Origin of the sequence: Wolbachia endosymbiont (group A) of Trypoxylon clavicerum (assembly GCF_947251665.1) — a bacterium.
Classification (GTDB): Bacteria; Pseudomonadota; Alphaproteobacteria; order Rickettsiales; family Anaplasmataceae; genus Wolbachia; species Wolbachia pipientis.
Genome location: NZ_OX366374.1, coordinates 1211102 through 1268772, shown reverse-complemented (window position 1 = coordinate 1268772; position 57671 = coordinate 1211102). Strand labels below are relative to the sequence as shown.

55 protein-coding genes, 3 tRNA genes and 7 pseudogenes (1 of these 65 cut by a window edge) are annotated in these 57671 nt (G+C 35.0%); 28 read left to right on the top strand and 37 right to left on the bottom strand.

The features are described 5' to 3' along the window. Window positions 1–111: 111 nt before the first annotated feature. Entirely contained in the window at window positions 112–918 is an 807-nt protein-coding gene (gene ygfZ / locus OPR60_RS06560; RefSeq protein ID WP_065094752.1) for a CAF17-like 4Fe-4S cluster assembly/insertion protein YgfZ, read from the bottom strand. A 168-nt stretch (window positions 919–1086) separates the two neighbouring features. Here ygfZ and OPR60_RS06555 point away from each other — a divergent pair, with 168 nt between their 5' ends. The 4 genes from OPR60_RS06555 (at window position 1087) to OPR60_RS06540 (ending at window position 4551) form a co-directional block, all read left to right on the top strand. Beyond that, entirely contained in the window at window positions 1087–1368 is a 282-nt protein-coding gene (locus OPR60_RS06555; protein ID WP_173862895.1) for a co-chaperone GroES, read from the top strand. Window positions 1369–1468: 100 nt separating this feature from the next. Further along, the gene (gene groL / locus OPR60_RS06550) at window positions 1469–3118 is read left to right on the top strand and encodes a chaperonin GroEL (protein WP_265040289.1); all 1650 of its coding nucleotides are present in this window, start codon (window positions 1469–1471) and stop codon (window positions 3116–3118) included. Between the two features lie 287 nt (window positions 3119–3405). Beyond that, window positions 3406–3663 (top strand): hypothetical protein, encoded by a 258-nt coding sequence (locus OPR60_RS06545; RefSeq protein WP_265040288.1) that lies wholly within the window; start codon window positions 3406–3408, stop codon window positions 3661–3663. A gap of 75 nt (window positions 3664–3738) precedes the next feature. Then, entirely contained in the window at window positions 3739–4551 is an 813-nt protein-coding gene (locus tag OPR60_RS06540; protein WP_265040287.1) for a transposase, read from the top strand. A gap of 93 nt (window positions 4552–4644) precedes the next feature. Here the strand turns inward: OPR60_RS06540 and OPR60_RS06535 are convergent, their stop codons facing one another. The 4 genes from OPR60_RS06535 to tmk all read right to left on the bottom strand — a co-directional run bounded on the left by OPR60_RS06535 (window position 4645) and on the right by tmk (window position 7773). Continuing rightward, the gene (locus OPR60_RS06535) at window positions 4645–5397 is read right to left on the bottom strand and encodes an IS5 family transposase (RefSeq protein WP_265039632.1); all 753 of its coding nucleotides are present in this window, start codon (window positions 5395–5397) and stop codon (window positions 4645–4647) included. A 100-nt stretch (window positions 5398–5497) separates the two neighbouring features. Next, a complete protein-coding gene (locus OPR60_RS06530) occupies window positions 5498–6250 on the bottom strand; it encodes an IS5 family transposase (RefSeq protein WP_265039632.1) in 753 nt (250 codons plus the stop codon). A 100-nt stretch (window positions 6251–6350) separates the two neighbouring features. Continuing rightward, window positions 6351–7103, bottom strand: a complete 753-nt coding sequence (locus tag OPR60_RS06525) for an IS5 family transposase (RefSeq protein ID WP_265039632.1) — start codon at window positions 7101–7103, stop codon at window positions 6351–6353. A gap of 79 nt (window positions 7104–7182) precedes the next feature. Beyond that, window positions 7183–7773, bottom strand: a complete 591-nt coding sequence (gene tmk, locus OPR60_RS06520; protein WP_265040286.1) for a dTMP kinase — start codon at window positions 7771–7773, stop codon at window positions 7183–7185. Window positions 7774–7881: 108 nt separating this feature from the next. Between tmk and OPR60_RS06515 the strand changes: the two genes are divergently transcribed. Beyond that, on the top strand, window positions 7882–8454 hold the full coding sequence (locus tag OPR60_RS06515) for a thioredoxin family protein (protein ID WP_065094434.1): 573 nt from the start codon (window positions 7882–7884) through the stop codon (window positions 8452–8454). Between the two features lie 5 nt (window positions 8455–8459). Next, on the top strand, window positions 8460–10178 hold the full coding sequence (locus tag OPR60_RS06510) for a monovalent cation:proton antiporter-2 (CPA2) family protein (RefSeq protein WP_265040285.1): 1719 nt from the start codon (window positions 8460–8462) through the stop codon (window positions 10176–10178). A gap of 253 nt (window positions 10179–10431) precedes the next feature. On the opposite strand, the gene OPR60_RS06505 is transcribed toward OPR60_RS06510, so the two are convergent. From OPR60_RS06505 to OPR60_RS06490, 4 genes are read right to left on the bottom strand one after another with little or no spacing between them, the layout of a single operon-like run. Beyond that, window positions 10432–11079, bottom strand: a complete 648-nt coding sequence (locus tag OPR60_RS06505; protein ID WP_065094432.1) for an SURF1 family protein — start codon at window positions 11077–11079, stop codon at window positions 10432–10434. A gap of 1 nt (window position 11080) precedes the next feature. Continuing rightward, entirely contained in the window at window positions 11081–11557 is a 477-nt protein-coding gene (bfr, locus tag OPR60_RS06500; RefSeq protein ID WP_065094446.1) for a bacterioferritin, read from the bottom strand. 59 nt (window positions 11558–11616) lie between these two features. Next, entirely contained in the window at window positions 11617–12102 is a 486-nt protein-coding gene (locus tag OPR60_RS06495; RefSeq protein WP_065094431.1) for an RDD family protein, read from the bottom strand. After that, a complete protein-coding gene (locus tag OPR60_RS06490; protein WP_065094430.1) occupies window positions 12102–12740 on the bottom strand; it encodes an HAD family hydrolase in 639 nt (212 codons plus the stop codon). The genes OPR60_RS06495 and OPR60_RS06490 overlap by 1 nt, the downstream gene beginning before the upstream one ends. Window positions 12741–12891: 151 nt before the next feature. On the opposite strand from OPR60_RS06490, the gene OPR60_RS06485 reads away from it, so the two are divergent. Further along, on the top strand, window positions 12892–13728 hold the full coding sequence (locus OPR60_RS06485; protein WP_065094429.1) for a hypothetical protein: 837 nt from the start codon (window positions 12892–12894) through the stop codon (window positions 13726–13728). A 264-nt stretch (window positions 13729–13992) separates the two neighbouring features. On the opposite strand, the gene OPR60_RS06480 is transcribed toward OPR60_RS06485, so the two are convergent. From OPR60_RS06480 to OPR60_RS06465, 4 genes are all read right to left on the bottom strand, one after another. After that, window positions 13993–14805: a transposase gene (locus tag OPR60_RS06480; RefSeq protein ID WP_265040287.1), complete on the bottom strand. Its 813-nt coding sequence runs from the start codon at window positions 14803–14805 to the stop codon at window positions 13993–13995. Between the two features lie 76 nt (window positions 14806–14881). Beyond that, complete coding sequence (locus tag OPR60_RS06475) at window positions 14882–15031, bottom strand: hypothetical protein (RefSeq protein WP_265040284.1); 150 nt, start codon at window positions 15029–15031, stop codon at window positions 14882–14884. Window positions 15032–15322: 291 nt separating this feature from the next. After that, window positions 15323–16075 carry an IS5 family transposase gene (locus OPR60_RS06470; RefSeq protein WP_265039632.1) on the bottom strand — a complete coding sequence of 251 codons (753 nt, stop codon included), beginning with the start codon at window positions 16073–16075 and terminating at the stop codon, window positions 15323–15325. A 100-nt stretch (window positions 16076–16175) separates the two neighbouring features. Then, window positions 16176–16928, bottom strand: coding sequence for an IS5 family transposase (locus tag OPR60_RS06465; RefSeq protein ID WP_265039632.1), 753 nt, complete (start codon window positions 16926–16928; stop codon window positions 16176–16178). Window positions 16929–17007: 79 nt separating this feature from the next. Here OPR60_RS06465 and OPR60_RS06460 point away from each other — a divergent pair. Both OPR60_RS06460 and OPR60_RS06455 read left to right on the top strand, forming a co-directional pair. Next, window positions 17008–17376: pseudogene (locus tag OPR60_RS06460) on the top strand (phospholipase D family nuclease); the annotation flags it as partial. A 109-nt stretch (window positions 17377–17485) separates the two neighbouring features. After that, window positions 17486–18028, top strand: coding sequence for a hypothetical protein (locus OPR60_RS06455; protein WP_065094427.1), 543 nt, complete (start codon window positions 17486–17488; stop codon window positions 18026–18028). Between the two features lie 122 nt (window positions 18029–18150). Here the strand turns inward: OPR60_RS06455 and OPR60_RS06950 are convergent. The 12 genes and pseudogenes from OPR60_RS06950 to atpG form a co-directional block, all read right to left on the bottom strand. Continuing rightward, window positions 18151–18286, bottom strand: a pseudogene (locus OPR60_RS06950) (IS66 family transposase); the annotation flags it as partial. A gap of 81 nt (window positions 18287–18367) precedes the next feature. Continuing rightward, the gene (gene rnc / locus OPR60_RS06450) at window positions 18368–19066 is read right to left on the bottom strand and encodes a ribonuclease III (RefSeq protein ID WP_065094445.1); all 699 of its coding nucleotides are present in this window, start codon (window positions 19064–19066) and stop codon (window positions 18368–18370) included. 205 nt (window positions 19067–19271) lie between these two features. Beyond that, a complete protein-coding gene (locus tag OPR60_RS06445) occupies window positions 19272–20348 on the bottom strand; it encodes a quinone-dependent dihydroorotate dehydrogenase (RefSeq protein WP_065094426.1) in 1077 nt (358 codons plus the stop codon). 130 nt (window positions 20349–20478) lie between these two features. Further along, window positions 20479–20550 (bottom strand) — tRNA-Cys (locus OPR60_RS06440). A 5-nt stretch (window positions 20551–20555) separates the two neighbouring features. Continuing rightward, window positions 20556–21452: a class I fructose-bisphosphate aldolase gene (locus OPR60_RS06435; protein ID WP_065094425.1), complete on the bottom strand. Its 897-nt coding sequence runs from the start codon at window positions 21450–21452 to the stop codon at window positions 20556–20558. A gap of 58 nt (window positions 21453–21510) precedes the next feature. Next, window positions 21511–21672, bottom strand: coding sequence for a hypothetical protein (locus OPR60_RS06430; RefSeq protein WP_265040283.1), 162 nt, complete (start codon window positions 21670–21672; stop codon window positions 21511–21513). After that, window positions 21660–22412: an IS5 family transposase gene (locus tag OPR60_RS06425; protein WP_265039632.1), complete on the bottom strand. Its 753-nt coding sequence runs from the start codon at window positions 22410–22412 to the stop codon at window positions 21660–21662. The genes OPR60_RS06430 and OPR60_RS06425 overlap by 13 nt, the downstream gene beginning before the upstream one ends. A 151-nt stretch (window positions 22413–22563) precedes the next feature. Continuing rightward, complete coding sequence (locus tag OPR60_RS06420; RefSeq protein ID WP_065095378.1) at window positions 22564–24870, bottom strand: AAA family ATPase; 2307 nt, start codon at window positions 24868–24870, stop codon at window positions 22564–22566. A gap of 204 nt (window positions 24871–25074) precedes the next feature. Next, window positions 25075–26301 carry a DEAD/DEAH box helicase gene (locus OPR60_RS06415; protein WP_265040282.1) on the bottom strand — a complete coding sequence of 409 codons (1227 nt, stop codon included), beginning with the start codon at window positions 26299–26301 and terminating at the stop codon, window positions 25075–25077. 35 nt (window positions 26302–26336) lie between these two features. Then, a complete protein-coding gene (locus tag OPR60_RS06410) occupies window positions 26337–26588 on the bottom strand; it encodes a cold-shock protein (RefSeq protein WP_006279919.1) in 252 nt (83 codons plus the stop codon). Window positions 26589–26762: 174 nt separating this feature from the next. Then, complete coding sequence (locus OPR60_RS06405) at window positions 26763–28097, bottom strand: TldD/PmbA family protein (RefSeq protein ID WP_065094421.1); 1335 nt, start codon at window positions 28095–28097, stop codon at window positions 26763–26765. An 18-nt stretch (window positions 28098–28115) separates the two neighbouring features. Next, the gene (gene atpG, locus OPR60_RS06400; protein ID WP_065094420.1) at window positions 28116–28988 is read right to left on the bottom strand and encodes an ATP synthase F1 subunit gamma; all 873 of its coding nucleotides are present in this window, start codon (window positions 28986–28988) and stop codon (window positions 28116–28118) included. A 343-nt stretch (window positions 28989–29331) separates the two neighbouring features. On the opposite strand from atpG, the gene OPR60_RS06395 reads away from it, so the two are divergent. The 4 genes and pseudogenes from OPR60_RS06395 to OPR60_RS06945 all read left to right on the top strand — a co-directional run. Continuing rightward, entirely contained in the window at window positions 29332–29598 is a 267-nt protein-coding gene (locus OPR60_RS06395) for a transposase (protein WP_264702399.1), read from the top strand. A gap of 57 nt (window positions 29599–29655) precedes the next feature. Next, a complete protein-coding gene (locus OPR60_RS06390) occupies window positions 29656–30408 on the top strand; it encodes an IS5 family transposase (protein ID WP_265039745.1) in 753 nt (250 codons plus the stop codon). 100 nt (window positions 30409–30508) lie between these two features. Next, entirely contained in the window at window positions 30509–30637 is a 129-nt protein-coding gene (locus OPR60_RS06385; protein WP_265040281.1) for a hypothetical protein, read from the top strand. 12 nt (window positions 30638–30649) lie between these two features. Then, window positions 30650–30805 (top strand): annotated as a pseudogene (locus OPR60_RS06945) (hypothetical protein); the annotation flags it as partial. On the opposite strand, the gene OPR60_RS06380 reads toward OPR60_RS06945, so the two are convergent. After that, a complete protein-coding gene (locus OPR60_RS06380) occupies window positions 30771–31523 on the bottom strand; it encodes an IS5 family transposase (RefSeq protein WP_265039632.1) in 753 nt (250 codons plus the stop codon). The pseudogene OPR60_RS06945 and the gene OPR60_RS06380 sit on opposite strands and share 35 nt — an antisense overlap. 82 nt (window positions 31524–31605) lie before the next feature. Here OPR60_RS06380 and OPR60_RS06375 point away from each other — a divergent pair. The 3 genes and pseudogenes from OPR60_RS06375 to plsY form a co-directional block, all read left to right on the top strand. Continuing rightward, window positions 31606–32394 (top strand): annotated as a pseudogene (locus tag OPR60_RS06375) (alanine:cation symporter family protein); the annotation flags it as partial. A 1-nt stretch (window position 32395) separates the two neighbouring features. Next, window positions 32396–33862, top strand: a complete 1467-nt coding sequence (locus OPR60_RS06370) for an alanine/glycine:cation symporter family protein (RefSeq protein WP_065094997.1) — start codon at window positions 32396–32398, stop codon at window positions 33860–33862. A 147-nt stretch (window positions 33863–34009) separates the two neighbouring features. Beyond that, window positions 34010–34585 carry a glycerol-3-phosphate 1-O-acyltransferase PlsY gene (gene plsY, locus OPR60_RS06365; protein ID WP_182367509.1) on the top strand — a complete coding sequence of 192 codons (576 nt, stop codon included), beginning with the start codon at window positions 34010–34012 and terminating at the stop codon, window positions 34583–34585. On the opposite strand, the pseudogene OPR60_RS07065 reads toward plsY, so the two are convergent. From OPR60_RS07065 to OPR60_RS06340, 3 genes and pseudogenes are all read right to left on the bottom strand, one after another. Beyond that, a pseudogene (locus OPR60_RS07065) lies at window positions 34576–36417 on the bottom strand (hypothetical protein). The gene plsY and the pseudogene OPR60_RS07065 sit on opposite strands and share 10 nt — an antisense overlap. A 52-nt stretch (window positions 36418–36469) precedes the next feature. Continuing rightward, window positions 36470–37366, bottom strand: coding sequence for a cation diffusion facilitator family transporter (locus OPR60_RS06345; RefSeq protein WP_065094995.1), 897 nt, complete (start codon window positions 37364–37366; stop codon window positions 36470–36472). Between the two features lie 26 nt (window positions 37367–37392). Beyond that, window positions 37393–37465, bottom strand: a tRNA-Val gene (locus OPR60_RS06340). Between the two features lie 250 nt (window positions 37466–37715). Here OPR60_RS06340 and OPR60_RS06335 point away from each other — a divergent pair. From OPR60_RS06335 to OPR60_RS06305, 7 genes and pseudogenes are all read left to right on the top strand, one after another. Continuing rightward, window positions 37716–38459: a collagenase gene (locus OPR60_RS06335; protein WP_265040278.1), complete on the top strand. Its 744-nt coding sequence runs from the start codon at window positions 37716–37718 to the stop codon at window positions 38457–38459. A 26-nt stretch (window positions 38460–38485) separates the two neighbouring features. Next, window positions 38486–39238: an IS5 family transposase gene (locus tag OPR60_RS06330; protein ID WP_265039632.1), complete on the top strand. Its 753-nt coding sequence runs from the start codon at window positions 38486–38488 to the stop codon at window positions 39236–39238. Then, window positions 39226–39420: a hypothetical protein gene (locus tag OPR60_RS06325; protein WP_265040277.1), complete on the top strand. Its 195-nt coding sequence runs from the start codon at window positions 39226–39228 to the stop codon at window positions 39418–39420. Before OPR60_RS06330 ends, OPR60_RS06325 begins: the two co-directional genes overlap by 13 nt. A gap of 12 nt (window positions 39421–39432) precedes the next feature. After that, the gene (gene rpsO / locus OPR60_RS06320) at window positions 39433–39705 is read left to right on the top strand and encodes a 30S ribosomal protein S15 (RefSeq protein WP_006279944.1); all 273 of its coding nucleotides are present in this window, start codon (window positions 39433–39435) and stop codon (window positions 39703–39705) included. A 14-nt stretch (window positions 39706–39719) separates the two neighbouring features. Beyond that, on the top strand, window positions 39720–41993 hold the full coding sequence (gene pnp, locus OPR60_RS06315; RefSeq protein ID WP_265040276.1) for a polyribonucleotide nucleotidyltransferase: 2274 nt from the start codon (window positions 39720–39722) through the stop codon (window positions 41991–41993). A 205-nt stretch (window positions 41994–42198) separates the two neighbouring features. Next, a pseudogene (locus OPR60_RS06310) lies at window positions 42199–42730 on the top strand (DUF6444 domain-containing protein); the annotation flags it as partial. A gap of 81 nt (window positions 42731–42811) precedes the next feature. Beyond that, window positions 42812–43564, top strand: a complete 753-nt coding sequence (locus OPR60_RS06305; RefSeq protein ID WP_265039632.1) for an IS5 family transposase — start codon at window positions 42812–42814, stop codon at window positions 43562–43564. Between the two features lie 125 nt (window positions 43565–43689). On the opposite strand, the gene OPR60_RS06300 is transcribed toward OPR60_RS06305, so the two are convergent. Then, window positions 43690–44502: a transposase family protein gene (locus OPR60_RS06300; RefSeq protein WP_406829725.1), complete on the bottom strand. Its 813-nt coding sequence runs from the start codon at window positions 44500–44502 to the stop codon at window positions 43690–43692. A 329-nt stretch (window positions 44503–44831) separates the two neighbouring features. Here OPR60_RS06300 and OPR60_RS06295 point away from each other — a divergent pair, with 329 nt between their 5' ends. Both OPR60_RS06295 and OPR60_RS06940 read left to right on the top strand, forming a co-directional pair. Next, entirely contained in the window at window positions 44832–45425 is a 594-nt protein-coding gene (locus OPR60_RS06295; protein WP_406829801.1) for an IS5 family transposase, read from the top strand. Between the two features lie 36 nt (window positions 45426–45461). Beyond that, window positions 45462–45584: a hypothetical protein gene (locus tag OPR60_RS06940; protein ID WP_406829580.1), complete on the top strand. Its 123-nt coding sequence runs from the start codon at window positions 45462–45464 to the stop codon at window positions 45582–45584. A 373-nt stretch (window positions 45585–45957) separates the two neighbouring features. On the opposite strand, the gene OPR60_RS06290 is transcribed toward OPR60_RS06940, so the two are convergent. From OPR60_RS06290 to OPR60_RS06265, 6 genes are all read right to left on the bottom strand, one after another. Continuing rightward, the gene (locus OPR60_RS06290) at window positions 45958–46773 is read right to left on the bottom strand and encodes an SDR family oxidoreductase (protein ID WP_065094788.1); all 816 of its coding nucleotides are present in this window, start codon (window positions 46771–46773) and stop codon (window positions 45958–45960) included. Window positions 46774–46778: 5 nt separating this feature from the next. Continuing rightward, window positions 46779–47423 carry an alpha/beta hydrolase gene (locus tag OPR60_RS06285; RefSeq protein WP_065094789.1) on the bottom strand — a complete coding sequence of 215 codons (645 nt, stop codon included), beginning with the start codon at window positions 47421–47423 and terminating at the stop codon, window positions 46779–46781. Window positions 47424–47842: 419 nt separating this feature from the next. After that, window positions 47843–48208: a hypothetical protein gene (locus OPR60_RS06280; RefSeq protein WP_065094787.1), complete on the bottom strand. Its 366-nt coding sequence runs from the start codon at window positions 48206–48208 to the stop codon at window positions 47843–47845. Window positions 48209–48328: 120 nt separating this feature from the next. Next, window positions 48329–50110: an aminopeptidase P family protein gene (locus tag OPR60_RS06275; protein WP_265040275.1), complete on the bottom strand. Its 1782-nt coding sequence runs from the start codon at window positions 50108–50110 to the stop codon at window positions 48329–48331. Window positions 50111–50118: 8 nt separating this feature from the next. Next, window positions 50119–52206, bottom strand: a complete 2088-nt coding sequence (gene mnmG, locus OPR60_RS06270) for a tRNA uridine-5-carboxymethylaminomethyl(34) synthesis enzyme MnmG (RefSeq protein ID WP_265040274.1) — start codon at window positions 52204–52206, stop codon at window positions 50119–50121. Between the two features lie 187 nt (window positions 52207–52393). Next, window positions 52394–52469, bottom strand: a tRNA-His gene (locus OPR60_RS06265). Window positions 52470–52619: 150 nt separating this feature from the next. On the opposite strand from OPR60_RS06265, the gene murJ reads away from it, so the two are divergent. Together murJ and OPR60_RS06255 are read left to right on the top strand one after the other, a co-directional pair. Next, a complete protein-coding gene (gene murJ, locus OPR60_RS06260) occupies window positions 52620–54107 on the top strand; it encodes a murein biosynthesis integral membrane protein MurJ (protein WP_010962984.1) in 1488 nt (495 codons plus the stop codon). Between the two features lie 3 nt (window positions 54108–54110). After that, window positions 54111–56654, top strand: coding sequence for an AsmA family protein (locus OPR60_RS06255; protein WP_065094783.1), 2544 nt, complete (start codon window positions 54111–54113; stop codon window positions 56652–56654). Window positions 56655–56708: 54 nt separating this feature from the next. Here the strand turns inward: OPR60_RS06255 and OPR60_RS06250 are convergent. Next, window positions 56709–56924 (bottom strand): annotated as a pseudogene (locus OPR60_RS06250) (phage portal protein); the annotation flags it as partial. A 76-nt stretch (window positions 56925–57000) separates the two neighbouring features. Here OPR60_RS06250 and OPR60_RS06245 point away from each other — a divergent pair. Next, a protein-coding gene (locus tag OPR60_RS06245) for an IS5 family transposase (protein ID WP_265039650.1) crosses the window boundary here: on the top strand, window positions 57001–57671 show its 5' portion. 82 nt of this gene lie beyond the right edge of the window; the window shows 671 of its 753 coding nt (coding positions 1–671); it begins with the start codon at window positions 57001–57003; its stop codon lies off the right edge, out of view.

Here is a 57671-nt window from a genome sequence, read left to right as displayed (position 1 = left end):
TTGTCGTTTTAATCTGCACAGATTGCGAAGTTAAATGAAATAGCTTCACTGTTATGATAAGGGCGCTGGCGAAGGGTGTCAAGCAAGTTTTTCGTTTCTATATGCGCTACCTTAAGACTTCAACGTCTTAACGCACCTAACTCCATCTGCATATAAATTTGCATGGCTCTTTCCAGTATTAAGCAATGCAAGTCCAATGTTGTCTACACTAGAGCGCAGTTCCCCTATTTCCTCATTATTTTCATTCGTTACTTTAGTGCCAATATCTGGAAGTGCGTTATCTCCCTCAACAAGGTAAAGTTTTCTTCTGAATATTTCTTGTCTGCTCATTCGATTTACGACTTCCTGACCTATATAACACCCCTTATTAAAGCTTATACCGTTTACTTTATTGATTAAAAATTGCAGCGGAAATGATGAATTCTGCACCATATCTTTCGCTCCATCTGGAACAAGGTTTTGAATTCTAACTTTTTCATACTGAGTAAAATCCCCAACCGGCTCTTTCATTTCATCTTTATGTATGATCCTCATTCCTAGCAGCTTGTGCCTTGGATCTTGAAAAATAACTTGTGATTCACTACTACACTCCGCCAACTTAGTATTAAACAAAACTCCAACCTTATATAGTGCGCTAACGTCTTTAATTTTCACTTTCAAATAAGTTTTAAGCAAATCCAGTTTCTCGATTATTTGCTGCAAGTGCATGTTTTCGCACTCCAAGAGGGTGTATTTACCATATTCAATAAGAAAAAAATCATATAGATATTTTCCCTGAGGGCTAAGCAATAAAGAGTAAATGGCTTTTTGGCTATCCAACTTATTAATATCATTGGTTATAATACCCTGCAGAAAATCTCTAGTGTCAGGCCCATATAGCACTATCACACCACGACTTAAGAATGGTATATAACTCATGAAATCTCTATAAATAAATCTAAATTTTATTATATAACATTAGGCTCTTTTTAGAAACTGCTTTTGGCGTGCATATTTTACAAGCTCCAGCCCTTGAAATCTAACTTACGAGTATATATATATAAACTTATAAGTTAATTTGTTGATGAGGAAAAACAAATGTCAAGTATAAGTTTAAATGTATTAGATGATAGCGTGCTGATCAAGCCTATTAGCGAAGAAAAGCAAGGTGGAATTGTGCTTCCATCAAGTGCTGAAAAGAAACCTACTAAAGGTGAAGTTATAGCAATTGGTGAAGGTTCACGCAATTCAAGTGGCGAACGCGTAACTTTAACTGTGAAAGCTGGTGATAAAGTGTTCTATCGCCAATGGGCTGGTACAGAAATAGAACATAATAATGAGAAGCTTATCGTGATGAAGGAATCCGATATACTTGCTGTTATTAAGTAGCAGTCTTTATTTTACTAAACTGAAACAAAGCGCAACGTAGCGCATTGTAAATGGTTTTATTATAGTTTTCTAAATTTTTTATTAACAAGAGGTGATAAAAATGACTAATGTAGTAGTATCAGGTGAGCAGTTGCAAGAAGCCTTTCGTGAAGTCGCAGCAATAGTGGATTCAACGGTAGCAATAACTGCGGGACCTAGAGGAAAAACAGTAGGGATTAATAAGCCCTATGGAGCACCAGAAATTACAAAAGATGGTTATAAGGTGATGAAGGGTATCAAGCCTGAAAAACCATTAAACGCTGTGATAGCAAGCATCTTTGCACAAAGTTGTTCTCAATGTAACGACAAAGTTGGTGATGGTACAACAACGTGCTCAATACTAACTAGCAACATGATAATAGAAGCTTCAAAATCAATTGCTGCTGGAAACGATCGTGTTGGTATTAAAAACGGAATACAGAAGGCAAAAGATGTAATATTAAAGGAAATTGCGTCAATGTCTCGTACAATTTCTCTAGAGAAAATAGACGAAGTGGCACAAGTTGCAATAATCTCTGCAAATGGTGATAAGGATATAGGTAACAGTATCGCTGATTCCGTGAAAAAAGTTGGAAAAGAGGGTGTAATAACTGTTGAAGAGAGTAAAGGTTCAAAAGAGTTAGAAGTTGAGCTGACTACTGGCATGCAATTTGATCGCGGTTATCTCTCTCCGTATTTTATTACAAATAATGAAAAAATGATCGTGGAGCTTGATAATCCTTATCTATTAATTACAGAGAAAAAATTAAATATTATTCAACCTTTACTTCCTATTCTTGAAGCTATTGTTAAATCTGGTAAACCTTTGGTTATTATTGCAGAGGATATCGAAGGTGAAGCATTAAGCACTTTAGTTATCAATAAATTGCGTGGTGGTTTAAAAGTTGCTGCAGTAAAAGCTCCAGGTTTTGGTGACAGAAGAAAGGAGATGCTCGAAGATATAGCAACTTTGACTGGTGCTAAGTATGTCATAAAAGATGAACTTGGAATCAAGATGGAAGATCTCACGCTTGATGATCTTGGTACGGCTAAAAATGTTAAAATTACTAAAGATAATACCACAGTTGTCAGAGAAAATAGCGATTCTGACAGTGTGAAAGCTAGAATCGAGCAGATTAAATCTCAAATTGAAACTTCAACTTCTGATTATGATAAAGAAAAGCTAAGAGAACGTTTAGCGAAATTATCAGGTGGCGTTGCTGTGCTCAAAGTTGGTGGAGCAACTGAAGTGGAAGTTAAAGAACGTAGAGATAGAGTCGAAGATGCGCTGCATGCAACAAGAGCTGCAATTGAAGAAGGTATAGTTCCAGGTGGTGGGGTTGCGCTTCTTTATGCTTCATCTGTTCTCGACAAATTAAAAGGTGCAAGTGACGAGGAACAAATAGGCATAAACATTATCAAGAAAGTTCTCAGTGCTCCAATTAGAAGGTTAGTCAAAAATGCTGGTCTTGAATCTGCTGTTATAATTGACTATTTGATTAAGCAGAATGATAAAGAGCTTATATACAACGTTGAGGCTATGAATTACGCTAATGCATTTACAGCTGGTGTGATTGATCCAGCAAAAGTGGTTCGTATCGCTTTTGAAACAGCGGTATCTGTTGCGAGTGTGCTGATAACTACTGAATCTATGATAGTTGATGTACCAAGCAAAGAAAATGCTTCATCTCCTATGGGTGCAGGAGAAATGAGTGGCATGGGTGGATTCTAAGTAGAATGAAACCGTGGAGCAATTGCTCCACGGTAATTCCAAAAAATCTCACATTTTACTATTCGTTAAAGGTAATACGTTTGGTGCAGAAAGGCACCACTGTTTGCATCCGTTTCACTCCTTTATATTGTGGTTGTCTAATAACAAAAAGGCAGCATAAAAGAACTATAATCCCTAGTATATTTATACTAGTATAATGCTATGTTAATAAATAATCTATATAATGCTATTAAATATAATAATTAAAATCTAAATCACTTTCTCTATAAAAGGAGAAATTTACCTTAATGAAAATACATATATATTTAATATTGTTTTTATTTTTTTCTTGCACTCAACTATATGCTGACGAGGAAATTGCAAAATTTGATTTACTTATTGGCGAGATAAATGAAGCAAGCCTCACTCTCAAAGGTGCAATAAGGGTTACAGTAAAACCAGGCTGGCACATATATTATAAAGATCCTGGAGATTTCGGTTTTCCCACTTCTTTTGATTGTAAGGGTAACACATTAAACATAAGACCTGCTGCAAAAGGTGATTGAAAAAATGATGTGAGAGGGGTAGAAGAAGAATAAGCAGATCAAGTAAGGAAAAAAAATGAGCTTTAGTTACTATAAATGAAAAAACACCCAAGAAACTTTCGTAATATAACAGGTTTAAGTATAGAGGAGTTCGAAAAAGTAGTAGAAAAAGTGAGGTCTGGATGGAAAAAACTTGAAAAACAGAAAAAGTGTCATGGTAGAAGATCAAAACTACCAACTCTGGAAGATAAGTTGTTTTGCGTAATTTTGTACTATCGCACTTACATAACACATAGATTTTTAGGATGCCTATTCAATGTGCACAACGCAAATGTATGTAGGTTACTTAAGAGAATAGAGCCATTACTCGCCAAAAAAGTGACTATAACAAAAGATAGAAGTATGACGCCAGAAAAAATACTGAAGATTTTGGCTGATGTTACAGAACAGCAAATACAGAGGCCAGAAGATAGTAAAAAACGGAAGAAATCATATTCAGGAAAAAAAAGAACCAACACTATGAAAACTGAGATTATTATCGAAGAAGGAGGAAGAATTTTATCAGTGTCAAAGTCATACCGTGGTAGAATTAGTGATTTTCGCATAAGGAAACAAGAAAAATATTTACCACTTGATAGCATAAAACATGCTGATTCTGGATATCAAGGTTGGCAAAAATTGCAAAGCAATGTTATAATTCCATATAAAAAGTATCGTAAAAAGCCATTAACTCCAGAGCAGAAAGAGCATAATAGAAGGTTAGCATCATTTAGAATGAGAGTAGAAAATAAGATCCGAGAGATAAAGATATTTAAGATTATGTCGAATGTTTATCGCAATTTTCAGAAAAAATATAACTTGAGGTTCAATATTATTGCTGGTATTGTAAATCTTAAGCACGCCTTTTAGTTAACCTTGATTTTATTCACCCTCCTTTCCTTTTTTTTATCGCTTGATTCGCAGCAGGTCTATAGAGATAAAGTAGGCTCTGTGGACAAAATTTTAGAGAAGCCATACAAGAGCTCCAACAAAATTGAGAAAACCAATAAAAACCTCAGCAGTTTTATCAAATCTGGAAAAAATGCGCCTAAAATTTTTAATTTTACCAAAAAAACACTCAATCAAATGACGTTCTTTGTAGATATGCTCATCGTAATACCTTTGCACTTTTCGATTCCGTTTTGGCGGAATAACTACTGTACATCCCTTGTCTTCAAGACTTGTAACAAAGGCATTGCTATCGTAGCCCTTGTCAGCTACTACAGTAGAGTTATAGATACTTTCGGTCAACACTTGTGCCTGCGTAATTTCATTTCTTTGACCAGGAGTCAGAGTAAATTTAAGTGGATTTCCAAGTGCATCGACAAGTGCATGTATTTTAGTTGTAAAGCCACCTTTGCTCCTCCCTAAAGCTTCTTGATCCTTGGAGTTTTTTGTATATCCAGATGAACATGGATGGGCTCGGATGATCGTACCGTCGATTATAGCAACTTCTAAATCAGGCTCTTGTTTAGTATATTCAAGCAATTTTTTCCAGACATCTCTTTCACACCATCTTTTAAATCGCTTATGTATACTCCTGTAATTACCATAAGTTTTTGGTAAAAGTCTCCATTGGCAACCACTTCGCACTATGTACCACACTGCCTCTATGAATATTCTTAAACGTTTTTCATCTTTGCTGTGCATTCCTTTTACGCTTTTTATGAACTCTAAAATTTGTTTCCAATTTTCCTCTTTGATGTAATATTGCATATGGTAGTTTCTCCATTTTTTACCTATTAGGCTAAACTACCATCTTTTTCTCTCTTTTCATATTTTTTGTCCACAGAGCCTAGGCTCTGTGGACAAAATTTTAGAGAAGCCATACAAGAGCTCCAACAAAATTGAGAAAACCAATAAAAACCTCAGCAGTTTTATCAAATCTGGAAAAAATGCGCCTAAAATTTTTAATTTTACCAAAAAAACACTCAATCAAATGACGTTCTTTGTAGATATGCTCATCGTAATACCTTTGCACTTTTCGATTCCGTTTTGGCGGAATAACTACTGTACATCCCTTGTCTTCAAGACTTGTAACAAAGGCATTGCTATCGTAGCCCTTGTCAGCTACTACAGTAGAGTTATAGATACTTTCGGTCAACACTTGTGCCTGCGTAATTTCATTTCTTTGACCAGGAGTCAGAGTAAATTTAAGTGGATTTCCAAGTGCATCGACAAGCGCATGTATTTTAGTTGTAAAGCCACCTTTGCTCCTCCCTAAAGCTTCTTGATCCTTGGAGTTTTTTGTATATCCAGATGAACATGGATGGGCTCGGATGATCGTACCGTCGATTATAGCAACTTCTAAATCAGGCTCTTGTTTAGTATATTCAAGCAATTTTTTCCAGACATCTCTTTCACACCATCTTTTAAATCGCTTATGTATACTCCTGTAATTACCATAAGTTTTTGGTAAAAGTCTCCATTGGCAACCACTTCGCACTATGTACCACACTGCCTCTATGAATATTCTTAAACGTTTTTCATCTTTGCTGTGCATTCCTTTTACGCTTTTTATGAACTCTAAAATTTGTTTCCAATTTTCCTCTTTGATGTAATATTGCATATGGTAGTTTCTCCATTTTTTACCTATTAGGCTAAACTACCATCTTTTTCTCTCTTTTCATATTTTTTGTCCACAGAGCCTAGGCTCTGTGGACAAAATTTTAGAGAAGCCATACAAGAGCTCCAACAAAATTGAGAAAACCAATAAAAACCTCAGCAGTTTTATCAAATCTGGAAAAAATGCGCCTAAAATTTTTAATTTTACCAAAAAAACACTCAATCAAATGACGTTCTTTGTAGATATGCTCATCGTAATACCTTTGCACTTTTCGATTCCGTTTTGGCGGAATAACTACTGTACATCCCTTGTCTTCAAGACTTGTAACAAAGGCATTGCTATCGTAGCCCTTGTCAGCTACTACAGTAGAGTTATAGATACTTTCGGTCAACACTTGTGCCTGCGTAATTTCATTTCTTTGACCAGGAGTCAGAGTAAATTTAAGTGGATTTCCAAGTGCATCGACAAGCGCATGTATTTTAGTTGTAAAGCCACCTTTGCTCCTCCCTAAAGCTTCTTGATCCTTGGAGTTTTTTGTATATCCAGATGAACATGGATGGGCTCGGATAATCGTACCGTCGATTATAGCAACTTCTAAATCAGGCTCTTGTTTAGTATATTCAAGCAATTTTTTCCAGACATCTCTTTCACACCATCTTTTAAATCGCTTATGTATACTCCTGTAATTACCATAAGTTTTTGGTAAAAGTCTCCATTGGCAACCACTTCGCACTATGTACCACACTGCCTCTATGAATATTCTTAAACGTTTTTCATCTTTGCTGTGCATTCCTTTTACGCTTTTTATGAACTCTAAAATTTGTTTCCAATTTTCCTCTTTGATGTAATATTGCATATGGTAGTTTCTCCATTTTTTACCTATTAGGCTAAACTACCATCTTTTTCTCTCTTTTCATATTTTTTGTCCACAGAGCCTAGGTGATTTTATCAATAATTTCATTGTGTACGTGATTATCATTTTTTGTTTCAATTCTAGTGATAACACTGCACCTAACGGGCTCTTTTATGGCTATTTCCTGAAATCCTTTTCTGACCTTATTGTAAAAATTAACATCCATTTCTTCATATTTATTCTTGTCTTTTGCTCTATTTAACCCAACTTTAACATCAATATCTAGAATGAATGTAATATCTGGATATTTAATTTCCACTAGCTTATGTAAGTCCCTTATTAGCCCTAAGTCAACTCCAAACCCATATCCTTGATATGCAATAGTTGAATCAATAAACCGATCACAAATCACTATTTTTCCTTCTGCAAGAGCTGGTAATATTAATTTTTTCATATGTTCGCGCCTCATCGAGATAAGTAGCAAGAGTTCAGAAATAGAATCAATATTATTCGTTAACAATACTCCTCTTACCTTCTCTGCAAAGTTAGTGCCACCTGGTTCTCGAGTCAATACCACATTATTTTCGCCGCGAATTTGCTTAAAATGATTTGCAAGTAGCTTAGATTGTGTTGTTTTACCAGAGCCGTCTATTCCTTCGAAAGTTATGAACATAAGTTTTATAATTATAATACTAAAAAAGAATATGCAAACAGTATACATAGAAACCGTTTGACATTTAAATAATAAGACCGTAAATTACATGTGGTATAATAATAGTCTATGGTTGCTCTGAATACTCCTAAAGTCGATTTTAGTTTTACTGCAAAAGATTTTAATCTTTTGGGGGTGGATAATAAACACTATACATTAAGTGACTGTTGTGGAAAAAATGGTCTTATTATAATATTTATATGCAATCACTGCCCTTACGTTCAGTCAATTATTAGCAATCTGGTAAGCGATGTTGATCAATTGAAAAAAGATTATCAGGTGAATACCGTTGCAATAATGCCAAATGATGTAAATGAATATCCAGAAGATTCCTTTGAAAATATGATTAATTTTGCCAAGGAAAATAAGTTTACATTTCCATATTTAATTGATAGTACACAGAAAATAGCTAAAGAATACGGGGCTGTTTGCACTCCTGACTTTTTTGGCTTTAATTCCAATTTAAACCTTTGCTATCGCGGACGTTTTAACGATGCAAAAAAAGAAAAGGTTCAAAGCTATGAAGTAGGAAGTAGTGACTTATTTCAAGCTATGAAATTTATTGCAGAAACTGGTAATTCTCCAATTGACCAAAAATCAAGTATTGGCTGCTCAATTAAATGGTCTAATTCTACAGGTTAAATATCATGCACAGTGGCTCTCAGCATTTGTTTGATATTATAATTTTACTTTCTGCTGCTGTGTTTATAGTCATAGCGTTTTGGAAAATGAATATTAGCCCAGTGCTTGGTTACTTTGTTGCAGGTGCAGTTATTGGTTCTCATGGGTTTAATCTGATACACTCAGCTGAGGTAATGGATAATCTTGCAGAATTTGGTGTAGTTTTTCTATTATTCATTATAGGCCTTGAATTGACATTTGAACGCCTGATCGCTATGCGTATTCATGTATTTGGGTTCGGTTCTCTTCAAGTTATAGTTACTATGGTAGCAATATGGTGCATCGCTCTTGCTTTCGGAGTGAATATGAATATAGCAACAGTTATTGGTGGTGGGCTTGCGCTATCCTCAACAGCAATAGTGTTGCAGGTTCTGCAAGAAAAAGGTTCTCAAGCAAGTCAGGTTGGTAGGTTGTCGATAGCAGTACTATTAATGCAAGATTTTGCAGTGGTACCATTAATAGTATTGGTACCTTTACTTGCTGGCAATTCTGAGCACAGCCTGATAAGCTCATTGGCAGGCTCATTAGTGCAAGCAGCTATTGCATTAGTGTTGATATTTATAACTGGTAGATTATTACTTAGACCTTTATTTTCGGTTATTGCTAAAATGGAAAGTAATGAGGTCTTTATATCAACAACGCTTTTAATAGTATTAGGAGCAGCATTTATTACTGAGCAATTTCATTTATCGTTAGCATTAGGTGCATTTGTCGCTGGATTGTTAGTTGCAGAAACAGAATATAGACACTCAGTGGAGCACGCGGTATTACCATTTAAAGATTTGTTTCTTGGCTTATTTTTCATGACTGTTGGTATGTCCATCAATACCGAACTTTTACTCAATAAGTTACTACTAATTACTTTATTATCGATTATCCTTATCGTTTTAAAAACATCTATCATATATATATTGTGTAGATTTTTTGGGTTTAAGAGTGCACCTGCTATACAAGCTGGGTTACTGCTTTCACAAGGCGGTGAATTTGCGTTTATTTTATTTCGCTTAGCAGATGAGCTAAATGTGCTACCAAGTGAAATCGCTCAAGTACTTATGATGGTAACTACAGTAACCATGGCTTTCACTCCTCTTTTATCAGGGCTTGGAGATTGGATAGCAAACTCATTTAGCACTGAGAAAACAATATTAGATGATGAAGCTGTTGAAACAGATACACAAGATCTTTATAACCATGTAATAGTTGCTGGATTTGGCAGAGTGGGATATATGGTAACAAAAATGCTTACGGCAGAGCATTTGAGTTACGTTGTTGTAGATATTCAATCGAAAATAGTCAAAGAAGGAAAAAGTGATAGTTTTCCTATATATCTTGGAGATGTTACAAGATGTGAAATTTTAAAATCAGTAGGAATAGAAAGAGCTCAAGCTCTCGTTATTTCAATAAAGAATGAAGTTACTATAAAGAAAGTTGTTTCTTTAGTTGCTGCAAGTTTTCCGCATGTAAATATTGTAATACGCTTACCAGATCTGAGTAATGTGGAGGTTTATAGAGATCTAGGAGCTAGTAAAATTATTCCTGAAACATCTGAGATAGGATTGCAGCTAGGTGGAGCTGCACTGAGCCTCAGTGGTATTAGCGAAAGTGGAGTTACGTCTTTAAAAAGTAGATTTAGAAAAGGCAATTATAGTATGTTAAAAGACCTTGGTAGTGATAAAGATGAATGACTGCTTTTCTAATTTTATGTACGGAAAGCTTCAAGCTTTATTGAGGTCAGATGCATGGCTAATGCTGAAACAAAAATTCCAGTGCTCCCTTTCTTGTCATCCCAGTGCGTGACACTGGGATCCAGATTGGGCACTAAGTTGGTAAACACGAAAGTGCTTTACAACGTTTTTGATGGAACTGTGCAAAAGGACTGGATGCCAGTGTCACGCACTGGCATGACACCCATTTGTTCCTATAGTTGTCTTTTTTCGTCTACCTTATTTTGCCACCCTGCTGAACAGATACATTGAGGTTTTGCCTATAGTAAATCACGCACATAATCAACCAAGTTAAGGAAAGTGCAAACCAAGTGATTGCATATTCCAAATGCTTCATTGGCTGTATAGCTACTTTGCTGCCAAAATTGTTCGGCCACAATACACACTTCTCTAGCTTAATACCTAACTCATTGGAAATTTCTTCTGTACTCAGGGTAAACCATGTATTCGAAGCAGTATCGTTCTTGATAAACCAATTTTTGCTTTTATTGCTATCGCAATATAAAATTCCATCTGCAACTACTTTTTCAATTTTTACTTTTTTCTCCTTTTTTTCTTTTTCTCTGACTATTCCTTTATTCACCAACATGTAACGTCCAGTGGTAAGCAACATAGGAGACAGCACATGATAGCCGTGTTGCCCTGCAAAAACATATAGTTCTATGTCACTTAGAATCCCATCAATCTTGACGTGTCTGTAGTTAAGTTGTGCAAGATCATCATTGGGCAACAGATGAACAACAGGAAGACTCATATTTTTGATAATATTATTCTTCCAGTTCAATCTGAATACTTGCCATAATCCCAATAAAAAAAGGAGCAAGCAAGGTACAATTAAAATAAATACTATTTTTTTTAACACCCTATATTTGTGTTCTTAAATAGTTTTCAACACCCATTAGTTCAATAAAGTCAATCTGCTTCTCAATCCAATGGAAGTGCTCTTCTTCATTTTTTAGCATCTCTTCTAATAATATTATACTAACAAAATCCTTTTCTTTCTCAGCAATAGAAATCGTTTCTTTGATATCCTTAATACCTTTTCCCTCTAATTTCAAATTAGCTTCTAAGATTTTCCGTATTGTGTCTTTTGTAAACTTTCCATCATACTTTGATATTTCATTTGTATCTTGAAAATTTGGTATACCTTTAAGCAATAAAATCCTTTCTGCCAACTTGTTCGCATGTTCAAGTTCTTCGTTAAGCTCATTTTTTACCTTTTCTGCAAGTCTATTAATTCCATTGTTTTTGAGAACCGCAAAATGCAAAAGATACTGGCGTACAGAAGTCAGCTCATTGGTCAATAATTTGTTCAAATGTTTTACTATCTCTTCATTCATAATCTTCCCTGAGTTCAATTTATCAGCATAATTTACATGATAATGATAGTTATAGCAACTCATTTAATAGTTCCTTTGATAACAACCGTATTAAATAGCATGTCGTGGTATGTCTGTTTTTTCTTAGAGAAGCAAGCAACTAGATACCAATAGAGGGTGAGCAGCACTATAATTACTTTCAATGCACTCAAGACATTCACTAATACCTCCTGATCTTGCAAAAATTCAGTAAGGACAACTACTACACTGTTTAACAAAGGAAGAAAAAACTGGGAAGTGCTTCTGTCAAAAGCTAAATTCAAGTCTATTTTAGAATCATCTAAATTGATAGTATATATATTCATCAACTGTTGACCTGGAGTTGCTTGGGCCTTTGAAGATATAAAATATGTGAAGTAACTACAATTTACACACATGTATGATAGATGTAAGATCAACGGAGAATCCTCTAATAGCAGTATAATTAATAAAGTTGGAATTAATAAAATTGCTACATCTATTAAATATGCGCAAAGGCGCCTTTGTATACTGGCAATCTCTGTCATTACCTATCTTCTAAATACTTTATTATAAAATCTGTAAGTTTATCAAAATGTTGAAAACATAACAAATCTTCATAACCGCTTATTGATTGACCGTATATAATAGGTAAACAATTGGCATTTTGTGCACACAGAACATCTGTGATGCTATCACCAACGAAAAACACATTTTCTCTATTTATAGGTAACGTACTCTCTTCTAGTGCAAATAGCAGTGGGGTTGCAGATGGTTTATCTTCTGCAGTATCGCATGACCCAACTACTCTTTCAAAGTAAGAATCTAGTTTAAAATAGGCAACTTCTTTACGTAAATTAGTATTTTTCTTATTACTTACTATTGCTAGATAAATATTGTGGCTTTTCAGTGTCTGCAACATTTTCTCTACTCCTTGATTCAGAGCAATGTTTTGCAATAGTGCATCATCTAAATATTGTTGGTATATCTGATTTGCTTTTTTCCACTGATCGCCAAATAAATTGACCATATAGCTCTTTCTCGACTCATGGGAATTTCTATCGGCAGCTTTATTACTATACCCCATTGAGTTTATGGTATGCTTAATAGCATTAAAAATGTTATCTTGAGTGTCAACTAAGGTATTATCCCAATCGAATACTACTGCTAATGGGCTGTTTTTCATTTCTATATTGTTATATATTTTAAATTAATAAGTAAATAACATTTTAATAAAAAAAATATAAATAGAACGCTCTACCACAAGTTATGTTAACTGTTTTTTATATAATTAGCTAATATACTGGTTATATGATATGTTTTAATAGGTAACAGGTATGGCCCGGGCATCTAAAGAAAGTGTTGAAAAAAAGTTTAAAGATGTTTTTGAACGTTCTCCAGGTGCTTTTCCAGAAGGCACCTCATTAGAAGAGAAGGTTAATTATATTGCAAAAGGAACCAAGGCTCTAAAAGCTGTAAAAAGTAAGGAGCTTGAGAACAAAATGAAAAACGTTGCAGAATTGAGTCAGAAATTTGAAAGTCAAAAAGGACGTGCAGATGAAAAAGTACGTCAAGATTTTGAAAGAATTGCTGAGCTTGACCAACAATATAAAGGGAAGGGCATCTTCACAAGTGAAAAAGTTGCAGAATCAAAAAATGACAAAAAATTTCAAGAAGCAGCTAACACTCTTAGAGAAACTACAGCAGAAGGTAAAAGCGTTGAACAGAGTGGACAAAAAAAGACTTCTGAAGCTTCTGTGCAAACAGATACACAGCCACCAGAGCACGATTCACAAATCGTTAATCCTTCAGTGAGCAAGAGTTCTGTAAAAGAGAAGCTCAACACTGAGCCGAACAAAAAAGATAACACGCCTCAACCACAAGAAAATCAAAAAGAAGAAGGGTTTTTGAGTCTTCTGAAGCGCTTTGTTAAGAAAATATTAGAAAAACTTTTAGGTGAAGGTGAAAAGGATGTAGAGAATGCTCGTGGCATAAAAGAAGATGCTCAAAGAGATACGTCAAATAACGAAGAGCAACAAAAGAGTAAGCACTTTGATAAAATTTTAGATCAGGACCAAAGCATAAGCAAGGGCTTAGGGCAAGCAACACAACTTGAAAACCCAACAATAACACCTGTTAATACTCCTAAAGTAAATACAGGTCGTGAAAGGTGATCCGCTTTCAAGCTTCATTATACCGCCACGAACCATCATACCGCCGCGGTATCTCATCCGCTAACAAGTAGCGGGATGACGATTGTCAGGGTGTCATCCCAGTGTCCCTATGATGTCATCCCAGTGCCCTGACTACTTGGATCTAGCAAGCTTTGCTTGCAAATAAGTCTAATACGCGTCGCGTTTTATGCCAAAACACAATTAGACCTGCTGCGAATCAAGCGATAAAAAAAAGGAAAGGAGGGTGAATAAAATCAAGGTTAACTAAAAGGCGTGCTTAAGATTTACAATACCAGCAATAATATTGAACCTCAAGTTATATTTTTTCTGAAAATTGCGATAAACATTCGACATAATCTTAAATATCTTTATCTCTCGGATCTTATTTTCTACTCTCATTCTAAATGATGCTAACCTTCTATTATGCTCTTTCTGCTCTGGAGTTAATGGCTTTTTACGATACTTTTTATATGGAATTATAACATTGCTTTGCAATTTTTGCCAACCTTGATATCCAGAATCAGCATGTTTTATGCTATCAAGTGGTAAATATTTTTCTTGTTTCCTTATGCGAAAATCACTAATTCTACCACGGTATGACTTTGACACTGATAAAATTCTTCCTCCTTCTTCGATAATAATCTCAGTTTTCATAGTGTTGGTTCTTTTTTTTCCTGAATATGATTTCTTCCGTTTTTTACTATCTTCTGGCCTCTGTATTTGCTGTTCTGTAACATCAGCCAAAATCTTCAGTATTTTTTCTGGCGTCATACTTCTATCTTTTGTTATAGTCACTTTTTTGGCGAGTAATGGCTCTATTCTCTTAAGTAACCTACATACATTTGCGTTGTGCACATTGAATAGGCATCCTAAAAATCTATGTGTTATGTAAGTGCGATAGTACAAAATTACGCAAAACAACTTATCTTCCAGAGTTGGTAGTTTTGATCTTCTACCATGACACTTTTTCTGTTTTTCAAGTTTTTTCCATCCAGACCTCACTTTTTCTACTACTTTTTCGAACTCCTCTATACTTAAACCTGTTATATTACGAAAGTTTCTTGGGTGTTTTTTCATATTATAGTAACTAAAGCTTATTTTTTTTCCTTACTTGATCTGCTTATTCTTCTTCTACCCCTCTCACATCATTTTTTCAATCACCTTTTGCAGCAGGTCTATTGGAGTTACATGCAAAATAGATCCCAGTGTCAGCTACTCGGATGACAAAAAAAGGAGCACTGGGATGACACCATTTGTTGTATTTAACAAAGTTCGTACTTAGCTTCATGTTAGCTATAAACATTAAGAAATTTACCAAGCGAAAAAAAAGGCAAAAGAAGCCCCAGCTAATATCTATTTTAGAACATTGGCGTTTTTTAAGTCTTAAACACTGCAATTTAGCTGCTTTTAAATGTAACTCACCTTAGTTTAAATGTTTAAGAAATTTACTAAGCAGAAAAAAAGGCAAAAGAAACCCCGTGTTAGCTAGTTGTCACTCCCTAATCCTGCAAATTGGCGTACTATACTGTCTTAAACGACTTATAAGCGCGTTTCAGCTTGTGTAGGTAAAAACCTAGGCTCTGTGGACAAAATTTTAGAGAAGCCATACAAGAGCTCCAACAAAATTGAGAAAACCAATAAAAACCTCAGCAGTTTTATCAAATCTGGAAAAAATGCGCCTAAAATTTTTAATTTTACCAAAAAAACACTCAATCAAATGACGTTCTTTGTAGATATGCTCATCGTAATACCTTTGCACTTTTCGATTCCGTTTTGGCGGAATAACTACTGTACATCCCTTGTCTTCAAGACTTGTAACAAAGGCATTGCTATCGTAGCCCTTGTCAGCTACTACAGTAGAGTTATAGATACTTTCGGTCAACACTTGTGCCTGCGTAATTTCATTTCTTTGACCAGGAGTCAGAGTAAATTTAAGTGGATTTCCAAGTGCATCGACAAGCGCATGTATTTTAGTTGTAAAGCCACCTTTGCTCCTCCCTAAAGCTTCTTGATCCTTGGAGTTTTTTGTATATCCAGATGAACATGGATGGGCTCGGATGATCGTACCGTCGATTATAGCAACTTCTAAATCAGGCTCTTGTTTAGTATATTCAAGCAATTTTTTCCAGACATCTCTTTCACACCATCTTTTAAATCGCTTATGTATACTCCTGTAATTACCATAAGTTTTTGGTAAAAGTCTCCATTGGCAACCACTTCGCACTATGTACCACACTGCCTCTATGAATATTCTTAAACGTTTTTCATCTTTGCTGTGCATTCCTTTTACGCTTTTTATGAACTCTAAAATTTGTTTCCAATTTTCCTCTTTGATGTAATATTGCATATGGTAGTTTCTCCATTTTTTACCTATTAGGCTAAACTACCATCTTTTTCTCTCTTTTCATATTTTTTGTCCACAGAGCCTAGGCTCTGTGGACAAAATTTTAGAGAAGCCATACAAGAGCTCCAACAAAATTGAGAAAACCAATAAAAACCTCAGCAGTTTTATCAAATCTGGAAAAAATGCGCCTAAAATTTTTAATTTTACCAAAAAAACACTCAATCAAATGACGTTCTTTGTAGATATGCTCATCGTAATACCTTTGCACTTTTCGATTCCGTTTTGGCGGAATAACTACTGTACATCCCTTGTCTTCAAGACTTGTAACAAAGGCATTGCTATCGTAGCCCTTGTCAGCTACTACAGTAGAGTTATAGATACTTTCGGTCAACACTTGTGCCTGCGTAATTTCATTTCTTTGACCAGGAGTCAGAGTAAATTTAAGTGGATTTCCAAGTGCATCGACAAGCGCATGTATTTTAGTTGTAAAGCCACCTTTGCTCCTCCCTAAAGCTTCTTGATCCTTGGAGTTTTTTGTATATCCAGATGAACATGGATGGGCTCGGATAATCGTACCGTCGATTATAGCAACTTCTAAATCAGGCTCTTGTTTAGTATATTCAAGCAATTTTTTCCAGACATCTCTTTCACACCATCTTTTAAATCGCTTATGTATACTCCTGTAATTACCATAAGTTTTTGGTAAAAGTCTCCATTGGCAACCACTTCGCACTATGTACCACACTGCCTCTATGAATATTCTTAAACGTTTTTCATCTTTGCTGTGCATTCCTTTTACGCTTTTTATGAACTCTAAAATTTGTTTCCAATTTTCCTCTTTGATGTAATATTGCATATGGTAGTTTCTCCATTTTTTACCTATTAGGCTAAACTACCATCTTTTTCTCTCTTTTCATATTTTTTGTCCACAGAGCCTAGTTCAAGAATACACATTTACTCTTGAAACAATTGCAAAATCTTTGATCAATGCTAAAGAACGTGGCGTTGATGTTAAAGTCATCTTAGATAAATCGCAACTCTACTCAAAATATAGTGTTATAAATGAATTATTTTCAGGTGGAGTACCAGTTTGGATCGATGATAAGCCAAAAATTGCTCATAATAAGATAATGATTGTTGATAATCAAAAAGTTATCACAGGGTCGTTTAACCTGAGTAAGACAGCTAAAAAAGGAAATGCTGAAAATTTATTAATTATTACAGATTATCCTGAATTGATTCAGCAGTATGTGAAAAACTGGGAGGCACGAATGTCACAGTCTTATAAATATGCTCCCAACTAATCAAAAGCACTTGCTTAAAATCAGTTCTAAAAACAGCAAGAGAGAGCTTTTTTGATTGACTGGCATAATGATTATGATATAATAAACCAAAAGTTTAAGGAATAAAGTAATGGATTATACAAATGATGCTGCCGGTAGCTACACTGCCGTTCATGATTTTTTTCAAAACAATGGTGTTGGAGATTACAAAGTTCAATGCAGTTATGGTGGGGTACCGTATGCTACTGATGAGTACGTGCATTCTGGCGATAAATTTTGGAGTAATAATTTTATAGACTCACATTTTGGAAGGGAAATAAAAATGTATCCTCGAAGTGAACTTTTAGCTAAAGAATATGCTGGAAGTACGCTGCCAGTTTCAATATCACTAGATAAGGATTTAATAAAAATAAAGGAATGTCAGAAAAAAACGAAATTTGTGGAACTAGAAAGGGAGTCAGGCAATTTAGTGTATGATAAGCAACAGCATGTAAAGTGTTACACAACGAAGCTATCATATGATGATGTGCATATTTACAATAACGATAAAGTTTCAACATTTAGCATAAAATACGACGTGCCAAATGATCCGAAATACAGTTTAAATATAACATTTACAAAGGTTAATGATAATAAATCAGGATTTTGGCAAAAATTTAAAAACATGTTTTAACGTGACCATTCACTGGTTTTTACTCAATCAACCAACAACAGTTAATATCAAATTTTTATAATTAAAAAATATGCTATTTTTTAAAACTTTCATTCTTCTTGACTCTGTCAACTTCACAAAACAACTCTTGGACCAAATGTATCTGGCATAACACCTTTTGGTAACTTGCTACTTCTTTTTTTTCCGCATCTCCGACAACGGCCATTGATATTCCACTACATAAGGCTTGATTTTTGGTAGATCAACTTTTTTATGAATAATACTATGCTTCTCCTTAAGTTGACCATTTCCCCTAAACGCTATTAGCTTCCTTAAAACTTACATTAATGCCTATTTTGCCTAAACTGAAGCGTCTTTTCCAATTTTTTCTAGCATCAACTCAGCAGCTTTTTGTTCAGCAATCTTTTTACTAGAAGCACATGCAGAAACTTTACCATAATCTCCTATGCAAACTGATATAGTAAATTCAGGATTGTGCGCTGGTCCAGTTTGTTTTACAAGCTCATACTCTGGTAAAGGCAATTTGTTTTTCTGAGTCCACTCTTGCAGTGAGGTTTTAGGATCTTGAGGGGGGTCAAGCATGCCTTTAGCTAACTTTTCCCAATATTGGATAATAAATTTTTCAACATTTTCAAGCCCGCCATCAATATAAATTGCACCTATTAGTGCTTCAAGCGAGTTTTCTAAATTTTTTAAGTTACACCTCCCTCCATTGCAGCGTTCACTATTATTCATGATGATAAAGCTGCCTAATTTTATTTCTTTAGCAACATTAGCAATGGTGTTGCCACAAACTAAATCCGTCTTTCTTTTTGCCAATGCTCCTTCTTTTTCTTCAGGAAATAGTTTAAACAGTGTGGCAGATACGACCATATTCAAAACACTATCGCCCAAAAACTCTAGTCTTTCGTAGCTTACAATCTGGTTTTTGCTATTCCTTTTATTTACGCTTGGGTGAGTTAGTGCCTCTTCTAATATTGCATAATTTGTAAATTTATAATCAATGATCTTAGATATTGCATCATTCAAACTCTTCATACCCATTATTTAAAAGAATAACACTTCCTACCACACCTTTATACCAAAGAATTAGTTTTGTTTTATTAAAATAATACCAACAACTTCCAAAATATACAGTTTAATAGACTTCTTGCATAACCATTATTTGAATAATGATTCATCGATGTCATTCCGGCGTGTGACGCTGGACCAGTGTCGGCTACTTAGGTGACAGAGAAGATGTCTAATGTATACAACCCACCACCTCACTAATGTTACTAAATCCATCTCTCCTTATTAGTTCTGCAAGTTCTAGATTAATTTTGTTTACAACTTGAGGTCCGTGGTATATGAGAGCAGTGTACAACTGCACCAAAGAAGCTCCTGCCTTTATTTTTTTATATGCATCAGCACCACTTGAGATTCCTCCGCATCCTACCAACAATATTTTGCCCTTAGTAAGTTTGTATATATCGCTCAATAACTCGGTTGAAAGTTTAAACAGCGGTTTGCCACTCAACCCACCACTCTCGTTGTGGTGGGAATGTAAGTTATTCCGACTGATCGTAGTGTTGCTCACTGTTAATCCGTCAATCTTATATTCCAACACAAGCTCAGCGATATTTTCTTTCGTTTGCTGATCTATATCTGGTGAGATTTTTAATATTATTGGTATGGATTTAGAATTATCAATTGATTTCCGGGTTAGAGTTACGGATTTCAACAATTCCGATAATTCTTGCTTATTGTGCAGATTGCGTAAATTAGGCGTGTTTGGGGATGAGATGTTCAGCACTATATAATTGCTTTTTCCATATACTATCTTTATTAAGTCAACATAATCGCTGATTTGGTCCTTTGATGTACTATTTTTTCCTATGTTGATGCCAAAAATGCAGTCATCAAGCTTGGTTTTATCTATTTGTTTAAGAAAGTAGTCTATTCCTTTATTGTTAAATCCCAATCTGTTAATTACCCCTTGATCTTTAATTAACCGAAAAATTCTTGATTTTTTGTTTCCATATTGTGGATTACGAGTTACAGTACCAGTTTCAATAAATCCAAAACCAAATGAAAGCATAGGCCTTATAACTTCTGCATTCTTGTCAAAACCTGCAGCCAGACCCACGGGGCTTCTGAGCTTATTACCAAAAAAATTCACACTCAAAGATTCTGGTAGCTCTATAGGTTTTCTATAAGGCATTTTCTTTAATGCCATAATTGCCAAAGAGTGAGCAACCTCGGGCGGTAGTAAAAACAATAAATCACGTAATATCATTTTGTAAAACACTTTGCTTATTTTTAGTTTATTTTTTACCATGAAACGCTATAAGAGTATAACCATAACTTGAAAAGAAATTGATTTTACTTATGAATAATTTTCTCTATAGGTTACACACTTAAAGCTACTGTTGAATTGAGCAACTTTTACAAGATATAGAAAATGAAAGAGGCCGGGACCGGAATTGAACCGGTATAAAAGGATTTGCAGTCCTCTGCATAAGCCATTCTGCCACCCAGCCGTTTTTTATGTGTAGATATCCATTATATCTTTTAGCATAGATAAAGCTTCCTCCCTTTTGCGTTGGAAAGTGTTACGTCCAATGATTGAACCATTACCACCACCCTGCTTAATTTCTTTCGCTTCATTGCATATGTCATTCACTGATTTCGACTCGCCACCAGAAAAAACTACTATTCTTTTTCCTGCAAAACAAGATCTTTTAACATATTCAATTCTTTTAGATAATGATTCAATATTTTCTGTTTCTATTTTCTCCCTTTCCAAATATTTAGTTGGAAGTTTTACTTTTATTATATTAGCGCCAAGCAAAGCTGCCATGTGTGCAGCATAGGCAATAACATCAACCGCTGTTTCACCTTCTTTGGAAATTCCTTCACCGCGTGGATAAGACCATAACACTACTGCAAGCCCATAAGATTTGGCTTCAGCTACGATTTCACGGGCTTCTTCCATCATATCGAAACACTTAGCAGAACCAGGATATATAGTAAATCCAACAGCCAAGCAGCCCAAACGCAGTGCATCTTTCACAGAAGAGGTTATTGCTTGATCAGAAGTCAGATTCTTCGAATGTAAGGAGTTGGAACTATTAAGTTTCAAAATAAGTGGGAGCATTCCAGCATAAGTTGAAGCACCAGCTTCAATCATACCAAGTGGAGCAGCATATGCACTTACTCCCGAATCAACTGCAAGCTGAAAATGATAATGTGGGTCATAAGCATCAGGGTTAACTTCAAAACTTTTTATTGGCCCGTGTTCAAACCCTTGGTCTACAGGGAGAATTACTAATTTGCCAGTGCCGCCAAGCTTTCCATGCATGAGAATACGAGTAAGATTTGCTTTTACCCCGGGGTTTTCACTTTCGTAGTGGTTTAAGATTTGTCTTATTTCTTTACTCATTAACGCTATGAAGTTCATTTAAAGTATAGCAAAAACCACAGTTGAAGCAAAGATCTTTTTATGGTTCTTGTCCTGCAGGTGTACCTAAAGATGTAACGTTAGGATTGGTGGTGTGCTGTTGTGGCTTTTTTTGGATTAAATCTCTAAAATACATTTTGACAATAGGAAGAACAAGTGGCATAAGCACTAGGCTCTGTGGACAAAATTTTAGAGAAGCCATACAAGAGCTCCAACAAAATTGAGAAAACCAATAAAAACCTCAGCAGTTTTATCAAATCTGGAAAAAATGCGCCTAAAATTTTTAATTTTACCAAAAAAACACTCAATCAAATGACGTTCTTTGTAGATATGCTCATCGTAATACCTTTGCACTTTTCGATTCCGTTTTGGCGGAATAACTACTGTACATCCCTTGTCTTCAAGACTTGTAACAAAGGCATTGCTATCGTAGCCCTTGTCAGCTACTACAGTAGAGTTATAGATACTTTCGGTCAACACTTGTGCCTGCGTAATTTCATTTCTTTGACCAGGAGTCAGAGTAAATTTAAGTGGATTTCCAAGTGCATCGACAAGCGCATGTATTTTAGTTGTAAAGCCACCTTTGCTCCTCCCTAAAGCTTCTTGATCCTTGGAGTTTTTTGTATATCCAGATGAACATGGATGGGCTCGGATGATCGTACCGTCGATTATAGCAACTTCTAAATCAGGCTCTTGTTTAGTATATTCAAGCAATTTTTTCCAGACATCTCTTTCACACCATCTTTTAAATCGCTTATGTATACTCCTGTAATTACCATAAGTTTTTGGTAAAAGTCTCCATTGGCAACCACTTCGCACTATGTACCACACTGCCTCTATGAATATTCTTAAACGTTTTTCATCTTTGCTGTGCATTCCTTTTACGCTTTTTATGAACTCTAAAATTTGTTTCCAATTTTCCTCTTTGATGTAATATTGCATATGGTAGTTTCTCCATTTTTTACCTATTAGACTAAACTACCATCTTTTTCTCTCTTTTCATATTTTTTGTCCACAGAGCCTAGTTAAACTTGCCACTATAGCCTCATTAAAAAAGGCAATTATACTATAAATCCAATACTCAAGCAAGAATTTAAACTATATCAAAAGCAATTTTATTTTCTACTCTATTCATATAGATTCTTAGCTTCTTTCCTTTTATTAATTTACGATTCAGTATTTCTTCCGCTAAGTAACTTTTTATCTCTTTTTCAATAAGTCTCTCTATCGGACGTGCTCCCATTTCCTTACTATAACCCATTTGTACAAGATAAGATTTCACTTCATCCTCTACTAAGCAGTTTATGCCTTTTTGCGTCAGTTGCTTTTTCAGTTCTAGGACAAATTTATCCACAATATGCAAAATCACATCCGTACTTAAGTCAGAAAAAGAAATAATCGCATCAAGACGATTACGAAATTCAGGGCTAAAAACCTGTTCTATCGCTTTTTCGCTATCACCAATGTTAAAATTTTTATGCCCAAAGCCAACAAAACTTTTGCTGCGTTCAGCTGCTCCTGCATTAGTTGTCATAATTAAAATTATATTGGAAAAGTTAACTTTACGTCCGTAAGTGTCTGTAACACAACCATAATCCATAATTTGTAGCAATATATTATAGATATCGCTATGGGCCTTTTCAATTTCATCAAGCAACACAACACTATATTGATTGTTAGATACAGACTCTGTGAGTAATCCACCCTGATCATAACCTACATATCCAGGAGGAGAACCAATCATCCTTGATATCGTATGAGACTCAATGTATTCGGACATATCAAAGCGTATAAGATTCATGCCCATGCTTTCTGCTAATTGTTTTGCTAGCTCGGTTTTACCAACACCAGTTGGCCCTGCAAAAAGATAACTTGCTAAAGGTTTATTGTAATTTCTTAACCCAGATTTAGCAATTTTAATAGAATTAACAAGAGATTCTATTGCCTGCTCTTGGCCAAAAATCACCTTCTCTAGATTAGCTTTTAAAGATTTTACTTTCTGTAAATCATCAGATTCAGATCCACAAGGCACATTTGTAATTCTAGTAATGGTATTCTTAATATCTCTACTATTTACAATTTTACCCCTGTTTCTTAGCAATTTACAATATGCCCCTGCCTCATCAATAACATCAACCGCTTTATCAGGTAATATTCGCCCAGTAATATACTTATGCGAAAGTTCAGCCGCAGACCTAATGGCATTTTTTGTATAATATACTCCATGATACCCTTCATAGTAGTGCTTTATACCATCTAGTATCTTTATCGTTTCATTAACAGAAGATTCTTTAACATTAATTTTTTGAAACCTTCTCGCTAGTGCTTTATCTTTTTCAAAACTAGCGCTGTATTCTCTATATGTAGTTGCACCTATACAACGCAGTGTACCTCTTGCAAGCGCAGGTTTGAGTAGGTTACCTGCATCAAGAAAGCTACCACTTGTAGAACCTGCTCCAATGATAGTGTGTATTTCGTCAATAAAAAGGATCGCACCTGGTTTTACCTCAATTGCTTTTATTATAGATTTTATTCTCTCTTCAAAATCACCTCTGTAGCGTGTCCCTGCAAGGAGTGATCCTAAATCCAAAGCATAAATTATACTGGACCTGAGTGCACTTGGAACACTGCCTTCAATGATCTTGAGTACCAAACCCTCAACTATTGTTGTTTTGCCAACACCTGGGTCTCCAACATATAAAGGGTTGTTTTTTCTACGCCTCAATAATATTTCTATAGTGCGATTTAACTCATAATCACGACCAATAACATAATCTATTTTTTTGCTTCTTGCATAGTCATTTAAATTTTTACAATAACTTTGTAGAATTTCCTCATCTTTTAGTAGCTCACCTTTATTTACTGTAGTAGGAGCGTCATTATTTTTATCAAGTTTTACTTTATGATTGGTGGTGTATTCATCTATATCGTTAGAGTATTTCATATTAGATATATGGTAAATCAAATTGGAATCTTTCGCATTTTGTTTCTGCAATAGATTTTCAACGTATAAGTCTTGCCTAGACAAAATTTCTACTAGAACATTTGCTCCATTTATTTCTTTTTTTCCCAAGCTATGAGCCCGTATTATTGCTCTGTGTATTATGCATTGAAACATTGAGCTAGGTTTAACTCCACTGATAATCAATTCAGAACTGCTTTGTAAAAACCCTTTTATATTATTATTATAATCATTAGCCTTAATATTGCACCTTGATAGAATGTTATCCATATTTATGATTTCATCGGCTCTGATATTACATCTTGATAAAACGTAATTTACATCCACGTCTTTAGTTAACGCCAGCAATAAATGTTCTACTTTTGCATATTTAAGATTAAAATTAGAAGCAATGAGTAGTGCTCTATTCAAACTTGCCTCTAAGTTTTTGGAAATCATCTCCTATTCTCTTTAAAAGTGGGAACTCATATATAATGAATAGCACACAATTATTAAAAAAATTGAAATCCAGCAGTTCGCTGTAGCCAATTTGAATCCCCACTATGGATCTACGTCACAGCACCGCAACATCTCAGCATAGATTCCGCTAATGAGTAGTGGAATGACGAGTTTTACGCTTATCAAGTTGTAGGTAAATCCTATTTAATACGCTTTTTCTAGTACTCTGCTTTTCTTCTTAAATGCATTGATCTTTTTTCTACCGTATTTAGTCTTTAACGTATTTGGCCTTTTAAAGACCTTTTTGCTGTTACGTTTTTTAAATTGCACACTACAATCAAAATTTAGCTCTCCTTCTTTGTCTGCCAGTGCAGGCAGTCTTCTCTTATCTTGAGGTGTAACAAAAGATATCGCATACCCTTCAGCTCCAGCGCGTGCAGTTCTACCTATACGATGAATATAGTCAGCTTGCGATTGTGGTGCATCATAATTGATAACATGTTGAATGTGGGGAATATCAAGGCCGCGAGAAGCAACATCTGTTGCAACCATGATTTGATTACGGCCACGACGAAAAGAATTAATGACCCTTTCGCGCTTGTGCTGCCTTAAATCACCATGAATTGCTAAAGCGCTATAGTCATCTTTGTGCAATCTGTTAGCTAGCTGATCCGCTCCTCGCTTTGTTTTGACAAAGATAATGATTGATCCTTCGCGCTGACATAGTTGTGTAACAAGCTTTTCATATTTTTCTGATTCTGATGCATAAACAATTTCTTGCTTAATTTTTACAGAAGTTGTAGCCTCACAATCAACAGAAATACGTTCTGGTCGATTAAGGTACTTCTCAGCAAGTTTTACTATATCTCCAGGAAGAGTTGCAGAAAACATAAGAGTTTGCCTTATTTTAGGCAAATGCTTCATAATTTCTTCAATCTGAACTCCAAAGCCCATATCAAACATACGATCCGTTTCATCAAGCACAAGAACGCTAACATTGCGAGTAATCAAAGTTTTACGCTCAATATGGTCTATAATACGACCAGGAGTACCTATTACAATTTGTGGTTTTTTCTGAAGCTGATTTAGCTGCCTAAAAATAGGCTCACCACCAATCAACAAAGCGACCCTTAGTGCAGAATTTTGAGATAAGAGTTTTCTTATCTCATTTGTTACCTGATGCGCAAGCTCTCTGGTTGGCACGATGACTAAAGCTGAACCAGTGTTAGGCTCATTCAGCAACTTAGCAACCAACGGAATAGCAAATGCTAAAGTTTTTCCAGTCCCCGTTTGAGCAGATCCGAGAATATCTTTACCTTGTAGCGCTAAGGGAATCGCTTGTATTTGAATCGGAGTTGGGACGAAAAGATTATTTTTATCTAGAGCTTGTCTAAGCGAAGCTGGGAGACCCATCTCATGAAAATTATTCACAATACGTTAATCCTGTTAAAAGACTTCATAATAGATTAATCTTCCAATCTTAAATTTATTGCAGATTTTTTATCTTCTCCGTTTCTACCGCGCTCCTCTTTAACCTCATAACTCACCCTTTCTCCTTTTATTCCCTTCTCTTTATTCTCTCCTTTAAGTGCCTCAGGTCTTATTCCCGAACGTTCCAATGTGCTAATATGTACAAAAACGTCACCCCCTTTACCTTCTGGCTTGATGAAACCATAGCCTTTTTCGGCATTAAACCATTTTACATTACCAAATTCCATTTAAACAACTCCTAAATTATTAACTAACATTACTAATGTGATGAAAAACTTTGAAATTACGATTGAGAATGCTTTAAGCTTAGCTATTGAAACTAAACCTTTATACTCCATAGTCTATTCTTAACATTACATGACAATAATACACAATTGTTGTACTTGATGCAAATAAATTTTTTAATCGTTAAGCGAACCTGCAACCGTCATTTCGCTAACTTTAATCGTTGGTGAATTAAATTGCCCACAAAAAGTTAGATCATCTGCAACGACTAAATTGCTAAACATATCCTTCAAATTGCTAGCAATGGTAATCTCATGTATTGGATACGTTATTTTTCCATTTTCTATAAAAAATCCGGAAGCGCCTTGGCTGTAATCGCCATTGATTACATTGACACCAAAACCAAATAAATCAGTTACATATATTCCCTCTTTCACTTCCTGAATTAATTCTTCAAACGATACATCACCATTCTCAATGTAGAGGTTACTAGCTGCAGGAATAACTGCAGCATTACTTGCACGAGTTGCACTTCCGGTTGTTTCTGAGTCTAATTTTCTAGCCGAGTATAAGTCTAAAATCCAATTTTGTAATATTCCGTTTTTTACAAATATATTTTTCTTGCTAGTTATCCCTTCTCCATCAAATGGTCTCGATGCTATGCCTCTTGGCAACAATGGATCATCGATAATGTTAATTCTATCATTGAAAATCTGAGCGTTTAAACTACCCCTCAAGAAAGAACTGTTGCTTATAATACTGCTCCCATTTATAGCAGAAGCAAAACTTTTTACTAGCCCTTTTGCTGCTCTTTTTTCAAAAATAACTGGAAATTTACCAGTTTTCATTGTACGTGAATTCAATTGATCAACTGCTCTTTTTGCTGCTTCTTTTCCCATTAACTCTGGCAACTTTAAATCACTAAAATTACATGCTATATCATAATCGTAACCAACCTTCATTTCACTTTCTCTTCCAGCAACAACAGAGACCTGATTAGCAAAGGTTGATTTACTAAACGAGCCAATAAAACCAGAAACAGTCGATAATACTGTATTCACTAAAGCGTATGAAGAAGAGGCTCCTTCAGAATTAGTGATACTCTTATGTGCAAGGGCTGAATTTTCTGCAGCTTCAGCAATTTCTTTTAGGTTATCAACGGTTACAACATTATTATCTGAGATACTTAAATCTGCAGAAGAGATATAATTACTACCATTTACAGCAAAATTAATGCAAGGATCTTCTGGCGCATTCTTTGCCATTTCTACCACTTGACTTACCGTATCACTAAGATTATTCAAATCGTTTGTAGAAATATACGCAGCTTTGTTTTTACCTGCTATAGCTCTGATTCCTACAGTGCAATTTTTAGATTGTGATATTTGCTCAATTTTTGATAGACGCTGAGAAACTGAAGTCTTATTAGTTTCATATATTGTAACTTCCGCGTCTTGATTCTGCTTTTTTATTAATTTAGTGATATCTGCTGCAATATTTAATATATTCATTTTCTATTCCTTAGATTTTTATAAAGACTCTGCACCACCTATAACTTCAATTAAATCAGTTGTAATTGCTGCTTGACGAGAACGATTATAAAGCAATGCTAATTTGTTCAGCATCTCTTTAGTGTTTCTGTTTGCTGATTCCATAGCAACCATCCTAGCACTATTCTCACTTGTTGCACTTTCAAGCAAAGCAGAGTAAAGAGCAATTACAACGTAATCTTGAACCAAAGATTTTAAAATAAATTCAATATTTTGTGGTTCATACTCATAGCCGTAATCTATTGTTGGACCAGCCAGAGAGCTATCAATCAAGGATGAGTCTTTACTCCATGGTTTTATTGTTTCCAACATTGGTTTTTGCGTGAAGGTATTATAGAATTTACTATAAAAAACTTTAACTTTATCGTATTTACTTAAATCTATACCATCAACCAAAGCTTCTACGTGCTTTAACGTGATTCCCTTACTATTTTCAATTTTTAAGATACTTTTAGAGTCAAATCTATTTTTACCTACATCAAAAGCTTTTTTACCAAGAAATACAATATCTACTCTTTTGCCATTTGCGATTGACTTATTTACACGCTCTTGACTAAATTTGACAATAGAAGAGTTAAAGTTGCCGCACAAGCCACGATCAGACGCAACAATGAATACTAGGTAAGAACCGTCGTTACTGACATTTAGAATTTTTGCCAGTAATTCTTGATCAACTGATAGCATTAATGAAGAAATAATGTTATGCAGCTTAGATACATATAATTTTGAATTTAATAACTTCTTTTGGCTTTGTAACAACTTTGCTGCAGAAACCATTTGCATTATTTTCGTGGTTTTCTGTACAGATTTAATATTCTTAATTCTTAAGGATAATTCCTTTAAGCTCTTCATTTTGTATACAACCCTGATTTATTAAAATATATAACTGTTAGTGTCTAAAAGCAAGTTTTTTTGACATTAAAACCAAGTCTAGCTAAGAAACTTGCAGGTTTATTGTTTGGAGATAAGGATTATATTAAGAAAGTGCTCTAACTTCAGCAATATCAATGTGAAAGTAGCCTAATGGTAATTTCTACACTTTGTGGAATTTTATAATATATAATAAACACAATTAAAACTATTACAACTTGAATACTTATGATCCCATTGTTCTAGGCTCTGTGGACAAAAAATATGAAAAGAGAGAAAAAGATGGTAGTTTAGCCTAATAGGTAAAAAATGGAGAAACTACCATATGCAATATTACATCAAAGAGGAAAATTGGAAACAAATTTTAGAGTTCATAAAAAGCGTAAAAGGAATGCACAGCAAAGATGAAAAACGTTTAAGAATATTCATAGAGGCAGTGTGGTACATAGTGCGAAGTGGTTGCCAATGGAGACTTTTACCAAAAACTTATGGTAATTACAGGAGTATACATAAGCGATTTAAAAGATGGTGTGAAAGAGATGTCTGGAAAAAATTGCTTGAATATACTAGGCTCTGTGGACAAAAAATATGAAAAGAGAGAAAAAGATGGTAGTTTAGCCTAATAGGTAAAAAATGGAGAAACTACCATATGCAATATTACATCAAAGAGGAAAATTGGAAACAAATTTTAGAGTTCATAAAAAGCGTAAAAGGAATGCACAGCAAAGATGAAAAACGTTTAAGAATATTCATAGAGGCAGTGTGGTACATAGTGCGAAGTGGTTGCCAATGGAGACTTTTACCAAAAACTTGTGGTAATTACAGGAGTATACATAAGCGATTTAAAAGATGGTGTGAAAGAGATGTCTGGAAAAAATTGCTTGAATATACTAAACAAGAGCCTGATTTAGAAGTTGCTATAATCGACGGTACGATCATCCGAGCCCATCCATGTTCATCTGGATATACAAAAAACTCCAAGGATCAAGAAGCTTTAGGGAGGAGCAAAGGTGGCTTTACAACTAAAATACATGCACTTGTCGATGCACTTGGAAATCCACTTAAATTTACTCTGACTCCTGGTCAAAGAAATGAAATTACGCAGGCACAAGTGTTGACCGAAAGTATCTATAACTCTACTGTAGTAGCTGACAAGGGCTACGATAGCAATGCCTTTGTTACAAGTCTTGAAGACAAGGGATGTACAGTAGTTATTCCGCCAAAACGGAATCGAAAAGTGCAAAGGTATTACGATGAGCATATCTACAAAGAACGTCATTTGATTGAGTGTTTTTTTGGTAAAATTAAAAATTTTAGGCGCATTTTTTCCAGATTTGATAAAACTGCTGAGGTTTTTATTGGTTTTCTCAATTTTGTTGGAGCTCTTGTATGGCTTCTCTAAAATTTTGTCCACAGAGCCTAGGCTCTGTGGACAAAAAATATGAAAAGAGAGAAAAAGATGGTAGTTTAGCCTAATAGGTAAAAAATGGAGAAACTACCATATGCAATATTACATCAAAGATGAAAATTGGAAACAAATTTTAGAGTTCATAAAAAGCGTAAAAGGAATGCACAGCAAAGATGAAAAACGTTTAAGAATATTCATAGAGGCAGTGTGGTACATAGTGTGAAGTGGTTGCCAATGGAGACTTTTACCAAAAACTTATGGTAATTACAGGAGTATACATAAGCGATTTAAAAGATGGTGTGAAAGAGATGTCTGGAAAAAATTGCTTGAATATACTAGGCTCTGTGGACAAAATTTTAGAGAAGCCATACAAGAGCTCCAACAAAATTGAGAAAACCAATAAAAACCTCAGCAGTTTTATCAAATCTGGAAAAAATGCGCCTAAAATTTTTAATTTTACCAAAAAAACACTCAATCAAATGACGTTCTTTGTAGATATGCTCATCGTAATACCTTTGCACTTTTCGATTCCGTTTTGGCGGAATAACTACTGTACATCCCTTGTCTTCAAGACTTGTAACAAAGGCATTGCTATCGTAGCCCTTGTCAGCTACTACAGTAGAGTTATAGATACTTTCGGTCAACACTTGTGCCTGCGTAATTTCATTTCTTTGACCAGGAGTCAGAGTAAATTTAAGTGGATTTCCAAGTGCATCGACAAGTGCATGTATTTTAGTTGTAAAGCCACCTTTGCTCCTCCCTAAAGCTTCTTGATCCTTGGAGTTTTTTGTATATCCAGATGAACATGGATGGGCTCGGATGATCGTACCGTCGATTATAGCAACTTCTAAATCAGGCTCTTGTTTAGTATATTCAAGCAATTTTTTCCAGACATCTCTTTCACACCATCTTTTAAATCGCTTATGTATACTCCTGTAATTACCATAAGTTTTTGGTAAAAGTCTCCATTGGCAACCACTTCGCACTATGTACCACACTGCCTCTATGAATATTCTTAAACGTTTTTCATCTTTGCTGTGCATTCCTTTTACGCTTTTTATGAACTCTAAAATTTGTTTCCAATTTTCCTCTTTGATGTAATATTGCATATGGTAGTTTCTCCATTTTTTACCTATTAGGCTAAACTACCATCTTTTTCTCTCTTTTCATATTTTTTGTCCACAGAGCCTAGAATATAACGCATCCATTATTATATCCCTGCTTGTCTTTATTGTAATATTGGGAGGAATAAAGCGCATTGCTTTCGTTTCAACGAGCTTAGCACCAATTATGATAGTGCTATATGTTTGTATGTGTATATATTTAATTTATGTAAATGGAAGTAATTTGCTGAATGCTTTATCTATAATATTTCAAGACATCTTTAATAAATCAGCTATAGGAAGCGGAGTATTGAGCGGATTAATAGCAGGAGTAAGGAGATCAGTGTTTGCTAACGAAGCAGGTACCGGAACAGCAGCTATAGCACATTCAACTGTAAAAGAAGAAGATCCAATTAAAGTTGGGTGCGTTGCAATGATTGCACCACTTATAGACACAATATTAATCTCATTTTTGACTGGTATCGTGATAATTATCACTGGTATGCACAGTACTGATAACGTGGGTGATATTACACTAATTAGTTCGGTATTTTCAACAGCTTTGCCCTTGTTTAGCAAGTTAGTTTTTCCGCTAATGATGTTTTCCTTTGCATTTTCCACAATAATAGCTTATTGTTACTACTGTGAAGTTGCTTTGCTGTACTTATTTGGTAATAAAAAAATACTGATACTGTTCCAAATTCTTATAGTGGTTTCAGTGTATATCAGTTGTATGTCAAAGAATATAGAATTTATATCTTATCTAGGTGACAGTTTGTTTATGTGCCTTATGATTCCAAATGCTGTTGCAATATATCTACTAAGAAGGGAAGTTTTGAATACAATAGATTCTTATTACAATTCTAAAGGGTATTAACATGATTTATAGATTGCTTTGTATGGTGTTATTTTGCCTATTGTTTAATGATGTGTACGCTGCTTCAGGTTTTTACGAAAGTTATGATGCTGTGTTGAACGGAATAAATAATTTCATGAATGAAGTACTGTTTTTCAAGATCCTTTACGTGCCATTTATAATCCTTCTACTAGTTTTTGGTTATGTGTTTCTAACATTACGTTTTGGATTTCTCAACATAAGAATGTTTAAGCATGCATTTGCTATTTTATGTGGAAAATATGACACGAATCACCATGATGGTCATATTACGCATTTTCAGGCATTTATGACTGCACTTTCAAGCACAGTAGGCCTTGGAACTGTTGCTGGAGTCGCAATTGCAGTTTCAATGGGAGGGCCAGGAGCGGTGCCTTGGATGATGATTACAGGTTTTTTTGGTATGTCAGCAAAATTTGCTGAGGTAACGTTGGCGTTTAGACATAGAACAGAAGATCAGGACCAATTGTTTAGTGGTCCCTTTCAGTATATAAGGAATGGTCTGGAGGAATTTGGATTTAAAAAACTTGGTATTGTGCTGGCTGCCATGTATGCAGTATTCTTTGTATTATCAGGTCTTGGTGGAAGTGTAGCGTTTCAAACCAACCAAATGGTTTCCATATTATCTGGCTATTCAAGTTGGGTAGATGGTCACTCTTGGTTTCTTTCTTCCATAATCTCTGCGCTGCTTGCTCTAGTGATTATTGGTGGAATTAAAAGGATAGCTAGAGTATCTTCTGCACTAGTGCCTATTATGTCACTTATATATATCTTTAGTTGTATTATTATTATTGCATTTAATATTCATAACCTTGGTTATACGTTGAAAATATTATTTTCCACTATGATAGATTTCAATGCTGTTGGCGGAGGGATGGTAGGAGCATTTGTTGCTGGAATTCAAAGGGCAATCTTTGCCAGCGAAGCGGGTGTTGGTTCTGCTTCAATTACTCATGCAACAACTAAAGATGAAGAACCAGTAAGAACAGGGCTTGTTGCAATGATAGAGCCGTGTTTTGATACAATGCTCATTTGCTGTTTAACTGGAATAACGATAGTAATAACAGGTGCATACCAAACAGGTGTTGGTGAGGGAATATTAATTACTCAAAAGGCATTTGAGACAGTTTCTCCATGGTTTCCTATACTTTTAACCATAGCTGCACCTTTGTTTGCATTTTCTTCGGTAATTTCATTTGTATATTGTTGTGAAATGGGGTGGTTATATTTGTTTGGTGCAAAAAGTATAGTGATATACCGTATAGCGGTAATAATTGTGGCGTTTTTCTCTGGTCTTTCTAAAGATATAATGGCTATTGCCAATATCGGTGGAACTTTGTTCTCTTGTTTAGCTCTCATCAATATGACAGCGCTTATACTGTTTAGCAATCAGATTAACGACGAAGTTCAGTGCTACCTAAAAAGGCTAAGGAATAATAAAATTAATTAAATTTTGGCATATGCGGAGAGGTATAGCTATAATAAGTAAGATTTCCCTACGTCATACCGCGATTTATTCGCGGTATCTCAGCATAGATCCCGCTAACAAGCAGCGGGATGACGAAATTTTGCGATTATTAATCAGTAAATTTTACCTGTGTTAGTTATAGTCCTTACACTATCCTACATACTCGGTTCAATACCGTTTAGCTTAATCATTACAAGAATAAAAGGGATAAACTTAAGAGAAGTAGGTTCAGGAAACATTGGTGCTACAAACGTTGCAAGGACGGGAAATAAATTTCTTGCTGCTTTGGCATTATTTCTGGATTCCTTTAAGGGATTTATTGCCGTTTATATAGCACAACAATTTTGTGATAATAACGATTTTTATATATATGTATCTGCAATTTTAGCAGTTTTAGGACACATGTTTCCTATTTGGCTAAAATTCAGTGGAGGAAAGGGCGTTGCAACCACTCTAGGGATACTGATAGCATTTAACATCGATATTACTTTAGTATTCGTAATAATTTGGATAATAGTCTTTCTTGCCTTTAGATACTCTTCCCTTGCTTCACTCAGTGCTACTTCAACGGCTGTAGCATGGTCCTTTTTTTTTCAGAGGAATTTGTTCTTAACATTACTAATTATAGGAGCACTGGTCTTCCTAAAACACCACAGAAATATTGTGAATCTTCTGCAAGGTAAAGAGTATAAATTTTATAGATAATGTACTGCCAAATTATTGACACTTAAACTACGAGACAAATTGCTTGACGGTATGATTTTTGCTTTTGTTATATTCTCTACTTCTTGAGGTGTTAAAAGACCATCTTCAATGAATTCCTTTTTTGTTTCTCTTATTTTTTCATAAAGTTGAGTAACGTGATCTTTATTTCCTTCATATACACTTTCAATTTCTAACTCTAGCTTATGTGAAGCTCCTTTTTTTAACATTTCATCCATTGCTGCTTTTGTTACTTTTAACCTTTCTTGCAAAATTTTCGTTATTTTTACTGAGTTCTACATATACCCTATAACATCTTTTTTCTCTTGGGAGCATTCTTAACCCATCTAACATGCTAATTATCTGACCTTCAATAGTCTTCTCAGCCTTTAATTTAAATTCTGCTACTTCTTCTTCTATTATCTTATTAGCTATTCTCTTAGCTCCATCCAAAGATGAATCCTTGAGAGAAAAATCTGTCTCGAGTAGATCTCGATTTAATAGCTCTAAGAATACTTTTTTTCCGATGTTTTCGAGTAAACTTTCTTGGTCATCTAAATCATGCTCCTGCAGTTTATTTCTCATGTGCTGAACCAGCTCACAACATTGTAATTTATTTAACTTTATAGAGCTAATATTTTTCATTAACGTCAGCACAATTTGTTCACTATATTGAGAAGTAATACTCAATAATTTTCTCATTAAAGGAATACTTACTTCTGAAATAAAATCACCGACTACCTTCTGATTTTCATCGTCTTCATAACCATTTTGAACGTCATACCAAGCCTTAAAAATTTCTTTATTGTTTTTCTTGTTTTTTAACCTGTCTAACATAAACTCACGTGCTTCATTTTGTGCTTCTGAAAGTAATATTTGCCTTGGAGGAGTAAATCTAATTTCTGGATCAGGATGAATACCCTCTAGCGTGCTTAACATTCTATAGATAATACCGGTGAAGCAAGTGTTAGGAATTCGCTCTTTTCTAGAGAAAGTTTGGCTATCAAGCAAATTTGTAATTAACGCGTCTTTTTTATTTTTTACAGCTTCTCTGTCTCCATCATTGCAGGCTTTCAGAACTAAAAGTAAAATCCGTCCACCTGTAAAGCCGGAGCTATGCTTTTGATCATCTTTGCAAAAGTCATTTAAAAATGCAATTACTCTTCCTTTATCTTCATCACTAAATTGACGATAATTAAGTTCATATAAATCATTTATATATTCAATAAATTGCTTGAATTCCCTATCATTAATAACGTCTTTGGATACTTCTTCACCATACTTATCTTTTAATTTATCAATATTTTAATGATATCATCATTTAACTTATGAGGAAGCAAATGCTCGAGCTTAACATCAAAACTATTAACCATACCACGTAAATTCTCTTTTATACCTTCCAAAAAGAAATTTATAGAAGCTTTAAGCAGCGTAAATGGGTTAAAATCTTTTGGCCTTAGTTCACTCTGCAATAAAATTAATAGCATTGTAAGTGGTATAGTTCCCAGTAACGAAATAAGCAAGAAAGTGGTAGAGAAAGCTAGATATGTTATGAAAGCAGAAAACAAGAGGAAGGCTGCTACCTTGATTGTATTGTTTTTAAAAAATATTTCCCAATATTCCCTTTTGCTCATTTTTTGCTGTTTTACCGTTTTTATTTCTTTGTAGATATAAAGAGTTTTAATTTCAGACCTGAAGAACATAGTACCAAGAGAAAAAAGAACATTAACAGGATTAGTGATAATGCTTAACGAGACAAAAGCTCCAAAGTAGCTAACAAATTTTATCTTACTAGAATCCTTTGAAGGAAATTGTATTTGAGAAATACCTATCATAGCTTACCTTCAACATCATTACACTCTAGTAATAGCATAATAATTTAAAACGTCAATGTTTAAGTATCTTATTATCCGCACACTCATCGTATTCGATCTCGACTGTAGAGTGTGCTATCTCGAACTTATCTAGCAATATTTTTTTTATTTCATATAAAACATTGGTGTGCTGCACATTTTGCTTTATTTTAGCATGCATGGTAATTATAAAATAATTATCAGACAGCGACCATGCATGTATGTGGTGCACATCTATCACTTCAGGTAGCTTAGATACAATTTTACTTTTTATTTCTTCAGTTGATATGCCTTCAGGTGTACCTTCAAGAAGTATATGGCAAGAATTCTTTAGAATTTTGTAGCCACTATTTAAAATTATTACACTAACAAGTACTGACAGAATAGGATCTACTATTTGCCATCCAGTAAGCATAATAATTATGGATGCAAGTATAGCAGCTACAGAACCTAAGATATCTCCTATAACGTGCAGTACAGCACTTTTTATGTTTATATTGCTCTCGCATTTACTATGTAATATAAAAAAGACTATTATGTTAGAGACAAGACCGAGTGTAGCAATTATTAACATTACTTTCCACTCAACATTGACTGGAAAAATAAACCTTTTTATTGACTCAATTATAATGATTACTGCAATGAGGAATAGAGTTAAACCATTAACAAATGCTGCAATTATCTGCAACCGATGATATCCGTATGATCTCTGCAAATCGGATTTCTTAGCTGAAAACCTATGTGCTAACCAGCTTAAAACCAAGGCAAAGAGGTCAGTGAGCATATGCCCTGCATCTGATAATAGAGCAAGCGAATGTGAAATTATTCCACCTACTATTTCCATAAACATTGTTATCGCAACTATTATTATGGAATAGATTAAGCGCTTGGACTGCGCTGCTGAGTGTTTACCGTTATGCACTGCTGTCATATAAAATCTTTTCATAAACAAAAACGTGGGTAACACTGGGTTCGAACCAGCGACCGCTTGCACGTCAAGCAAGTGCTCTACCAACTGAGCTAATTACCCATCGTGGTTTTAGTATAGTGCTTTGGTGGAATGAAAGTCAATAAACCACTTTGCTTTTGTCCTTGTCCAATGTGATTCCGGAATATAGCTGTATAGAATTTCAGCCACATTCTAAATTTTACATATTAAGTTAACTATCTATACTTTATTTATTAAGATATAAATTATATTAATACAGGGATTTACGTTTTTTTTAGGGAAATTACTTTATGCTTGATATTGAAAGATCAGCAAATTAGAGGTTAAAATTATGACAATTAGTCAACAAGTAAATAAAAATATAACTAAAGCAGAATATTTCAACAATAACGGCAAAGGGTTTAATTCGCCACATGTTATAGAAGTTGAAGATTTAAATATTAAAGTAGAGGTTTATTCTCACAATTTAAGAGCAAGTAAAGTTGCTAACATTGAAAGTGAGATAAGAGAAACAGCTACTAATTTTAAAAACGCATTCGAGTTAGAACGCGGCAGTTCAGAACAAACATTTAAAATTTACATGTTTGATGACAAGGATGATTACACTCACCTTGGCGGAAGCGAGCGTTTCGGTTCTTACCTTGGAGACGAAGGTGGTAAATGTTACTACAAAGGGAAAGCTGATGTTTTTGCTGAAATGTACGTCTACCAACAAGGTGGCGTTCATAATCTTCAGCATGAATTTGCACATGGTTTAACTTACTTGGCTACAGGAGGCAAATCTTTACCTACAGTATTAATGGAAGGAATTGCAGATTACTTTGAGCATCATTCAGATCATAAATTCAATTCTCAAGGATCAAGTATCGACAAAACTGAAGCTGCAAATCTGGATTTAGATAAAATTTTAAGTTTAGAATACTCAAAGGACAGCGAAGCAAATAGCCTGGTTTATAAAACAGGTCATGCGTTGATAATGTACTTACAGGAAAAAGATCCTAGTTTATTAAGAGACTACCTAGGCTCTGTGGACAAAAAATATGAAAAGAGAGAAAAAGATGGTAGTTTAGCCTAATAGGTAAAAAATGGAGAAACTACCATATGCAATATTACATCAAAGAGGAAAATTGGAAACAAATTTTAGAGTTCATAAAAAGCGTAAAAGGAATGCACAGCAAAGATGAAAAACGTTTAAGAATATTCATAGAGGCAGTGTGGTACATAGTGCGAAGTGGTTGCCAATGGAGACTTTTACCAAAAACTTATGGTAATTACAGGAGTATACATAAGCGATTTAAAAGATGGTGTGAAAGAGATGTCTGGAAAAAATTGCTTGAATATACTAAACAAGAGCCTGATTTAGAAGTTGCTATAATCGACGGTACGATCATCCGAGCCCATCCATGTTCATCTGGATATACAAAAAACTCCAAGGATCAAGAAGCTTTAGGGAGGAGCAAAGGTGGCTTTACAACTAAAATACATGCGCTTGTCGATGCACTTGGAAATCCACTTAAATTTACTCTGACTCCTGGTCAAAGAAATGAAATTACGCAGGCACAAGTGTTGACCGAAAGTATCTATAACTCTACTGTAGTAGCTGACAAGGGCTACGATAGCAATGCCTTTGTTACAAGTCTTGAAGACAAGGGATGTACAGTAGTTATTCCGCCAAAACGGAATCGAAAAGTGCAAAGGTATTACGATGAGCATATCTACAAAGAACGTCATTTGATTGAGTGTTTTTTTGGTAAAATTAAAAATTTTAGGCGCATTTTTTCCAGATTTGATAAAACTGCTGAGGTTTTTATTGGTTTTCTCAATTTTGTTGGAGCTCTTGTATGGCTTCTCTAAAATTTTGTCCACAGAGCCTAGAAGATGCGGGGAAAATCAGAAAAGGTCAGGAAGTTGTATTAAATAACTTGCGTAATTTAAAGAATCATGATATTTGTTGTACGGTGGTGGGTAGTGTACCTATTGCAATCTGCAGTTTTATTTATGGTTGTGTGAAACCTATTCGTGTTTTTAATATTTAAAATGAGGTTTAGATGTCGATAACATCCGAAAAGAAAAAGAGTTTGATAAATATATATGCAATTAAAGAAGATGATACAGGCTCATCTTTTGTACAATGTGCAATTTTGACCGAGAGGATCAGTAACTTAACTGAGCATTTTAAAGTGCACAAGCATGACCATCACTCTAAGCGTGGTTTACTTATATTGATAGGTAGAAGACGCAAGCACTTAAATTATATAAAGCGTAAATTTGGTAATGAAGCCTATCAGGAATTAATAGAGAAGTTAGGCATTAGAAAATAATCGAGGAATTTAATATGTTTAAAATTATAAAAAAATCTATAGAGTGGGGTGGTCGTGCCTTATCTTTAGAAACAGGAAAAATAGCACGCCAAGCTCATGGTTCAGTAGTTGTAAATTACGGTGATACTTCTGTTTTAGTAACTGTTGTACATAAAAAGAAGGAAGAAAGCGTTGATTTCCTACCTTTAAATGTGCAGTTTATCGCAAAAAGCTATGCCATGGGTAAGATCCCTGGCGGGTTTTTTAAAAGAGAAGGCAAGCCATCTGATAGAGAAACTTTAATCTCAAGAGTAATAGATAGAAGTATAAGACCACTATTCCCAGAAGGATTTCATGATGAAATTAGTGTGGTGTGCAATCTATTAACTTATGATACAGTCAATCCTCCTGAAGTGCCAGCATTGATTGGTGCTGTTGCAGCTCTTGCAATTTCTGGTGTTCCCTTTCACTTTACTATAGCTGGAGTGATGGTTGGTTGTGATGAAAATAATAACTATATACTCAACCCTTCTGTTCAAGAGATGAAAGCAAGCAGCTTGGATCTGTTTTTGTCTGGTGATGAAAATTCAATTTTAATGGTTGAATCAGAAGTGAAAGAGCTCTCTGAAGAAAATGTTTTTAATGCAATAAAATTTGGCCATGAACACCTTAAGCCTGTCATTAAGCTCATAAAAGAGTTTGCTGATACAATTGGCAATAAACCTGAGAGCTTTGCCCCTATTGATGCATCAGATATAACACAAGAGCTCGAAAAATACGGTAAAGATTTTGAAAAAGCATATTTGCAAACAGTAAAACGAGAGCGAGTTCAAGCTCTAGAAGCGATCAGAGAGAATATATTGAATACTCTTAAAGAAACTGGAAAAGACGAAAAGTTAATTACGTGTGCAGTAAAAAACTTTGAAAGATCTTTAGTACGTGAAATAATTAGGAAGAAAAGTGTAAGGATAGACGGTCGTAAGCATGATGAGATACGTCAGATAGAAGTTGAAGTTGATATTCTGTCCAAAACTCACGGTTCTGCACTATTTACAAGAGGCAATACTCAGGCACTGGTTGTTACTGCTCTTGGCACCACTCAAGATGAGCAAATTGTGGATGATATTGAAGGGGATAGACGTGAGCATTTCATGTTGCATTATAACTTTCCCTCATTTGCTGTTGGAGAAACTTCTGCTGCGCGTGCACCAGGAAGAAGAGAAATCGGTCATGGCAAACTTGCTTGGAAAGCAATTCATCCTGTTTTACCCGATAAGTCTGAATTTCCTTATACAATAAGAGTAGTGTCCGAAATTTTGGAGTCTGATGGTTCTTCTTCTATGGCAACAGTTTGTGGGACTTCTCTTGCTTTAATGGATACGGGTGTGCCAATAAAGGCCCCTGTTGCTGGAATTGCTATGGGTCTCATCAAAGATAAAGACGAGTATGTAATACTTTCCGATATACTTGGTGATGAAGATTATCTTGGTGATATGGACTTTAAAGTAGCAGGAACTAGTGAAGGGGTTACGGCGCTACAAATGGACATGAAAATTTCTGGTATAAGCTTTGAAATTGTTGAAAAATCTTTAGAACAGGCAAAAGCTGGAAGATTACATATTTTAGAAAAAATGAATGCAGTGATTTCAGAACACAGTGATGATGTCAAAGACCATGCACCAAGGATGTTATCATTTTACATAGATAAAGACAAAATTTCTGCTGCTATAGGTTCTAAGGGGAAAAATATACGCAGTGTGTGTGAAAGAAGTAATGCAAAAATTGAAATAGGAGATGATGGTAAAGTTTCTGTTTTTGCTACGAGTGGCACTGAAGCTGAAATTGCAAAGAGTATGATGATTGATTCAATAACAGAACTAGAACAAGGTTCTATAGTTGATGTCAAGGTTGTAAGAATAGAGAAGTCTATTGTAGAGCTTGAATTTCTTAATGGCAGAAAAGGAAAAATGCACATAAGTGAAGTAGCTAATGAACATATAGATTCTATAGAGAGCGTACTTAAACAAGATGATACTTTCAAAGCACTAGTAATTGACTTCGAAAAAGGTGGGTGTCCAAAGTTGTCAAGACGTCGGGTTGATCAAGAGACGGGAGAGTTTTTTGAAGGTGAGCTTTACAACGAGGAAAGGAAAGATGGTCCAAATGACAGGGATAATTATTACAATAATTCATTTAGTAGAAAACCTGGAGGAAGTCACCATAAGAGGCCTCCTCGTCCTCGTTCTGGTTTCAGCAACAGAAATAGGCCGAAATTTGGTAATAATGATTCATCATCAGGTTTTTATTAAGAGTAAACTTCTTGCGTTACCTCTCGTCATTCCAGTGTTAAGCACTGGAATGACACCCTTTCTGGTGAAGGTTGTTCTCAAATCACAATGTTAGTACAATTGTGGTGTTAGCTATAGCTAACCCAAGGTATCCGTTCAGCGGAGTGGTAGAATAAGGTAGACAAAGTGATCTAAAAAGATAATCATAGAGCAAAAGTGAGGTAATGTGGTAAACCTTTTAGAACTTTGCAAAAATTTACAGCAAAAAATAGAAAAACTGAAAGCAGAGATAGAAAACTTAAAAGCAGAAAATAAAGCTTTAAAGATAGAGAACGCTGAATTAAAGGAAAGGCTTGGTTTAAACTCGAAAAATTCATCTCTACCGAGCTCTAAAGAATTGTACAAAACAAAAAAGGACAAGCCAAAAAGCGAAAGGAATGTTGGCGATCAGGTTGGGCATAAAGGAAATTTTCATGCCACAATGGAAGCGGATAAAGTAGTAAAAATAGAGTTGCCTAATATTTGCGAATGCGGAGGAGAGCTTGTAATATGCGAAAAACCTTATGTGCACCAAAAAGTTGATCTTCCGGAAATTAGGCCTTATGTAGTAATTGGAACATGGTCGTTGTCGGAGATGCAGAAAAAGAAAAAGTAGCAAGTTACCAGAAGGTGTTACGCCAGATACATTTGGTCCAAGGGTTAAGTCTATAATTGCAGCACTCAGCGGATTTTACAAAAACTCAAAGCGTGAAGTGGCTAGGCTCTGTGGACAAAAAATATGAAAAGAGAGAAAAAGATGGTAGTTTAGCCTAATAGGTAAAAAATGGAGAAACTACCATATGCAATATTACATCAAAGAGGAAAATTGGAAACAAATTTTAGAGTTCATAAAAAGCGTAAAAGGAATGCACAGCAAAGATGAAAAACGTTTAAGAATATTCATAGAGGCAGTGTGGTACATAGTGCGAAGTGGTTGCCAATGGAGACTTTTACCAAAAACTTATGGTAATTACAGGAGTATACATAAGCGATTTAAAAGATGGTGTGAAAGAGATGTCTGGAAAAAATTGCTTGAATATACTAAACAAGAGCCTGATTTAGAAGTTGCTATAATCGACGGTACGATCATCCGAGCCCATCCATGTTCATCTGGATATACAAAAAACTCCAAGGATCAAGAAGCTTTAGGGAGGAGCAAAGGTGGCTTTACAACTAAAATACATGCGCTTGTCGATGCACTTGGAAATCCACTTAAATTTACTCTGACTCCTGGTCAAAGAAATGAAATTACGCAGGCACAAGTGTTGACCGAAAGTATCTATAACTCTACTGTAGTAGCTGACAAGGGCTACGATAGCAATGCCTTTGTTACAAGTCTTGAAGACAAGGGATGTACAGTAGTTATTCCGCCAAAACGGAATCGAAAAGTGCAAAGGTATTACGATGAGCATATCTACAAAGAACGTCATTTGATTGAGTGTTTTTTTGGTAAAATTAAAAATTTTAGGCGCATTTTTTCCAGATTTGATAAAACTGCTGAGGTTTTTATTGGTTTTCTCAATTTTGTTGGAGCTCTTGTATGGCTTCTCTAAAATTTTGTCCACAGAGCCTAGCTTGTGATAGAAAATTATCAATTTCAGGTAACATTATTTCATAAGACCTGCTGCGAATCAAGCGATAAAAAAAAGGAAAGGAGGGTGAATAAAATCAAGGTTAACTAAAAGGCGTGCTTAAGATTTACAATACCAGCAATAATATTGAACCTCAAGTTATATTTTTTCTGAAAATTGCGATAAACATTCGACATAATCTTAAATATCTTTATCTCTCGGATCTTATTTTCTACTCTCATTCTAAATGATGCTAACCTTCTATTATGCTCTTTCTGCTCTGGAGTTAATGGCTTTTTACGATACTTTTTATATGGAATTATAACATTGCTTTGCAATTTTTGCCAACCTTGATATCCAGAATCAGCATGTTTTATGCTATCAAGTGGTAAATATTTTTCTTGTTTCCTTATGCGAAAATCACTAATTCTACCACGGTATGACTTTGACACTGATAAAATTCTTCCTCCTTCTTCGATAATAATCTCAGTTTTCATAGTGTTGGTTCTTTTTTTTCCTGAATATGATTTCTTCCGTTTTTTACTATCTTCTGGCCTCTGTATTTGCTGTTCTGTAACATCAGCCAAAATCTTCAGTATTTTTTCTGGCGTCATACTTCTATCTTTTGTTATAGTCACTTTTTTGGCGAGTAATGGCTCTATTCTCTTAAGTAACCTACATACATTTGCGTTGTACACATTGAATAGGCATCCTAAAAATCTATGTGTTATGTAAGTGCGATAGTACAAAATTACGCAAAACAACTTATCTTCCAGAGTTGGTAGTTTTGATCTTCTACCATGACACTTTTTCTGTTTTTCAAGTTTTTTCCATCCAGACCTCACTTTTTCTACTACTTTTTCGAACTCCTCTATACTTAAACCTGTTATATTACGAAAGTTTCTTGGGTGTTTTTTCATATTATAGTAACTAAAGCTCATTTTTTTTCCTTACTTGATCTGCTTATTCTTCTTCTACCCCTCTCACATCATTTTTTCAATCACCTTTTGCAGCAGGTCTATAGTTTTTTCCTTCTTCTTTAATACTTACAGTTGAATTAGTACTTGTTTGTGTTTCTTCTTTAGCATTACCTTCTTGTTTTTCTTTCTGTTGTGTACCAGTATCTTCCCCTGGATTTCCTTCATTACTTTCCGGTGATTTACCACCTAGGCTCTGTGGACAAAAAATATGAAAAGAGAGAAAAAGATGGTAGTTTAGCCTAATAGGTAAAAAATGGAGAAACTACCATATGCAATATTACATCAAAGAGGAAAATTGGAAACAAATTTTAGAGTTCATAAAAAGCGTAAAAGGAATGCACAGCAAAGATGAAAAACGTTTAAGAATATTCATAGAGGCAGTGTGGTACATAGTGCGAAGTGGTTGCCAATGGAGACTTTTATCAAAAACTTATGGTAATTACAGGAGTATACATAAGCGATTTAAAAGATGGTGTGAAAGAGATGTCTGGAAAAAATTGCTTGAATATACTAAACAAGAGCCTGATTTAGAAGTTGCTATAATCGACGGTACGATCATCCGAGCCCATCCATGTTCATCTGGATATACAAAAAACTCCAAGGATCAAGAAGCTTTAGGGAGGAGCAAAGGTGGCTTTACAACTAAAATACATGCGCTTGTCGATGCACTTGGAAATCCACTTAAATTTACTCTGACTCCTGGTCAAAGAAATGAAATTACGCAGGCACAAGTGTTGACCGAAAGTATCTATAACTCTACTGTAGTAGCTGACAAGGGCTACGATAGCAATGCCTTTGTTACAAGTCTTGAAGACAAGGGATGTACAGTAGTTATTCCGCCAAAACGGAATCGAAAAGTGTAAAGGTATTACGATGAGCATATCTACAAAGAACGTCATTTGATTGAGTGTTTTTTTGGTAAAATTAAAAATTTTAGGCGCATTTTTTCCAGATTTGATAAAACTGCTGAGGTTTTTATTGGTTTTCTCAATTTTGTTGGAGCTCTTGTATGGCTTCTCTAAAATTTTGTCCACAGAGCCTAATAAACCACCCTTTATTCCTAAATCCTTTGCTATTTTTGTAATTGTTTGACCTGCCTTTCTTTGTTCATTTGCCAGTTTAACAGCTTCCAATTTGAATTCTGCCGTATATTCTCTTGCCATTTCTAATCCTCCAAAATTTTATTTTACCCGAAAAAACTCTTTTCTTTCTCTCCACTTTTTCTGGGTAAGGTCACTATTTCTTAAGTAATTTACACTTCAGAGTTTATCTGCTTTAAAGTTTACTCTATTCTGTTTCAGCATTTGTCATAAATCCTTAATTATTTCTGACTTTTTAGTTCAGTTTTTAACCATTCTTTCCTTAACTTAATGGCAGTGACAATAAGCCTATCTATCATTCTGATGTGATTTCAGTTTTTTTTACATGCAAACTTTCTAATCCCACCTTGTAGTTAGGGTAAATTAGAGAGACATTAAGATCTTTTTTAATTTTAACATTACTTACTTTTTTTGATCCTAAATAAAAACTCTGTGCATAATCTGGTAAGGAAGAAACCTCAATTGGCTCTGGAGGGCTAACATTGAGAAGTTTGGTTGCATACATTACCACTTCAGATTGTGTAGTGGGTAAATCGTCTGCACAATTGTATATTTCACCAGGTTTTATGTTTTGCATGGAAGAAAATAGAATATTCGATATATCTTCAACGTGAATACGAGAAAAAAAATGCCCTTCCTTTTTCACATTTCTTGCTTTGCCAAGCTGCAAGTCAATTAACACGTTCCTATTAGGGCCGTATATTCCAGCTAAGCGAAAAATATGTACAGGCAATCTGCTATTTAGCCACTTCTTTTCAGATTTAAGGCGCTTTTCTCCTCTGATTTCTATAGGTTGTGTTTCAGATTCCTCATTCACCCAATTACCAGAGTGATCACCATAGACGCTAGTTGCAGACAAATAACCGAACCATTTGACATTTTGCAGGCAATCACTGTATCTCTCCACAACATCATCGCCATCTGGAGGAATAGAAATTAAAACGTGCGTTGCGCTTTTAAGCAGATCTTGACTAACTTTCTCATAATTAAAGAGGATTACATTTTGTATATTTTTACTTCTTGATGTGCCACTGACTTTCCAACCTAAGTTCAGTAATTTTTTCGATAAAAATTTAGCTACATATCCATAACCAAAGCAAAACAAGTGCATGAAAATTAATTTTTAAAGTTCTTCTTGATAAATTCTACTCCTAATTTTATCCCCTCTTCATTAATAATATGCCCTAATCCATGAATTGGGTGCCCTTCAACATTTATTCCATTTTCTTTCAAAGCTTTAACCGCTAAGTCGAGAGACGAAAAAGGTACCACGTCGTCAGCATCACCATGGATAACACATATGTTAGGTTTTGATTTGATCTCTGGTGCAGCTTTTGAAGGTGAAAGAAACCTACCAGAGTATGCAACAACTGATGCACAGGATTGAGAGCGGGTAAGAGCTGTATGTATTGCAAGCATTGCTCCTTGAGAAAATCCAACTAAAGAAAGTTGCGTATCTTTTAAATTAAGCTCCTTTAATTTTGTATCAATGAAATGATTTACAATTGATGTAGCATTTTTTACTCCATTATATAGCGCCTCCTCACTACGATCTTCCAAGCTGAACCACTGATAACCGTCACCTATTTCTCTCTTAAACGGAGCATTGGGTGCTACAAAACATGAACCCAGTAAAAACTTGCTCATAACTTTAGCAAGGTGAACAAAATTATCACCACTTGAGCCCCAACCATGTAAAAAAATAATCAAATTTTTCTTATTTCCATCTGCACAAATTTCTGGGCCGTTAAGTTTAATCATCTCTTTTCCTTTTGCATTTATATCTTTATTTAACACTAATTTTCAAATTTGTAAAACCAATTTGAAAAACGACAAATTCGTCATTCCGCTACTCGTTAGCGGCTGAGATACCGCGCACAACTGTACGAACGTTGCAATGTGACACGATGTTGCATAATAAATGATGTCATTCCAGTGCGTGACACTGGAATCCAGCTTTTGATCGAAAATGTTGCATAGTGCACAATCAATTTTTCTAGATCCAAGTAGTCAAGGCACTGGGATGACATCATAGGGGTGCTGGGATGACACCTCTGAGCACTGCCGTCATAAAGGAACCAGTGTCAGCTACTTTCATGATATCAATAATTGACCTCGACTTACCGTCCAACTAGAAAGTTGTACATAAAATGACAGAAGAGACTCGCGTTAGATATTATTTATTTACTTTCGATCTTTTCTATCAATTTTTTAACTAAACCTCTTAGCCTCTTACTGGATTCATCAAGCTCTTGAATTTGCGAGCTGCGCTCTTTCATCAGTTCCTTATAGTTACCTTTTATGTAGTCAATCATTTCCTTCATCTGAGCAATCATCTTGTTGATATCCATACCACCCAAATCAGGTATCATGTTAGGCATAGCGCCTTCTAACATACTGCCAGCCATAAGCTGCTGAGATATTTGCATAAATGGTTTTAAAGTCTGATTAAGCAATTCAGGATCCTTGGCTAATTTTTCTATTTGCTCTTTGCAAGTATCCATATACTGCTTCATAAATTCATCTTCTTGCACTTTACCTGTCATAATTACACCTACTTGAAAATATCGATTTTCTATTATATATTGTTTTTAAATTAAAAACAATACAAAATACTCATCACAATTGCATTAATACTCTTTAAACAATAAAAAATGCTCCTTTGCTTATAAAGGGTCACATACTTTCTTTAACCACTCCTTATCTTTGACGCTATTTTCTAAGTTTTTATAGACAAATCGATGATAGTCATTTATCCATTCAATTTCATCTTTAGTAAGCATTTGCACGTCTATTAGCCTTCTGTCATACGGAATAGAGGTCAGTTGTTTAAAGTTTAAGAAGCCATTTTCTTGTCTGTCAACATACATCAGATTTTCAATTCTTATTCCATACTCTCCCGGAATGTAATAACCAGGTTCGTTGGAAAGTATCATGCCTGGCGTGAGTTTCACTTTATTTCCCTTTGATATTGCTTGTGGTCCTTCGTGTACTGATAGGTAACTTCCTACTCCATGCCCTGTACCATGCATATAGTCCATTCCAAATTTCCATAAATGAGTACGTGCCAATATATCCAATTCTCCACCAGTAGTGCCAGGAAGAAAGATGACACTTGCTACAGCAATGTGCGCTTTCAATACTATTGTATAGCGGGTTATTTGTTCATCAGTTGGATTGCCAATTGCTACAGTTCTTGTCACATCAGTTGTGCCGTCAAGGTACTGACCACCAGAATCAATCAAATACAGTCCATCTTTCTGAATTACTTTATTCGTCTTACTGCTTGCACGATAGTGAATTATTGCCCCATTCTCATTAAATGCTGAAATTATTGGAAAACTTAGTTGCTTAAACAAATTCTGCTCTTTTCTGTATTCTAAAATCTTTTCTTCAGCTTCTAATTCTGTCATTTCATTGAACTTCTTATCTGAATAATTATCATCTTCCTTGGTGTCATTCCAGCGCGTGACGCTGGAATCTATGTTTTTTTCCTGGATCCCAGTGTCAGCTACTCGGATGACAGTAAATCTATTAGTAAGCCAATGTAGGAAGTTTGTAACTGTCACTCCATCTCTGATATGCGCATTTATAGCCCCAGCTATTTCAGTTTGGTTTTTTGCTGCTTTATAAATTAGACAAGGATCTTCTCTCTCAGCTACCTGTTTATCTTTTATTACAGCCATGATACTCATTGGAGTTGTGCTTGGATCTATAACTATTGAATTTAGCTTGTGCAGCGAATTTTCTAGCTCACTAATATCAAAAATATTTATATGATTGCCTAAATTTGCTTCTACAGTTGAATGTTCTTTATCTTGAATAAACAAATCAACATTACCGCTTTTATACAATATAGCACGGCCCAATATACATGGAGTATATTTAGCATTTTCATTTCTTAAATTTAATAACCATGAAATTGAATTTGGATCAGTTAAAAGCACTGCTTCAGCTTCTTTATCTATACTTTTAGCGACTTTTTCACATTTGTCCTTACTACTTTCACCAGCATATTTAATAGAATGTAAAATCACTGCTTGTTTTCGATAGTCACTTTTTTTTCCAGCTAAACAGGGTATTAATTTACAGATATTCTCATACTTTCTTATATCTTCTATGGTAAAATATTGCAAATAATAACCTAGTGAGGCAGTCGATGTTAAGTTTGCTTTTATCCATTCGCGTGGATCCTCTTCTTGTATATTATATACTTGAAAATTGCCCTGATCGAGCTGATTGTGAGCTTGTGTGATATAGCGTCCATCTGTAAAAAATGGGCACTTGTTGTTTTTTGTAACAATGAGCAGCCCATTTGTTCCTGTGAAGCCACATAACTTGGTTAACTCGTCTGAATATTCATTTAAATATTCGTCTTTAGTATGCAACACAAATGCATCAACGTTTATTTCGTGCATAAAAGAACGAAATTCTTTGATTTTTGACATGGAATACCTCACACAAAATTAGCAGCTACTTTCGTTTTCCTGTTTCTCAAATACACTAATATGCTAACTATCGCTGCGGGAGTGATGCCTTGTATTTGCTTTGCAATGCCAATTGTTGCTGGTTTTATCGTCTGCAACTTTTCTATTACTTCACTTGACAAGCCTTTAACTTGTGAATAGTTGAAGTTGATTGGAATTTGAGTATTGATTTCTTCTCGTAAAAACTTCATATCTGCTTCTTGTCTTATTAGATAAGGTTTGTATTTTGCTTCAATTTCAACCGCTTCGCATATTTCATTCTTAGTTATGCTACCCACTGCGGCGTCATTCCAGCACTCCATTTTGTCATTCCAGCGCGTGACGCTGGAATCTACATTTTTTCCAGTGTCAGCTGCATCCGTTTTGTTATCATTCCAGTGCTGGATCCCAGTGTCAGCTACTCGGATGACATGAGAGTGTCCTGAGATGACGGAAGAGGATCCAGTATCCGTTGTGCAGCGCGTGACGCTGCTTAACTCCGGCCATATTTCTTGTAATTTATTCCAGTCGATATTTGGGTAGCTAAGTAGATCTAGTGCCGTTTTTCTTATCCCATCATAAGATATTTTGATACCATAAGACCTAAGCTGCTCAGGAGTAATCGTCAGACTCCCTAACTTCTCTTCAAGCTGCTTAATGGATTCAAGTTTATTCTGTAAAACAGAGTATCTCTCATGCGAAACAAGGGAAATATCATAACCTTTTTGTGTTAATCTTCTATCTGCATTGTCTGACCTGATAGCTAGCCTATATTCTGCACGTGAGGTAAATAATCTATAAGGCTCGATCACCCCTTTGGTGACCAGGTCGTCTATCATTACGCCGATATACGAATCTGTACGATGGAGAACAAAGCTTTCTTTTTTTTCAGATGCAGAGAGTGCTGCATTAATTCCGGCAATAATTCCTTGCCCTGCTGCTTCTTCATATCCAGTAGTGCCATTAATTTGGCCGGCAAAATATAGACCTTTGACTTTCTTGGTTTCAAGAGTATGAAACAGCTCTCGTGGGTCAATATAGTCATACTCAACTGCATATCCAGACCTCAATATTTCTGCATTTTCAAGTCCTTTAATACTCTTTATCATTTCACGCTGCACTTCAACAGGCAATGAATTTGAAATTCCGTTTGGGTATACAGTATCATCATCCAGCCCTTCTGGTTCTAAAAATATTTGGTGGCTACTTTTTTCTGCAAATTTTTTAACTTTAACTTCAATTGATGGGCAGTATCTTGGTGCTATAATATCATCCAAATATGAAGAAGCTGACCTGTGAAGGTTCTCTCGAATTATTCTATGTGTATTTTTGTTAGTATGAGTAATAAAGCATGATACCTGAGGTTGGTTAATTTTTTCTGTTAAGTAAGAAAACGGCACAGGTGGACTATCACCCACTTGTTCTTGCAATATTGACCAGTTTATAGTGCCACGATCAAGCCTTGGCGGAGTTCCGGTACGCAATCTACCTAATTTAAAATTATATTTCTTCAACGTATTTGCAAGTTCTACGGCAGGCTTATCTCCCATTCTCCCTGAAGGAGTTACCTGCTCTCCTATATGAATCACACCCCGCAGAAAAGTCCCTGTAGTTAGAACGACTTTACTTGTCAGTATATGCTCCCCTGAGCTTGTTATTACAGCTTTAATGCACAATTCTCCATTGTTATTACTCTCTATAAGAAAATCGTCAACCGACTCTTCTTTTACCGTCAAATTATTATAATTTAGAATAATTTCCTGTATTGCTTGCTTGTATAATTTTCGGTCTGCCTGTGCACGCGGGCCCCATACTGCTGCACCTCTGCTGCTATTTAAAATGACTGAGTGTATACTTGCTTGATCGATTGCTCTTCCCATTATTCCATCAAGAGCGTCAACTTCCCTGACTACAACGCCCTTTGCAACTCCTCCGATTGCTGGATTGCAGGACATTTCTCCTATAGTTGAAATTTTATGAGTTATAAGCAGCGTGTTTGCACCAAGGCGAGCTGCTGCTGCTGCAGCTTCGCACCCTGCATGACCACCACCTACTACTACTACATCATATTTATGCATGCCTTCTTGAGTAATTCTTACTCTACTAATATTCTAACTATTAGCGGTTAATGTCAAATTTTACAGTAATTAACTATTTCAATCATCAGTGGCCAATGTATAGCTAACTCACGTCATACCGTCACGGTATCTCTAGATCCCGCTAACAAGCAGCGGGATGACGGTTTTTCAAATTATCGGGTTTTAGTGGGGCGAGCGACCAGGATCGAACTGGCGACATTCAGTACCACAAACTGACGCTCTACCAACTGAGCTACGCCCGCCAAGATATAAAATATCTAACATACGAGCGCAAATAGTCAATTGATTATTTAACTCTCCTTTTGCAGAGGGTTTTAAGTTTAGCCAATAAATATTTTCATTGATACTTTTACCATTATAGTTAATTGTATTGACACTAATGAAGTAGTGGTATGTTTAAAAGTATTTTCACATTTAGTTTTTTTACGGCTATTTCAAGGATCTCAGGGTTAATAAGAGATGTATTGATTGCTACGGTTATTGGTGCAAACTCTCTTGCAGACATATTTTTTTCTTCGTTTCGCTTTGCCAATCTATTTCGAGCATTTTTTGCAGAAGGAGCGTTCACTACCTCATTCATACCATTATATTCGACAGAATCATATGATAATAAAAAGGCATTTAATTTTGCAAGTAGTGTAATATCCATTACGTTTATTATCTTAGTAATTTTTTGCCTTATCATGCAAACTTTCTCCCCTTATATGATTCAAATTTTTGCTCCTGGATTTGACCAAAGTAAGTTTACCCTTACTGTTACTTTATCAAGAATTATGATGCCCTATATAATCTTTGTTTCAATTGCATCACTTATTGGTGGAATGCTGCAAGTAAAGCAGCATTTTGCTTCAACAGCTATTGCACCAATCGTTTTGAATCTCTGTTTAATCATCAGTTTGTTTGTGCCTTACGTAAAAACTCCAGCGCACAACCTTTCTATAGCTGTCCTTATAGGAGGAATTTTCCAGCTACTTTTGATACTATTTAGTGCATACAAGTTAAAGGCAGCTTTTTCTTTTAGCCTTGAATTAAGCAATGAAGTAAGGTTATTTTTTAAGCGTGTGATACCTGCAATTATCAACAATTGTGTAACTCAAATAAGCTTATGGATTGATACAATCATGGCGAGTTTTATACCAAATGCGGTGTCCTATATATATTATGCCGATAGACTAAATCAACTACCGCAGGGAATAATCGGTACTGCAATTGGCACAGTGCTTCTTCCTTTAATTTCAAAACAGGTGGATAATACTGAAAATATAGTCAAAATACAGAACAAGGCTCTCAACATAGGATTAATGTTAATTATGCCAACAACTGCTGCCTTTATCATTATTCCCGACATAATTTTACTTACGCTTTTTTCTTACGGCCGGTTTGATCATTATGCAGTGCAGCAAACTGTTCCCACTTTAATAGCATTTTCTCTTTCTTTACCTGCATTTATTATAAATAAAGTATTGCTACCTACATTTTTTGCTAAAGGCAATCTGAAAATACCAACCATATTTTCGCTAATGTGTCTTGGAATTAATGTAGTGCTAAACCTTTTGTTAATGAACGAGTATCAGCATACGGGGATTGCTATTGCTACTTCCGTTTCCACTTGGATAAACTCTATTCTATTAATTAGTTATTTAACAATAAATAAAATGTATAAGGTTAGCCAAGCGTTATTGTTAAATGTCATGAAAATTTTTGTAGCAACGGCAGTCATGTCAATAGCCCTTTATATTTTTAATTCTTTGTTGGCAGGATTATTTTTTGATAAAATGTTGGCTCGTATTGTTTATTTAACGACTTTAATAGCTTTGAGTGTTATTGTTTATTTTGGTATTCTCTATTTAATATTTAAGGGAAACTTTAAGCATGTGTAAATTATGAGACTTTCTTTATATGCTATATTATCAATCTCGCTGCTATTAATTCTCATGCATGTTGCTGCAACTTTTAAGGATTGGAGTGGCTACAGGAAATATATCATAAAAGAGTTAGAGAAGACGTATGATGCTAAAGTGCATATTGGGGGAAAAATTAAAGTTTCGTTGATTACCCCAAAGCTCACTATTTATAATGTATACGTACAATACAACGAAAATAAAGAGCAAAAGTTGTCAGATTTAATTAGTGTAAGAAAAATTGAAATAAGGCCATCGTTCCTATCGTTGTTTTTATTTTCGTTGCAACCAAAGTCAATCACATTGTTTGGCATGAAAAGCAACAAAGAAAATTTACTTAATATTATAAATACAAACGCCAGTGGTAACACAGTCGATATAGTAATAAAAGACAGCCAAGTAAGTTTCAAGAATGATTTCGCTGATATTGTTAACATAAAGGAAGTTGCTGTAAAAAAAAATAAGCAGTTTTTTGGTAAAGTAAAGGTAGGTGATAATAATTACGATTTTTCAGGAAAGGTTAATATCACAAAAAGGAATGTACACATTAGTGTTGAATCAAATTTTGTAAATTTGCTATTTACAGGTAATAGAAATCAAGAAGAACTCCAGGGTAATTTAACATTAACAATTAATAACAGTTCCGGTTCTGTGAGTGATTTAGCAAAAATCATTAATCTTAGCTTTCTCTCTTGTGTTATTCCTAGCGAAAATATCAAGATATCATCCAATATAAGTCTTAATGAAAGTGAGTTTACGGCAACTGACTTAAAAATTGATTCCAAAAGCATGCAAGCCAGCGGTACAATACAAAATGATAGAAAAGGCAATCACACTAATTTCAATATTAGCTTCAGTAAAGTTGACTTAGATTTCATGCAAGATGATTTACAAAAAACAATGAATATGAAGGATCTTCTGGAATGTTTTAGAGCAGTTGTGCCAAAGAACTTGAGCTTAAATTTTAATATGGAAGCTTCTAACATTCAATATCAAAACAAAATATTGGACAATTTCCGTGCTGTACTAAAATCCACTGATGGTAAAGTAAAAGTTAATACGCTTCTTAAATTTCCTGGAATCAATAATATATCTTACTTATCAGGAGAGATCTCAAATAATAATGCCCTATCTGAATTCGACGGTGATTTATTAGTCGAAGGAGGTGATTTTGAGTCATTCATTTCATGTTTTTTCCCTTCTATAAAGATGAAAGAAAACCAGAAAAATCAATTTACACTAAGTTCTAAATTGCACCTTGCACCAAGAATATTATCTATCTCAGACATTAGACTGCTAAATAATAAGGAATCCTTGCAAGGGTCAATTAGAGTAAGCCACACAAAAAAACACAATGTGATCAATGGTGAATTTAGTATGCATAATCTTGATGCAGATAAATATGATCATTCATTATTTAGCAGTTTATCTAAAATGCAATGGCTGAAAAATTTTCAGTATGATGCAAATATAAAGGCCAGTGTTAATGACTTTACATTGAATGATACGAAAATTAAAAATTTGGATTTTTTGCTAAAAATGGAAAAAGGTAAGCTGGTTGCAGATAAAATAAAGCTATATGGAGAAGATTTCGATATTACCGGTAATGCAAAAATATTAGCAGATCAAAAATACGCCAAACCTTTATTAGATGTTAACCTTACGGGCAGTAAATTTAATGGAAATATCTTTAAATTACCGAATTTAGTAGAGGTAAAAAGAAATTCAAGAAATGAGATAGATCAAATTCAATGGTCAACAAAGCAGCTTGATTTTTTGGATGACAAAGAAGGCTTTGATGCAAATGTGCAAATCAATACTACAGAATTTAAAACCGAGCAGAATGTTTTGAAAGATTTTAATTTGGATGCGGTGATTAGAAACAACACTATCACTATCAGGCAGATAAGTTACGTACTAGGACACGGGCAAGTGTTTTTTCAGGGTTATTTAAGATCAGATTCAATGCACACAAAATTTTTCATTTCCAATTTTGACACTAAAAAGATTAGTAAGGTTATAGGAATTGACAATGTAAATGGTCAGATAAGCTTAAGTGGTGAAATCAAAACTCAAGGAAAAAGTTTTCATGATTGGGCTAATAGCTTATCAGGAGATGTAAATTTACAAGCGCAGGGAATAGAATTTACTAATGTGGATTTTAATTCATTTATCACTAATTTGTTAAGCAGTAAGAATAAATCTGAAATTTCCACACTTGCTTATGTTGATATATATAATGGCAAGACATTTTTTGAAAATATTAGCGGAAAAGCAAGTATTAAGAGTGGTATATGTTCAACTAGTTTACAGTTCGGGATTGATCAAGCATCAGGGTCGATCTCTTCTAATTTAACCTTATCTAACTTCGCTTTAGTTTCTATATTCAGGTTCTTTTTCATACCACCAAACTATAGTAATCCAATCTATATCGATATGCATTTGGATGGCCCTATTTGGCGTCCTAAGATGAGTTTTGATGTAGACCAAATCTTCATCGCTCTGGTTGGCAAGAGGAATAGCTAATTTACTTAGGTGTACGATTTAGGGGACAATAAACTCATCTGAACGGATACAAACTTAACCTAACTCATCACCACCTGGCAGTGGTGGCAAGCCAAAAGCTTCTCTTTTTTCGTTGAGCGTCATGAAGCTTGCGTTTTCTACGTATTTCCACAACTTTTGTCTCTTTTCCATGAGAATTTCTATTGCATCTTTGTCATACGACAAGCACAGATCTTCACCAAATCTTGGTATCAGCCAAGAATTCAGGTGACAGATAATATTTTCTAGGCTCTGTGGACAAAAAATATGAAAAGAGAGAAAAAGATGGTAGTTTAGCCTAATAGGTAAAAAATGGAGAAACTACCATATGCAATATTACATCAAAGAGGAAAATTGGAAACAAATTTTAGAGTTCATAAAAAGCGTAAAAGGAATGCACAGCAAAGATGAAAAACGTTTAAGAATATTCATAGAGGCAGTGTGGTACATAGTGCGAAGTGGTTGCCAATGGAGACTTTTATCAAAAACTTATGGTAATTACAGGAGTATACATAAGCGATTTAAAAGATGGTGTGAAAGAGATGTCTGGAAAAAATTGCTTGAATATACTAAACAAGAGCCTGATTTAGAAGTTGCTATAATCGACGGTACGATCATCCGAGCCCATCCATGTTCATCTGGATATACAAAAAACTCCAAGGATCAAGAAGCTTTAGGGAGGAGCAAAGGTGGCTTTACAACTAAAATACATGCGCTTGTCGATGCACTTGGAAATCCACTTAAATTTACTCTGACTCCTGGTCAAAGAAATGAAATTACGCAGGCACAAGTGTTGACCGAAAGTATCTATAACTCTACTGTAGTAGCTGACAAGGGCTACGATAGCAATGCCTTTGTTACAAGTCTTGAAGACAAGGGATGTACAGTAGTTATTCCGCCAAAACGGAATCGAAAAGTGCAAAGGTATTACGATGAGCATATCTACAAAGAACGTCATTTGATTGAGTGTTTTTTTGGTAAAATTAAAAATTTTAGGCG

What these genes read in the sequence shown, in the direction of transcription:
- ygfZ (WP_065094752.1), bottom strand. Translation starts at nt 918, where the DNA reads ATGAGTTATATACCATTCTTAAGTCGTGGTGTGATAGTGCTATATGGG.
- groL (WP_265040289.1), top strand. Translation starts at nt 1,469, where the DNA reads ATGACTAATGTAGTAGTATCAGGTGAGCAGTTGCAAGAAGCCTTTCGT.
- OPR60_RS06545 (WP_265040288.1), top strand. Translation starts at nt 3,406, where the DNA reads ATGAAAATACATATATATTTAATATTGTTTTTATTTTTTTCTTGCACT.
- OPR60_RS06540 (WP_265040287.1), top strand. Translation starts at nt 3,739, where the DNA reads ATGAAAAAACACCCAAGAAACTTTCGTAATATAACAGGTTTAAGTATA.
- OPR60_RS06535 (WP_265039632.1), bottom strand. Translation starts at nt 5,397, where the DNA reads ATGCAATATTACATCAAAGAGGAAAATTGGAAACAAATTTTAGAGTTC.
- OPR60_RS06530 (WP_265039632.1), bottom strand. Translation starts at nt 6,250, where the DNA reads ATGCAATATTACATCAAAGAGGAAAATTGGAAACAAATTTTAGAGTTC.
- OPR60_RS06525 (WP_265039632.1), bottom strand. Translation starts at nt 7,103, where the DNA reads ATGCAATATTACATCAAAGAGGAAAATTGGAAACAAATTTTAGAGTTC.
- tmk (WP_265040286.1), bottom strand. Translation starts at nt 7,773, where the DNA reads ATGTTCATAACTTTCGAAGGAATAGACGGCTCTGGTAAAACAACACAA.
- OPR60_RS06515 (WP_065094434.1), top strand. Translation starts at nt 7,882, where the DNA reads ATGGTTGCTCTGAATACTCCTAAAGTCGATTTTAGTTTTACTGCAAAA.
- OPR60_RS06510 (WP_265040285.1), top strand. Translation starts at nt 8,460, where the DNA reads ATGCACAGTGGCTCTCAGCATTTGTTTGATATTATAATTTTACTTTCT.
- bfr (WP_065094446.1), bottom strand. Translation starts at nt 11,557, where the DNA reads ATGAATGAAGAGATAGTAAAACATTTGAACAAATTATTGACCAATGAG.
- OPR60_RS06495 (WP_065094431.1), bottom strand. Translation starts at nt 12,102, where the DNA reads ATGACAGAGATTGCCAGTATACAAAGGCGCCTTTGCGCATATTTAATA.
- OPR60_RS06490 (WP_065094430.1), bottom strand. Translation starts at nt 12,740, where the DNA reads ATGAAAAACAGCCCATTAGCAGTAGTATTCGATTGGGATAATACCTTA.
- OPR60_RS06485 (WP_065094429.1), top strand. Translation starts at nt 12,892, where the DNA reads ATGGCCCGGGCATCTAAAGAAAGTGTTGAAAAAAAGTTTAAAGATGTT.
- OPR60_RS06480 (WP_265040287.1), bottom strand. Translation starts at nt 14,805, where the DNA reads ATGAAAAAACACCCAAGAAACTTTCGTAATATAACAGGTTTAAGTATA.
- OPR60_RS06475 (WP_265040284.1), bottom strand. Translation starts at nt 15,031, where the DNA reads ATGTTTATAGCTAACATGAAGCTAAGTACGAACTTTGTTAAATACAAC.
- OPR60_RS06470 (WP_265039632.1), bottom strand. Translation starts at nt 16,075, where the DNA reads ATGCAATATTACATCAAAGAGGAAAATTGGAAACAAATTTTAGAGTTC.
- OPR60_RS06465 (WP_265039632.1), bottom strand. Translation starts at nt 16,928, where the DNA reads ATGCAATATTACATCAAAGAGGAAAATTGGAAACAAATTTTAGAGTTC.
- OPR60_RS06455 (WP_065094427.1), top strand. Translation starts at nt 17,486, where the DNA reads ATGGATTATACAAATGATGCTGCCGGTAGCTACACTGCCGTTCATGAT.
- rnc (WP_065094445.1), bottom strand. Translation starts at nt 19,066, where the DNA reads ATGAAGAGTTTGAATGATGCAATATCTAAGATCATTGATTATAAATTT.
- OPR60_RS06445 (WP_065094426.1), bottom strand. Translation starts at nt 20,348, where the DNA reads ATGGTAAAAAATAAACTAAAAATAAGCAAAGTGTTTTACAAAATGATA.
- OPR60_RS06435 (WP_065094425.1), bottom strand. Translation starts at nt 21,452, where the DNA reads ATGAGTAAAGAAATAAGACAAATCTTAAACCACTACGAAAGTGAAAAC.
- OPR60_RS06430 (WP_265040283.1), bottom strand. Translation starts at nt 21,672, where the DNA reads ATGGCTTCTCTAAAATTTTGTCCACAGAGCCTAGTGCTTATGCCACTT.
- OPR60_RS06425 (WP_265039632.1), bottom strand. Translation starts at nt 22,412, where the DNA reads ATGCAATATTACATCAAAGAGGAAAATTGGAAACAAATTTTAGAGTTC.
- OPR60_RS06420 (WP_065095378.1), bottom strand. Translation starts at nt 24,870, where the DNA reads ATGATTTCCAAAAACTTAGAGGCAAGTTTGAATAGAGCACTACTCATT.
- OPR60_RS06410 (WP_006279919.1), bottom strand. Translation starts at nt 26,588, where the DNA reads ATGGAATTTGGTAATGTAAAATGGTTTAATGCCGAAAAAGGCTATGGT.
- OPR60_RS06405 (WP_065094421.1), bottom strand. Translation starts at nt 28,097, where the DNA reads ATGAATATATTAAATATTGCAGCAGATATCACTAAATTAATAAAAAAG.
- atpG (WP_065094420.1), bottom strand. Translation starts at nt 28,988, where the DNA reads ATGAAGAGCTTAAAGGAATTATCCTTAAGAATTAAGAATATTAAATCT.
- OPR60_RS06395 (WP_264702399.1), top strand. Translation starts at nt 29,332, where the DNA reads ATGCAATATTACATCAAAGAGGAAAATTGGAAACAAATTTTAGAGTTC.
- OPR60_RS06390 (WP_265039745.1), top strand. Translation starts at nt 29,656, where the DNA reads ATGCAATATTACATCAAAGAGGAAAATTGGAAACAAATTTTAGAGTTC.
- OPR60_RS06385 (WP_265040281.1), top strand. Translation starts at nt 30,509, where the DNA reads ATGCAATATTACATCAAAGATGAAAATTGGAAACAAATTTTAGAGTTC.
- OPR60_RS06380 (WP_265039632.1), bottom strand. Translation starts at nt 31,523, where the DNA reads ATGCAATATTACATCAAAGAGGAAAATTGGAAACAAATTTTAGAGTTC.
- OPR60_RS06370 (WP_065094997.1), top strand. Translation starts at nt 32,396, where the DNA reads ATGATTTATAGATTGCTTTGTATGGTGTTATTTTGCCTATTGTTTAAT.
- OPR60_RS06345 (WP_065094995.1), bottom strand. Translation starts at nt 37,366, where the DNA reads ATGACAGCAGTGCATAACGGTAAACACTCAGCAGCGCAGTCCAAGCGC.
- OPR60_RS06335 (WP_265040278.1), top strand. Translation starts at nt 37,716, where the DNA reads ATGACAATTAGTCAACAAGTAAATAAAAATATAACTAAAGCAGAATAT.
- OPR60_RS06330 (WP_265039632.1), top strand. Translation starts at nt 38,486, where the DNA reads ATGCAATATTACATCAAAGAGGAAAATTGGAAACAAATTTTAGAGTTC.
- OPR60_RS06325 (WP_265040277.1), top strand. Translation starts at nt 39,226, where the DNA reads ATGGCTTCTCTAAAATTTTGTCCACAGAGCCTAGAAGATGCGGGGAAA.
- rpsO (WP_006279944.1), top strand. Translation starts at nt 39,433, where the DNA reads ATGTCGATAACATCCGAAAAGAAAAAGAGTTTGATAAATATATATGCA.
- pnp (WP_265040276.1), top strand. Translation starts at nt 39,720, where the DNA reads ATGTTTAAAATTATAAAAAAATCTATAGAGTGGGGTGGTCGTGCCTTA.
- OPR60_RS06305 (WP_265039632.1), top strand. Translation starts at nt 42,812, where the DNA reads ATGCAATATTACATCAAAGAGGAAAATTGGAAACAAATTTTAGAGTTC.
- OPR60_RS06300 (WP_406829725.1), bottom strand. Translation starts at nt 44,502, where the DNA reads ATGAAAAAACACCCAAGAAACTTTCGTAATATAACAGGTTTAAGTATA.
- OPR60_RS06295 (WP_406829801.1), top strand. Translation starts at nt 44,832, where the DNA reads ATGCAATATTACATCAAAGAGGAAAATTGGAAACAAATTTTAGAGTTC.
- OPR60_RS06290 (WP_065094788.1), bottom strand. Translation starts at nt 46,773, where the DNA reads ATGCACTTGTTTTGCTTTGGTTATGGATATGTAGCTAAATTTTTATCG.
- OPR60_RS06285 (WP_065094789.1), bottom strand. Translation starts at nt 47,423, where the DNA reads ATGATTAAACTTAACGGCCCAGAAATTTGTGCAGATGGAAATAAGAAA.
- OPR60_RS06280 (WP_065094787.1), bottom strand. Translation starts at nt 48,208, where the DNA reads ATGACAGGTAAAGTGCAAGAAGATGAATTTATGAAGCAGTATATGGAT.
- OPR60_RS06275 (WP_265040275.1), bottom strand. Translation starts at nt 50,110, where the DNA reads ATGTCAAAAATCAAAGAATTTCGTTCTTTTATGCACGAAATAAACGTT.
- mnmG (WP_265040274.1), bottom strand. Translation starts at nt 52,206, where the DNA reads ATGCATAAATATGATGTAGTAGTAGTAGGTGGTGGTCATGCAGGGTGC.
- murJ (WP_010962984.1), top strand. Translation starts at nt 52,620, where the DNA reads ATGTTTAAAAGTATTTTCACATTTAGTTTTTTTACGGCTATTTCAAGG.
- OPR60_RS06255 (WP_065094783.1), top strand. Translation starts at nt 54,111, where the DNA reads ATGAGACTTTCTTTATATGCTATATTATCAATCTCGCTGCTATTAATT.